Origin of the sequence: Stenotrophomonas sp. GD04145, from assembly GCF_029835135.1 — a bacterium.
Lineage (GTDB): Bacteria > Pseudomonadota > Gammaproteobacteria > Xanthomonadales > Xanthomonadaceae > Stenotrophomonas > Stenotrophomonas maltophilia_P.
Genome location: NZ_JAODZG010000005.1, coordinates 115,344 through 172,460, shown reverse-complemented (window position 1 = coordinate 172,460; position 57,117 = coordinate 115,344). Strand labels below are relative to the sequence as shown.

Sequence of the window (57,117 nt, the reverse complement as noted above, 5' to 3'; positions counted from 1 at the left end):
AGGGCAATGGTGGCCGTGGCAGCTCGATCAGCCTGATGAGCATGCACCGCGACGGCATCGCGCTGCTCGGGCGCCTGCAGCAGCTGAGCGGTCATGCGTGCAGCTTCGCCGACGTACAGCCGCAACTGCGCCGTGCAATCGACGCCACGCGGGCCGAGTTCGCCTACCTCGACGGGCTGGCCAGTGCGTACTACGCCACGCGACCGGAACCGCGCACGGACGACGCCCGCTACATTCCCGAGGAGGTCTACCTGGACTGGGAGCTGCCGTCGTCGCCCTCCTTCCTGGACCTGCAGAGCGCAGGCATCCGGTCGGTGGTGCTGGCCACCGGCTTTGTCGCCGAATGGCCATGGCTGGCCGTGGACGGCGCGCTGGATGCGCATGGTTATCCGCGGGGCGAGTTCGGGGTGTCACCCGAGCCAGGACTGTTCTTCATCGGCATGCACAACCTGCAGCGGATGAGTTCGTCGTTCCTGTGCAACGGAGGCCGTGATGCACGCGACCTGCTACCGGACATCCTGCGGCACCTTGAGCGGTGCCGCAGCGCTGCCTGAGCCGGTTTGCCGGCCAGCGGCCGGTACTACCTGCCGGTCTTCACCTCGGTCCACAGACGGGTGTACAGCTTGTCCGTCTCCGGGGTGTTGATCGAATAGGTGAACATCTTCGCGGCCACATCGGCCGGCGGGTAGATGGTCGGGTCGGTACGGATCGCCTCGTCCACCAGCGGGGTCGCGGTCGGCACCGGGTTGGCGTAGTGGATGAAGTTGGTATTGGCCGCAGCGACCTTCGGCTCCAGCAGGTAATTGATGAACTTGTAAGCGGCTTCCGGATGCTTGGCGTCCTTTGGGATCGCCAGCATGTCGAACCACTGCGGTGCGCCTTCCTTCGGAATCGAATAGGCGACATGCACGCCGTTGCTGGCCTCCTCGGCGCGGTCGCGGGCCTGGATGATGTCACCCGACCAGCCGACCACCAGGCAGGTGCCGCCGTTGGCCAGCGAACCGACGTACTGCGAGGAGTGGAAGTTCTGCACGTACGGGCGGATCGACTTCAACAGGTCGGCCGCCTTCTGCAGCTCGGCCGGATCGCCGCTGTGCGGGTCCAGGCCCAGGTAGTGCAGTGCGATCGGGATCATGTCGGCCGGCGTGTCCAGGATGGTCACGCCGCAGTCCTTCATCTTGCTGATGTTCTCCGGCTTGAACACCAGGTCCCAGCTGTTGGCGATGTCGGCGCTGCCGCCGAAACGCTCCTTCAGCATGTCCACGTTGTAGCCGATGCCGGTGGTGCCCACCATGTACGGCACGCCGTAGCGGTTGTCCGGATCCTGGGTGGCGATGCGCTTCATCACCGCCGGGTCCAGATTGGCCAGGTTCGGGATCTTGCTCTTGTCCAGCGGCAGGAACACGCCCGCCTGGATCTGCCGGCCGAAGAAGTTCAGCGTCGGCACCACCACGTCGTAGCCGCTGTTGCCGGCCAGCAGCTTGGTCTCGACCATCTCATCGCTGTCGAACACGTCGTAGGTCACCTTGATCCCGGTTTCCTTCTCGAAGGTCGGGATGGTGTCCTCGGCAATGTAATCGCTGTAGTTGTAGACGTTCAGGACCTGGCTGTCCTGACTGCCACCGTTGCCACCGCCACAGGCGGCGAGCATGGCGGAGGCCAGGCCGAGCGTGAGGATACGCAGCTTCATCGGGTGCTCCAGAATGCGGGGAGGGGGGCCGGCTCGGGCCGGCGACGGATGCCAGCCTACCCCCCGGCGGCGGATTTTTCTATTCCACGCTTTCACACGTTCAGCAGCAGGAACTCGCGCTCCCACGAGCTGATGACACGGAAGAAGGTCTCGTACTCCTTGCGCTTGACCGAGATGTAGGCCCGGCAGAAGCGCTCGCCCAGCAGCGCCTGCAGTTCGCCGCAGCGCTCAAGCCCGTCCAGCGCTTCGCCCAGCGAGCGCGGCAGGTTGTAGCCCAGTTCCTTGGCGCTGCCGGTGACCGGCGCATCCGGCGCCAGCCGCTCGCGGATGCCGAGCAGGCCACAGGCCAGGGTGGCGGCCATCGCCAGGTAGGGATTGGCGTCGGAGCCCGCGAATCGGCTCTCCACCCGCATGTTCTCCGGTGTATCCAGCGGCACGCGCAGGCCGCAGGTGCGGTTGTCGAAGCCCCAGTGCACGTTGCTCGGCGACACCTCGCCGAACACCAGCCGGCGATAGGAATTGACGTTCGGCGCGAAGAACGCCATCGCCTGCGGCGCATACTTCTGCAGCCCCCCAAGATAATGGCCGAACACCGGGCTGAACTCGCCTTCGGCATCGGTCTCACCGGCGAACACGTTGCTGCCATCGCTCACCCGCACCAGGCTCTGGTGGATGTGCATGGCGCTGCCCGGTTCGTTCTCCATCGGCTTGGCCAGGAAAGTGGCGTACACGCCGTGGCGCATCGCCGCCTCGCGCATGGTGCGCTTGAACAGGAAAACCTGGTCGGCCAGATCCATCGCATCGGCGTGGGTGAAGTTGACTTCCAGCTGTGCCGCGCCGGATTCGTGGATCAGCGTGTCCACGTCCAGCTTCATGGCATCGGCGTAGTCGTACATCAGGTCGAGGATGGGGTCGAACTCGTTGACCGCATCGATCGAATACGACTGCCGCGCTGTTTCCGGGCGACCGGAGCGGCCGGCAGGCGGCAGCAGCGGGAAATCCGGGTCGGTGTTCTTCTGCACCAGGAAGAACTCCAGTTCCGGCGCCACCACCGGGCGCAGGCCCAGCTCGGCGTAGGCCGCCAGCACGCGACGCAGCACATTGCGCGGCGCCAGCTCATGCGGCTCGCCATTCTTGGTGTAGCAGTCATGGATGATCTGCGCGGTGGCATCGGCGGCCCACGGCACCATGCGCACGGTATCCGGATCCGGGCGCAGCATCATGTCCGAGTCCGACGGCGAGGTCAGTTCGTAGTAGTCATCCGGAAACTCGCCGGTCACCGTCGTCGCGAAGATGCCCTCGGGCAGGCGGGTACCATAGTCGTGCGAGAACTTGTCGGCGGGAATGATCTTGCCGCGCGCGTTGCCGGTGATGTCGGGCACCAGGCATTCGACTTCGGTGATACGCCGCTCCTTCAGCCAGCGCAGCAGGCTGCTCTCCTGCGGTGCGGGGGGCGTTGCCGTCTTGCGCGGGCGCGTTCGGGAACTCATCGGGAATCCAGTTGGTTCTGTTGATGCTGCCGGCAAGCTTGGCCGAACGCACGGAAAATAGCGTGATAGAACGGCGCCTGCATGACGCGCCACTCCGGGTGCCACTGTACGCCGAGCACGAAGCGGTGGCGCGGGCTGCGTGCCGCCTCGACCAGCCCGTCATCGGCGCGGGCCTCGACCTGCAGGCCGCTGGCCAGGCGGGCAATGCCCTGGCCGTGCACCGAATTGACCTGCACCCTCCCCTCGCCGTGCCAGTCCGCCAGCCACCCATCCGCCACCAGTGTGACCGCGTGGGACGGCCCGTACTGCACGTCCACGGGCGCCTGCGGATCTTCGCGATGATCGGCCAGCCCGGGTACCCGATGGACCTGTGGATGCAGGCTGCCTCCCAGGGCGACGTTCAATTCCTGGAAGCCACGGCAGATCGCCAGCACCGGCAGGTCCATCGCCAGCGCCTCGTCCAGCAGTGCGAAGGCATTGGCATCGCGCGCAGGATCATGCGCATTGCCGGGCCAGCTGCGGCCACCGTCGTAATGCTGCGGCTCGATGTTGCTGACCGCACCGGTCAGCAGCAGACCGTCGAGGCCCTGCAGCCAATCGCGCGCCGGCAGCGGCGGCTGCAGGCTGGGCAGCACCAGCGGCGTGACCTCCGCTGCCTCGGCCAGGGCGCGGACATACTTCTCGCCGGCCACCGCAAAGCGATGATGGCCAAGCACCGTACTGTCGGTGGGAAGGCCCACCCAGGGCAGGCGACGCATGGGGAAACTCCTTGGCGTGCAGACACGTTACCCGCAGGTGCGCGAGTGCGGCAAGTCGTCGCCATCACGCGCGAGGTGCCAAGTATCGGCGAAACTGGGGGCGTGAACGCCGATCAACCTCCTCCGCCCCGTCTTCCCACCCTGCGCCCGCGAGGCCCGCAGTGACGTCCGCCTTTCCAGCCAGCTGGTATGCCGCCAGCCTGCCGGAGCCGGCCGCCCTGCCTCCGTTGCAGGGCGACGTGCAGGCCGATGTCGCAGTGCTCGGTGCAGGCTACACGGGCCTGACGGCGGCGCTGGAACTGGCCTCACGCGGCCAGCACGTGGTCCTGCTGGACGCCCAGCGGATCGGCTGGGGCGCGTCCGGTCGCAACGGTGGCCAAGCGCTGGTGGGCTATGGCTGCGAGGTGGACGAACTGGAACGGCAGCTGGGCCGGGACGATGCCCGCCATCTGTTCGACTGGTCACGTGACGCCGTGCAGGCCATGCGCACCCGCATCGACCGCTACGGCATCGACTGCCATTGGCGTGAGGGCCACGCCAGCGTCGCCATCCGTGCCCGCCACGAGCGCGAGCTGCGTGCCCACTGCGAGCACCTGCAACAGCAATACGATTACCCGATGCAGTGGTGGGATCGGCAGACACTGCGTGGGCAGCTGGACAGCCCGCGCTATCGCGCGGCCATGTTCGATCCACTCAGCGCGCACCTGCACCCCCTGGCGTATGCGCGCGGCCTGGCCGACGCAGCGCGCGCGGCCGGGGTGGTCATCCACGAGAACTCTGCGGTCACCCGCGTGCAGCGCGGGCCTCGCCCGGCCCTGCACACCGCGCACGGCAGCGTCAGCGCCGCGCATCTGGTGATCGCCGGCAATGCCTGGCTGCAGGGCCTGCTGCCAGTGCTGGAGCACCGCATCATGCCGGTAGGCACCTATATCGGTGCCAGTGCGTGCCTCGGCCCCGAACGGGCCCGCACCCTGATCCGTAATGACATGGCAGTAGCAGACACTGCCTGGGCGCTGGACTATTTCCGCCTGAGCCACGACCACCGTCTGCTGTTCGGGGGCCGCGCCAGCTACTCGGCGCTACCGCCGCCCGGGCTGCGCGGAGTGATGCAGCGACGCATGCACGCGGTTTTTCCGCAGCTGGCCGACGTCGCTCTCGATCAGGTCTGGGGCGGCTATGTCGACATCACCCGCAACCGCGCCCCGCATTGGGGACGGCTGGACGGCAATCTGTACTTCGCGCAGGGATTCTCCGGCCACGGCGTGGCGGCAGCCGGACTGGCGGGTGACGTGATCGCTGCGGCAATCGCCGGCCAGAGCGAGCGCCTGGACGTGTTCCAGCGCCTGAAGCACGCGCCGTTCCCGGGCGGGCGCCTGCTGCGCATGCCGCTGCTGGTGGCTGCGATGTCGTGGTACAGGCTGCGGGATGCGTTGTGGTGACGATATCAGCGCCCTTGACGGGACTCCACGGCAGTGCGACTTGATCCCTTCACACCGATTGTTTGCATAATCTGCACAGGAGCAGGGGGAGCACGTGGATGCAGTGGTGGAAGGAAGGTCTACCGGTGAACATCCGGATCAGTCCCCAGGGACTGGTGCTGATGCTCATCTATGCCGTCGCCTGCGTGGCCACGCGCAAACTTTCGGTAGACCAGTTCTACCTGCCGGCAGGTGTGCGTGTGGCCGCCTTGCTGCTCTGTCCACCGCGCCTGTGGCCTTACCTGTTGCTGGGCGAGTACGCCTACTTCGCCCATCTGCGGATTCCGCTGCTCGAAAAATACGGGTTGGCATGGGTGCTTCTGGCCTCGGCATTTCTCATGCCGGCAGTGATGCTGATCGTACGCATGCACCAGAAGTTGCTTGCGCGCACCACGGTCCTCGGCGTGATCTCGATCGCGGTCTGTGCCGCGACGATCATCAGCCTGCTCAACCTCGGAATCTCGTACCTGCTCTGGGAGCCGCTGCATAACGCGTCGTTTATCACCAACGTAATGCGCTATGCGCTGGGCGACTTCACTGGGATCCTCATCCTGGCGCCACTCGCGCTGCTCTGGATCCGTCGCGCCGAGGAACAATGGACACCCCGGTCCGTTGCGGCCACAGTCGGAGCACTAGTAGCCATGCTGGTCATTGGCCTGCAGGCGACGCCGGTACCCGCCTCGATCACGGCCCCTGGCTCGCTGCAGTTGTTGTTGATCCTGCCTATTCCCGCAATCGCCCTGACCTGCCTGCTGGGATGGCGAGGGGCGGCCGTCGGTGTCGCCGCAGTGAACATGATTCTTGGTCTGAGCACCCCTTCTGACCACCCCGCATCATTCGATCAGGCGACCTTTGCCACCCAGCAGGCCATGGCCATCGCCAGCGTCGCCCTGTTGTTGCTGGGTGCGCGCATCACGCATTTCCAGAGCCAGCATCGGCTGCGTGAGGAAGACGGCAGAAACTCGATGAAACTGGCCCGCAGTACGCACATGGCCAGCGAAATGGATCTGCGAGAGCGAGCGGCGCACCTGCGCAGGCTGGGCGAGGGGATGGACCTGTCGCTCAACGAGATGGTGAACTGGCTGCACGCGCAAGGGCACCACGCTGTCGCCAACAGCCTGAAACACACATCAGAAGTCCATTCGCGCCAATTCCGCGCGCAGGCGAGCATGATCTACCCATCCGCCCTGGAGCGTCTCGGGCTTTACGTCGCTCTTCGTGCAGGTGGCGTGCGGGAGGCATGGGACAATACGCACCGGGTTACGCAGCCCCGGCTGACGGGCGACCCATGTCAGTTGGGAGTGGATCTGCAGCTGGCCGCATACCGGACCGTGGTTGAGGCCGTATCGTTGCTGCTCAGGTATGAGCCCGGTCAGATCTCCGTGCGCATCAGGTGCGGCGTCTTCAGACAGATGCACGGAGTACTGATTTCCGCCGCTCTTGTCGATCCTCACCATGCGCTTTCGCAACAGACTCAGGAACTGGTCCGTTCACAGCTATTGGGCCGGATCGTCGCCTATTCCGGGGTCGTCGATGTTCAGAAAAACAGGATCCGGATCGCCTTGCTGGATGGGCTGGCCACCTATCCGCAGGCCCCTCTGGCAGCACACTGTCCAGATGCGCCGTGGCCGTTCGACCAAGGTCGGCAATCTGCAACCTGACATAGAATTGCCAGTCAAAGCGCGATGGATGTCACTAATTCGCAGCAGTGCTGAACTGGTGTCGGCGGCAAAGAGCCAGGTAACGAAGAAGAGATCCGATTGCGTAGGCGGGAATCTGCCGATACTGTCGCCAGAGGTGTAGACGTCCAGAGTGGATGGAACGCCACCATGGTACGAGCAAGGGAGGCTTGGGATTGAACTGGTGGAAGAACGATGTCGAGCTGAGCTTCCGGATACGCCCCATCGGACTTTTCATCGCTGGGATGTACGCCGTCACGTGCTGGGCCGCTCGTCAGGTCTCGCTCGACCAGTTTTACCTGCCGGCAGGCATACGGGTCGCTGCGCTGCTGCTCTGCCCTCCCCGCCTCTGGCCCTATCTGCTGCTTGGCGAATATGCTTACTTTGCCCAGATGCGATATCCACTCATCGGGAAGTATGGGCTGGCTTGGGTGATCCTGGGCTCCGTGTTCCTCATGCCAGCGGTAGCCTTGGTCGTGCGGGCGCATCGCAGATTCATGACCGCGACAACGGAGGGCTGGCTTTTCTCGATGGCGGTTTCCGCCGCGCTCATCGCCACCGCATTGAAACTGGGCTTGGCCCACCTGCTCTCCGAGAACCCGTCTTCCGTGCCATTTGCGACACGAGCTGTCCGCTTCGTGCTCGGTGATTACATCGCAATACTGACTGTCGCCCCACTCGCACTGCTCTGGATCCGGCGCCGGTCACTGTACGAGTGGAAGTTTTGGAAGCACGCGCCTACCGTAGCCGCATTGACACTACTGATATCACTGGGCGCATTCATGGCCTCGGGTGTCGAGCTCCCAGATGCCACCAAGACATCCCTGCAACTGGTGATGGCTTTGCCGGTTGTTGCCTTGACCTGCATCCATGGCTGGCGAGGAGCAGCTGTGGGTGTTCCGCTGTTGAACATAGTGATTGCAATGACAACACCAGCATCAGGACTGCCTGGTTCGTTCGACCAGCGAACATTCATGATGCAGCAGCTCATTGCCGTTGCAGGGACGGCGCTTCTTCTACTCGGTTCCCGCATCACTCAGCACTATCATCAGCATGCGCGCCATGATCTGGATGGGAGTCAGACGGCCAGACTTTCGAGAACTGCTCATATGGCCAGCGAACTCGATCTGAGGCAGCGGGCGCTTGATCTCAGGAAGATCGCAGACGGCGTCGAGAAATCACTGAACCAGACTGCCGATCTTCTGAAAATGCACGGACACCATGCACCTGCAATGGATCTGCTGCACACCTCGACGACACATTCACGCCAGTTCCGTGAACTCACAAGCCTGGTGTATCCAACCGAAGTCGAGCAGGTCGGGTTGTATGTTGCCCTGCAGGTCAGCGGCATCAGCGAAAACTGGGACCGGACCAGCAGGGTTGCGCTCCCCCGCATGACGGGCGACCCCTGCAGGCTGAGCATTGCACTGCAGCTTGCTGCCTATCGAACCCTTACCGAAACGGTCGCACTGCTGCTCAAACACGAACGGGGGCAGATCCAGATCCAAGCACGCTGCGGCAGCCTGCATGGTCAACAGGGCATCCTGATCAGTGCATCTCTGTTGGACAGAGATCGCCACTTGTCGCTGGAAACCGCAAAACTGATCGTCGAGCGCCTGAGTTCACGTGCACTGGCCTATGGCGGTAAAGTGCAGACACGTCAAAACCGCGTAAGAGTGCTACTGCAGGAAACGGCCACGGGTGCAACCCACGGCAGCACGCATGCAGCGTGGATTGCTCGCGCCGACATCACCTGACTCTCACTCATCCGCCTCGATCAAGGAAAAGATCGTGCTTCAGCGGCTCGTAGCCGGCAGTTCGATCGCCCACGTTGCGTTGCTACCAGCACCATAGACGACCAGCGAGAACTCGGCTTGCCTGAGTACCACATGCCGCTGGGACTTTTCCGGCAATGCCAGCCGCTGCGACGGCAAAGACACGGCAATCGGACTTTTGCCGGCCGGGAGCGTCCAGAACGTGGTGTCAACCTTGCCGATTATCAGCAGGACCTGTCCGGAGAGGTCATTCACCTGATAATAGTTGATTCCCTCACGCTCGAACCCATACACCAGCCAGTTCGGATCTGCACTCAGATTCGTCGCTGCTGGACGGGACTCACCAAGCCCCGCCTGAGCCATATGTGTTCCGTTGTCGTCACTCGGGCAGCATGCCGCCTCGGCGACGGCAGGTGCGGACAACAGAGTCATTGCAGGCATCAAAAAACGCAGACCAGAGAAATTCACACTCACCCCCGTGTTCGGTTGGACAACGCCAGGCAAACTCACTTCGCCACCCCGTGACTGGATGGGCTCTCGGCCTCGCTTGCGGGCTGCCTCAGCCGGACGGAGTCAACCTCAGGCCGCCGGCAGGGTGGCGCAGCCAGCATAACCATCATCCAGCACCAGCGCCACGAGCAGAACTTCCGCCACTCCGCTCGTCGGGCCCCGACACTGAACGTGTCAGCCGGCGTTCACGCGATGACAACGCATGCGGTACCACCACTAAAGTTACGGCCGAAACCGCCGCTACCCGTGCCAAGACTTCCCTGACGTGAGCCTCCGCATCATGCCCGTCCTGCCGCAGGCCGCCGTCGATGGCGACCTCGCCGATCCGCTTCCGCAGCGGATCCTGCTGGTCGAAAACTCCCGTGCCTTCACCGGCATGCTGCGCGAGGCGATCGAACAGCGCCTGGAGCTGCCCGTCGTGGTCGCTTCCACCCTGGCCGAGGCCGACCGCCTGCTCAATGAGAGCGGCGGCTGGTTCCTGGTCCTGACCGGCCTGGTTCTGGCCGATGGCGACAGGGACGCGGTGGTCGAATTCTTCCTGAAACGCGATCTGCCCACCGTGGTGGTCAGTGGCGTGTATGACGAGGATCTGCGCAAGCGCGTGCTGCAGCAGCAGATCATCGACTACGTCCTGAAGAACACGCCCGGCAGCATCGACTATCTGGTGTGGCTGGTGCAGCGCCTGGAACGCAACCGTCGCATCGCCGCGCTGGTGGTGGACGATTCGCCCTCGGCACGCGGCTATGCGGCCGCGCTGCTGCGCATGTACGGCCACGAAGTGTACGAGGCTGCCGACGGCAACGAAGGCCTGGCGGCGATCGAGGCCCATCCTGCGATCCGGCTGGCGGTGGTCGACCAGGAGATGCCCGGCATGCAGGGCGTGGAATTCACCCGCCGCCTGCGCACCCTGCGCTCGCGCGACAAGGTGGCGGTGATCGGCATTTCCGGCAATACCGACGCATCACTGATTCCGCGCTTCCTGAAGAACGGCGCCAACGACTTCCTGCGCAAGCCCTTCTCGCGCGAGGAATTCTTCTGCCGCGTGTCGCAGAACGTGGACCAGCTGGAGCTGATCGGCACCCTGCAGGATCTGGCCACCCGGGACTTCCTGACCGGCCTGCCCAACCGCCGCTGCTTCCTGGAACAGAGCCAGCGCCAGCTGCCCCAGCTGCAGACCCATGGCCAGAGCGTGGCGGTGGCGATGATCGACATCGATCACTTCAAGCACATCAACGATACGCACGGCCATGAGGCCGGCGATGACGCCCTGCGTGCCGTGGCCGGGGCGGTGGCCGTGCATGCGCGCAGCCAGGACTTGATCGCGCGCTTCGGCGGCGAGGAGTTCTGCCTGCTGGTGCCGGACATGGAGCAGGACGAGGCAATGCTCTACTTCGAGGAACTCCGCCAGCGCATCGCGGCGCTGGAAGTGGATATCGGCACCGCCACACTGCGCATGACCGTCAGCATCGGCCTGTGCTGCCTCCGCCCGCAGCGCGATGCGCTGCATCGCCTGATTTCCGAGGCCGACCGTCAGCTGTACCTGGCCAAGGCCGGTGGCCGCAACCGGGTCAGCTGCACCACCATGGGCAGCCCGCTGCGTCCGCGCGAGCCCGCCCTGCCCTGATCGATCCGCTTTGATCCAGATCAACGCTGCCTGCCGGCAGCAGCCCTACAGTCGGCCCCGACATCACGCATGAAGGGGAGCCGGGGATGGCATTACTGGTCTGGCAGGACGATCTGAACATCGGCATCGATGTGATCGACCAACAACACCGCCGCATCATCGAGATGCTCAATCACCTGCATGTGGCCCAGGCCAGCATGCAGCGTGCTGCTGTCGGCGAAGTGATCGACGAGGTGGTTGATTACACCATGTCGCACTTCGCGTTCGAAGAAGAGCTGATGGAGGAAGCCGGCTATCCGTTCTGCGCTGCCCACAAGCGCGTGCATGAGGTCTTCATCAAGCGCGTGGCCGAGTACCGGCTGCGGTTCCAGGCCGGCGAGGACATCAGCGACGAGCTGCGCACGATGCTCTCGCGCTGGCTGTTCAACCACATCCGCGGCGACGACCAGGCCTACGCCGAACAGGTCAAGTCACATCTGAACCAGTTCACCCGTGAACACCAGGGCGGGGGCTGGCTGGGCCGCACGCTCAAGCGGATCTTCGGCTGATCAGCGCACGCGACGCTGCAGTGCCACCAGTGCGGCCAACGTCGCAATCGCGGTCAGGCACAGGTAGTAGCCGACCGCGACCAGGCCGAAGCGCTCGGCCAGCCAGGTCGCCAGGTACGGAGCGGGCGCCGCGCCGAGAATGCCGGCCAGATTGAACGACAGCGATGCGCCGGTATAGCGCACTTCGACCGGATAGATCTCGGCCAGGAATGTGCCGCAGGGACCATAGGTCAGGCCCATCAGGAACAGACCCAGGCACAGGAAGCCCAGCACCAGCCACGGGCTGCCGGGCTGGAACAACGGCGCAAACAGCAGGCCGAAGCCCAGGATCAGCAGGCTGGCCACGATCATCGTCCGGCGGGTGCCCCAACGGTCGCCGTAGCGCGCCGACAGCGGGATGCCCAGCGCGAAGAACAGCATGGCGGCCATCTGCATCAGCAGGAACTGCTCGCGGCTGTAACCGAGTACCGCCGTGCCATGGCCCAGGCTGAATACCGTCATCAGATAGAACAGCACGAAGGTGGCGAATGCGCCCAGCGTACCCAGCAGCATCGGCACGGGATGGTCGCGCAGCACCGTCCACATCGGCAGCCGCACCGGCGCTCTGCGTTCCAGCGCCTTCTGGAAGTCCGGCGTCTCATGGATGTTCAGGCGCACCCACAGGCCCAGCCCGACCAGCAATGCGCTGGCCACGAACGGAATACGCCAGCCCCACTGCAGGAAGTCGTCCTGCCCCATGCTTCGGCCCAGCACCAGGAAGATGCCTGCCGACAGCAGGAAACCGAGCGGCGCGCCCAGCTGCGGGAACATGCCGTACCACGCGCGCTTGCCCGGTGGTGCGTTCTCGGTTGCCAGCAGCACCGCCCCGCCCCACTCGCCGCCCAGCCCCAGCCCCTGGCCGAACCGGCACAGCGCGAGCAGCGCCGGAGCCCACAGCCCGATCTGCGCATGGGTCGGCAGCAGGCCGATTGCGACAGTCGACAGTCCCATGGTGAGCAATGCCGCGACCAGGGTGGCCTTGCGGCCGATGCGGTCGCCGAAGTGGCCGAATACCGCCGAACCCACCGGCCGCGCGATGAACGCCACGGCGAACGTGGCCAGGGATTGCAGCAGCGCGGCCTGGTCACTGCTTTCCGGGAAGAACAGATGCGGGAACACCAGCACCGCGGCGGTGGCGTAGATGTAGAAGTCGAAGAACTCGATGGTCGTGCCGATCAGGCTGGCCAGCAGTACACGGCGAGGGGAATTCACGGGTGACGCGGCAGCGGTGATCGTCGACATCGGCAAGGCAGGCAATCCGGATCGTCCGATTCTGCCACGCATGACCCGGCAGGCGTGACGATGGTTTCAGCCGACACGGATGCAATCACACGCGATGCGATGTGTTCAGGGCGGTGGTGCCGCCGCTCCCTTCGGGGCGCGACCCGCTGCTACAGCTGGATCCAGGTGGCCTTGATCTCGCTGTACTTGTCGAAGGCATGCAGTGATTTGTCGCGCCCATTGCCGGACTGCTTGTAGCCCCCGAAGGGGGCGGTCATGTCACCGCCGTCCCAGCCGTTGACCCAGACGCTGCCCGCGCGCAGCTGCCGCGCAACCCGGTGTGCCCGGCCCAGGTCCCGCGTCCACACGCCCGCCGCCAGGCCGTAGCGGCTGTCATTGGCCAGGCGCACCGCTTCGGCCTCGTCGTCGAAACCCAGCACCGCCAGCACCGGACCGAACACCTCCTCGCGCGCCAGGGCCTGTTCCGGCCGGACCTGGTCAAACACGGTCGGCTGCACGTAGCAGCCGCCTGCTTCCACCTCGGCGCGGCGTCCCCCCAGCAGCAGGCGCGCTCCGTCAGCTTCGGCCATGGCGATGTCCGCCAGTACCTTGTCCACATGCGCGGCATCGACGAGGGCACCCATCGGTGCGTCGGCCTCCAACGGGTGACGCGGCTGCATGCGCTGGCCATGGGCGATCACCCGATGCACGAACTCCTCGCGGATCGAACGCTGCACCAGCAGCCGCGAGCCGGCGGTGCAGACTTCTCCCTGGTTGAAGAAGATGCCCTGCGCCACCCCCTTGGCCGCCTGCTCCAGGTCGGGCGCATCGGCAAACACGATATGCGGGCTCTTGCCGCCGCACTCCAGCCAGACCCGCTTCAGATTGGAGCGCCCGGCATGCTCGAGCAGCTTGGCGCCGGTGGCGGTGGAGCCGGTGAAGGCCAGCACGTCGACATCCCTGTGCAGCGCCAGCGGCTCGCCCACGCGGGCACCATCGCCCGGCAGAACGTTGAGCACGCCATCAGGCAGACCGGCCTCGCTGGCCAGCGCTGCCAGCCGCAACGCCGTCAGCGGCGAGCGCTCGGAAGGCTTGAGGATCACCGAATTGCCCATGGCCAGCGCCGGCGCGATCTTCCAGCAGGCCATCAGCAACGGGAAGTTCCACGGCACGATGGCGCCGACCACACCCGCAGGCTCACGCGTGACCAGGCCCAGCTCCTGGGGGCCGGTCGGTGCGATCTCTCCGTACAGCTTGTCCACCGCCTCTGCGGTCCAGGCCAGGCAACGCACCACGCCCGGCAGGTCGATGCGCCGTGCATCGCGCACCGGCTTGCCCATGTCCAGCGTTTCCAGCAGGGCCAGTTCGTCGGCATGCGCTTCCACCAGCGCCGCCAATGCCAACAGCACGCGCTTGCGTTGCGCTGGGCTCACCTGCGACCAGTGGCCGGCCTCGAAGGCGCGCCGTGCCACCTGCACGGCACGCTCCACGTCCTGCGCGTCGCAGTCGGCGACGGTGCCAAGCACGCGGCCGTCGATCGGGCTGACGCAGTCGAAGCGGGCACCGCTGGCGGCATCCACGTAGCGGCCCGCGATGAAGGCCTGGCCGGGAATGGAGAGCTGGCCGGCCAGCGCCTGCCAGTGGCTGCGGTCGGGGAAATCGGCCATGGCAGGATCCTGCAGTGCGTGTCGTTCCGGTTGTACCGGTGCCGCCGCGACCTCGCCGTGACAGGCCATGCCCCGTGTGCACGGCGGGCATGGTCCGGGCGATGACGGCTGCGCTACAGTCCCTGCATCGGACCCGACGGAACCGGCATGAAGAACCCCGCGAGCGACGTGCACGAGCTGGCCATCCAGCGCCCCGACTCCCTGGAGGCGTACTGGATGCCCTTCACCGCCAACCGCCAGTTCAAGGGCGCGCCGCGCATGCTGGTACGGGCCGAAGGCATGCATTACGAAGACGTGGACGGGCGCCAGGTTCTCGATGGCACCGCCGGCCTGTGGTGCTGCAATGCCGGCCACGCCCGCCCGCGCATCGTCGAGGCGATTGTCGAACAGGCACGCACGCTGGATTACTCACCCGCCTTCCAGATGGGTTCGCCACCGGCATTCGCGCTGGCGCAGCGCCTGGCCGCGCTGGCTCCGGCCGGGCTCAACCACGTGTTCTTCACCAACTCGGGCTCCGAGGCGGTGGATACCGCGATGAAGATCGTGCTGGCCTATCACCGCCAGCGCGGCGAAGGCCAGCGTACCCGTTTCATCAGCCGCGAGAAGGCTTATCACGGTGTGGGCTTCGGCGGCATGGCGCTCGGCGGCCTGCCCAACAACCGCCGCCAGTTCGGCCTGCAGCTGGCAGGCGTGGACTATCTGCGGCACACCCTGGATCTGCAGCGCAATGCGTTCAGCAAGGGCCTGCCGCGCCAGGGCGCGGAACTGGCCGACGATCTGGAGCGGCTGATCGGCCTGCACGACGCGTCCACCATTGCGGCCGTGTTCGTCGAGCCCATCGCCGGTTCTGCGGGAGTGATCCTGCCTGCGCCCGGCTATCTGCAACGGCTGCGGGAGATCTGCGACCAGCACGGCATCCTGCTGGTGTTCGACGAGGTCATCACCGGTTTCGGCCGGGTCGGCATGCCGTTCGCCGCGCAGCGTTTCGGCGTCACGCCGGACCTGCTGACCTTTGCCAAGGGAGTCAGCAACGGCGCGGTTCCGCTGGGTGGCGTGCTGGCCAGCGATGCGGTTCACGCCGGCCTGATGCAGGGCCCGGCACAGGCCATCGAGCTGTTCCATGGCTATACCTATTCGGGGCACCCGCTGGCCTGCGCGGCAGCCCTGGCCACACTCGACGTCTATGCAGAGGAGCGCCTGTTCGAGCGCGCCATCGAACTGGGCGAGTACTGGCAGGAGCGGCTGCACGCCCTACAGGGGCTCCCCAACGTGATCGACATCCGCAACTTCGGACTGGTCGGTGCGGTCGAGCTGGCCCCGCGCAAGGATGCTCCGGGCAGCCGTGGTCACGAGGTCTACCGGCGCTGTTTCCACGACGGCGGACTGCTGGTGCGCTGTACGGGCGACATCATCGCGCTGTCGCCGCCACTGATCGTGGACAAGCCCCAGATCGACCAGATCACCAGCACTCTGGGCGAGATGATCCGGGCCACCGCGTAAGCCCGGGCCGGCGACAGCAAGCAGGTACAATGGTCGGTTCCGTTCCTGCCCGTTGCCGTGCCCATGGACATCGTCGTCAAAGAAGAACTCAAGGCCTACATCGACCCGCTCACGCCCGACGAATATGAGGCGCTGGAGCGCAGCATCCTCGCCGAGGGCTGCCGCGATGCACTGGTACTGTGGGGCGATGTCCTGGTGGATGGCCATAACCGCTACGGCATCTGCCAGAAGCATGGCCTGCCGTTCAACACGGTGCAGAACAGCCGCTTCCAGAGCATGGAGGACGTGCACCTGTGGATGATCGAACAGCACCTGGGCCGCCGCAGCGTGTCCGATTTCCAGCGCGGCGTGCTGGCCCTGCGCAAGCGCGACATCCTGTCGGCACGCAAGCAGATCGAACAGGCCCAGCTGCAACGCGAAAGCGATGGCACCGCCGCATCGGCCGACGATGCCGGTGAAGACAGCCCACCGTGGGAACCCGCGCCGAAAATCAGCCGTGCGGAACTGGCCCGCGAAGCGAAGCTGAGCACCAGCCAGGTCGGGATGATCGAACGCATTCACGCACAGGCGGCCGCCGAAGTCGTGGAAGCGGTCAAGGCCGGCGTGATCTCGATCAGCGCGGCCGCGGCCGTGGCCGACCTGCCCGAGGAAGAGCAGCGCGCGGCAGCCGCAGGCGGCAAGGACGAACTGAAGCAGGCCGCCAAGCGCGTACGCGAGTCCAAGCGCAAGCCGCGCGCGGCGAAGCCAGAACCGGCGGAAATGGCGTTCGATGAGCCCAGCGAGGACGAGATCGCCCTGCGCGATGCGGAAGTGCTGTCCGCGCTGGAGCAACTGGGTGAGGATGCGCCGGCGCTGCGCCGACGCGTCGTCGCGCTCACTCGCGAGAACGATGCCCTGCGCACGCAGCTGGCGGCATTGCGCAGGCAGCTGGAAGCGCTGTAACGAATGGGTAGCGCTGGGCGATGCCCGGCGAGCGCAGCGGGCCCTGAAAAGCCGCCAGGCATGGCCCGGCGCTACCGATGCGCCGGCATCATCCGGTGGCGGTTAGACTGCCGCCATGACGTCCGCAATCGATCCGCGCCGCGCCCAGCTGCGACGCCTGAAAGCCATCGCCCTGGGCCTGCTGGTGTTGATGTTGGCCGGTTTTGCGGTCAGCCACTGGCAGGGCGAGCGCGGCGCCTGGGCCTGGGTATCCGCCTTCTGCGAGGCGGCAGCGGTGGGCGCGCTGGCAGACTGGTTCGCGGTGGTCGCCCTGTTCCGCAGGCCGATGGGCCTGCCGATTCCCCATACCGCCATCATTCCGCGCAGCAAGGAGCGCATCGGCGACAGTCTGGCGCTGTTCGTGCGCGATCAGTTCCTGGAACCACAGGTGCTGCTGGCCAAGCTGAAGGTGTTCGATCCGGCTGGCCGTCTCGGCAGTTGGCTGGCCGAACCGGCACGCGCACGCATGCTGGCCGACATGGCACGCGGCTGGGCGTTGCAGGCACTGGACTTCTTCGATGAACGCGCCGTGCGCCGGCAGCTGCACGCGTTCGTGGTGCAGCAGTTGCGACAGTGGAACGCGGCATCCACCGCCGGCGAGCTGCTTGCCCTGCTGACCGCCGACGGGCGCCACCAGCGTGTGCTGGACGAGGGCCTGCAGAGACTGGGACGCTGGCTGGAGCAGCCGGAAGTGAAGGAGCGCGCGTCGCAGCTGATCGTGCGCTACATCCAGCGCGAATGGCCGACGCTCTCAAGCACGGTGAACTGGGTGAAACCCATCGACGAGATCGGTGACAGCCTGGCCGAGCGGCTGGCACGCGCCGTGCTGGAGGAGCTGCAGCAGGTACTGGCCGAGCCGCAGCATCCGCTGCGGCAGGATTACGAGGCGTGGCTGGGCAACTACGTCCAGCGCCTGCGCGAAGACCCGGCGCTGGCCGAGCGCATCGAACAGCTCAAGCAGGAGATGATCGACCATCCTGCCCTGCAGGAGTACGTGCAGGGGCTCTGGGCACGCATCCACGCCAGTCTGCGCGCCGACCTGCAGCGTGAGGATTCGGCGCTGGTCGGCCACCTGCAGCGCAGCCTCGCCTCGCTGGGAAGCACCCTGCAGTCCGACCCGGCACTGCGCGATGCACTGAACCAGCATCTGCTGGAAGGCGCACAGCGCCTGACCGGGCGACTGCGCGAGGGCGTCACCACGCACATCGCACAGACGGTCAGGGGCTGGGACGAGCGCCATCTGGTCGAGCAGCTGGAACTGAGCGTCGGCCGCGACCTGCAATTCATCCGCTTCAACGGCACGCTGGTTGGCGGCCTGATCGGCCTGCTGCTGCACGCGGCAACGGTGGTGTTCCGCTTCTGAGCGGCGGGTCCGCTGACCTGCTGCGTGGGCACGGAACGACTCCTCTTTCGTCACGCAGCCTTGATTAACAGAATGCGAATGCCTATCATTTACTGATCGGTGGTGCGCTTGGCCGCACGGGCAAGGAAGACCTGTCCGGTGCCCATGTACAGCCCTGACCTCCGGCTGCCCGTCTGCGCGGGCAGCGCTGCATTGATGGGACACGCTGGGCGACGTGCGCGGGGCGCAAGGGGGCCGCAGGCGCGTTCGATCCCCTCCCCGACCGACAGGACCACCGTGGACCGCTCGCCCGCAACCGCCAGCTCCCGTGTTTTCTTCCGCAACCCGCGCTGGGGCATCCTGTCGCGCTCGCTGGCCGCGATCTTCGGTGGCTATGCGCTGGCCTCCATGACCGGCGTGTTCTGTGCCGTCGTCCTGCCGGGCGCGCGGGGCCAGACCGTGCTGACCGGCATGCTGCTGGCCATCCTGGTTGCCGCCTGTGCCGCGCTGTGGGCATTCGCCACCCGCAGTGCCCTGCGTGCGTGGATCGGCATCCTCGCCCCTGCCCTGCTGATGGCCGGCATCGCGCGGCTGATGGGAGCCTGGGCATGAAGAACGGATTCCGCCAGTCGATGGCCTGGCTGCACACCTGGACCGGCCTGCTGGTCGGCTGGCTGCTGCTGCTGATCTTCATGGCCGGTACCGCAAGCTACTACCGTGAAGAGATCAGCCGCTGGATGCGCCCGGAACTGCCGGCCAGCACCGTCAGCATCGATGTGGCCGCGCAACGCGGCGTGGACTACCTGCAGACCCATGCGGCGCAGGCCCAGACCTGGTTCGTGACCCTGCCGCAGCCGCGCAACCCGGCCATGCAGCTGTTCTGGCGCCTGCCACCCGAGCTGGCCGATCCAAGCCGTGGCCGCCGCGGTGCCTTCGGCGATGCCACGCTCGACCCGAACACCGGCGACGAACTGAACGCCCGCCAGACGCGCGGCGGAGATTTCTTCTACCGCCTGCATTTCGACCTGCACTACATCCCCGTGCTGTGGGCCCGTTACCTGGTCGGCTTCTGCGCCATGTTCATGCTGGTGGCCATCATCACCGGGGTGATCACCCACAAGAAGATCTTCAAGGACTTCTTCACTTTCCGCAAAGACAAGGGCCTGCGCTCCTGGCTGGATTTCCACAATGTCAGCGCGGTGATGGCGCTGCCCTACCACGCGATGATCACCTACACGGGCATCGTCACCCTGATGATCATGTACCTGCCCTGGGGCGTGAAAGTGGCCTACCCGCAGGATGAGGACAAATTCTTCAGCGAAGCCTTCGGTGGCCTGCCTGAAGTAACCGCGCCGGCCGAAGGCCGCGCCGCGCCGCTGCCGATCGCCCGCCTGCTGGACGATGCGCGCGCCCACTGGCATGGCGCCGAAGTGGCCGGCTTCACCGTGTCCAATCCGGGCGCGCGCAACGCGGTGATCGACATCCGCCAGCGTGACGGAAAGCGTCTTTCCATCGACACGCCTTCGCTGCGTTACGACATGGTGGACGGCAGGCTGCTGGAACAGAGCCCGGCCTCCGGTGGTGCCACCGCCACCCGTGGCGTGCTGTATGGCCTGCACCTGGCGCGCTTCGCCGACTGGGGGCTGCGTGCGCTGTTCTTCCTGTCCGGCCTGGTCGGCTGCCTGATGGTGGCCAGTGGCGTGGTGCTGTGGGCAGTGAAGGAACGACCGAAGCACGCCAAGAGCGGGCGCACCGGCTTCGGCCTGCGCCTGGTCGATGCGTTGAACATCGGTACCGTGGCCGGCCTGCCGATCGCCTTTGCCGCCTACTTCTGGGGCAATCGGCTGCTGCCGCTGGATCTGGCCGATCGCTCCAATGCCGAAGCCAACGTGTTCTTCTATGCGTGGGGCGGCGCCCTGCTGACCGCGTTCGTCTGGCCGAAACGGGTGATGTGGACGTGGCAGCTGTACCTGGGCGCAGCCGCATTCGCGCTGGTTCCGGTGGTCAACGCGCTGACCACCCACGCCCATCTGGGCATTACCCTGCGCAGCGGCGACTGGGTGCTGGCGGGCTTCGACCTGTCGATGATCGCCTTCGGTGCGATGCTGGCGCTGTGCGGCTGGCGCATGCAGCGCTGGACGCCACCGCTGTCTGCGGCCGAGAAGAAAAAGCGTGCCGCGGCAACCGTTGCGCCCAGGGCACCGACCAAAGCCCCCGAAGTGGAGGCCAGCGCATGATGCTGCTGGCGCTGGCGCTTTCCTTCTCTGCGTTCACCGCGTTGTCGCTGGCGATGGAAAGGCACCAGCACGATCTGCACGGCAAAGCCGCCGCCGTTCCGGCACGGCGCGCCCAGTGGCGGGCGCTGGGCTGGTTGCTGCTGGCGGTCACCTTCGCCCTGTGCGTTGCCGACCATGGCTGGGCCATGGGCCCGGTGCAGTGGCTGGGCGTGATGACGGTGGGCGGCGTGACGCTGTCGTTCGGGCTGTATCCCTACCGCCCGCGGTGGATCGTGCCGCTGGCGATCACCCTGCCGTTGCTGGGCCTGGTGGTCGCGCTGGCATAGCCGGTAGCGGCGGGCCACGCCCGGCGAACCTTCAACCCAAACGCTTCAACTCCCACGCACGGTGGATGCGTGCGTTGCGCTCGAAGTCCGGGCCGATGGTACGCGCAGTGATCTCACGGCACTGGGCGAACTCGGCGATCGCGTTCTCTTCCAGCTTGAAACGGCGGAAGTTGTTGGAGAAGTACAGAACGCCTGCCGGTGCCAGCCGTGCCACCGCTGCACGCAGCAGCCGCAGCTGCTCGCGCTGCACATCGAAATCATCGGCGCGGGCGGAGTTGGAGAACGTCGGCGGATCGCAGAAGATCACATCGTACTGTCCGCGGTCGGCTTCCAGCCAGGCCATCGCATCGGCCTGCACCAGAAGATGCTGGTTGCCGCCCTGACCATTCAGGGCCAGGTTGTCGTAGCACCATTGCAGGTAGGTAGCTGACAGGTCGACGCTGGTGGTGCTGGCCGCGCCGGCCACGGCGGCCTGCACGCTGGCCACGCCGGTGTAGCAGAACAGATTGAGGAAGCGCTTGCCACGCACCTGCTCGGCCATCATCCGGCGCAGCGGGCGATGGTCCAGGAAGAGGCCGGTATCGAGATAGTCGAACAGGTTCACCTGCAGCAGCGCGTGATTCTCGCGCACCACCACGAACTCGTCGCGCTGCTCGAAACGGCCGTACTTGCTGCCACCCTTGCCACGCTCGCGCGACTTCATCGATACCTGTTCGGGCGGCACGCCGAATACTTCACGCGCGGCGGCGAGCAGTTCGTTGCGGCGGCGGCGCACGTCGTTCTCGGGAATCGCCGCCGGTGCAGCGTATTCCTGCACGTGCAGGAAGGTACGGCGCTGGCCACCGTCCTCTTCGTAGACATCGATGGCCGCCGCGTATTCCGGCAGGTCCGCATCGTAGGCACGGAAACAGGTGATGTCCTCGCGCGCGCGCCAGCTCTTGAACTTCTTCAGGTTCTTGCGCAGGCGGTTGGCCACCATCTGCGCACCTTCGCTCAGCTCCCGCGGCTGTGCCGGATCACGCCCCGGCACCGCGATCGGGTCGCAGACGATCAGCGCGCATTCCAGCGCGCCATTGAACATCTGGTACTTCTTGGCCGCACGAAGTCCCGTGGCGAAGGCCAGCTCGTCGTTGCCGCACAGCAGGCTGGCGCGCCACTGCGGCACCGCCTTCTGCAGCGCGTTGCCCAAGGCGCGGTACAGCGCCGGATCGGCGGCCAGGCGCTCGTCGTAGGGCGGGTTGCAGACCACCGCACCGATCTCCTGCTCCGGCGAGGTGAGCTCGGATACGTCGGCGCGGGTGAAGCGGATGGCGTGGGCCACGCCCGCCACTTCGGCATTCTCGCGTGCCGCTTCGATCGCCGTCGGATCGATGTCGCTGCCGTGGATCACCGGCTTCAGCGCGGCCAGGCCGGTGGCCTCGCGCTCGCGCGCCTCGCTCTGGATCGCCTTCCAGGCCACCTTGTCGAAGCCCAGCCAGCGGCTCGGCGGCAGGCTGCCGTGGCGCATCAGGCCCGGCGCGACGTCGGCCGCCATCAGCGCGCCTTCGATCAACAACGTGCCGCTGCCGCACATCGGGTCCAGCAGGCCACCACCGGCGGCATGCAGACGCGGCCACTGCGCCCGCAGCAGCAACGCGGCCGCCAGGTTCTCCTTCAGCGGCGCTTCGTGCGCGGCCCCCCGCCAGCCACGGCGGTGCAGCGGGCCGCCGCCGAGGTCGATCGACAGCGAGGCACGGCCCTTGCGCAGCGACAGGTTGACGCGCACATCCGGCAGATCAGTGTTGACTGACGGCCGCTCCAGGCCCTCATCGCGCATGCGGTCGACGATGGCGTCCTTGATCCGCTGCGCGGCAAAGCGGGCGTGGGTGATCTTGTCGCCGGACACATGCGCATCCACCGCCAGGGTCATCTCCGGCTTGATGTGCTCATGCCACGGCAGCGCACGCACGCCGTCATACAGCGCCTGCTCGTCCGGGCATTCGAACTCGTCGATCGGCCACAGCACGCGGCTGGCCAGGCGTGACCACATCACGATCCGCAGCGCCTGCTCCAGCTCGCCCTCGGCATTGACGCCGGCAATGGTGGCAGTGGCCTTGTCCAGGCCCAGGGCCGACAGTTCATCGGCAAGCAGGTATTCCAGGCCCTTGGCGCAGGAGACGAAGAATTTCACGGGATCGGTTCGCAGGTGGTCGGGCGCGGCAGGGGAGCCGCGCCAGTCGGAAAGGAGGGCCGTGGGCACGGCCGGCAGGCCCGCGCCGGGGGCGGCGGGGCTGCCATTGTAGTCAATGCGGGCCGGCGCGCCGTGCGCCCCGGCTTCACAGTTGGCGCAGCAGGCGCTCGAAGGCGTGTGCGGATGCCTCCACGTGCCGCTCCAGGCGGTGGCCATCGTCCACCAGCAGCAGCTGTGCCGAGCGCGCCTGCGCCCAGGCGATCACCCCGGCGGCAGGCACGACATCATCGTGCCAGGCCTGGACCACGGTGGTGGGGACCGCTGCGGCGTCCAGCGCCGGCATGGGCCCCATGGTGGTCGGCGGGACCATCAGGAACAGGCCCGCCACCGGTACCTGCAACGAGGCGATCGCAGAGATGTAGGCGCCCAGGCTGGAACCCGCCAGTACCAGCGGCCCTTGTGCCGCCGCATGTGCAGCGCGTTCCAGCAGGCGCTGCAGACGCCCCGGCACGTCACCGACGCGGCTCACTTCGCTCATCGCGTCCAGATCGGTGTAGTCCGGCCGCTCATGGGTCCAGCCCAGGCGTTGGGCGACCTCGGCCAGTGCCGTGACCTTGGTGGCCTCCGGCCCGCTCTCGAAGCCATGGGAGAGGATGCAGTGACCGCGGCTCATGCGCACGCTCCGCAGGCGCGCGCCGACAACGAAAGAGAATGCAGGTTCATTGCGCAATGCTAGCATCGCCGCATGCCCAACCCGCTCCTGCCCGGCCTGCTGCTGCAGCCCCTGCCCTATCACGACCTTCTGCCGCTGCGCGCGCCGGACACGCTGGAGATGGTGGTGATCCACTGCACCGAGCTGCCCGACCTGGCCACGGCCCGTGCCTATGGCGAGCGGGTGCTGTACGACAGCGGCGCCGGCAACAGCGGCCATTTCTACATCGACCGCGACGGCAGCGTCGTTCAGTACGTGGCACCTGAGCGCGTGGCCCACCACGTCCGCGGCATGAACGCACGGACGCTGGGCATCGAGCTGGTCAACAGCGGGCGCTACCCCGACTGGTTCGACAGCCGTCACCAGGCGATGGACGAGCCGTACACCGAGCCGCAGCTGCAGGCCCTGGAACAGCTGCTGCTGGCCTTGGTGGCGCGCTATCCGTCACTGCAGCGGATCGCCGGCCACGACCAGCTGGACCGGGAACAGGTGCAGGCCAGTGACGATCCGACGTTGAGCGTGGCCCGCAAGCGCGATCCGGGGCCGTTGTTTCCGTGGGCTCGGGTGCTGGCGAAGGTGCCCCTGCAATCGATCGGGTAACCGGCAGGACTGCCGCCTGAAGGGGGCAGATCCGTTCTGCGCGGGAAAACGGATCTGACCCCGGTTCTGTCTCAGGTACCGCTGGCGACCGGTCGGCTGCTGTCGCTCACCCAGCCGCTCCAGGAATCGGCATAGATGCGCGCCCCGGACAGGCCCGCCGCTTCCATCGCCAGCAGCAGATGGCACGCCGTCACGCCGGAACCACACATCAGTACGACCTGCTGCGGATCGCGATTGCCGATGATGCCCTGCAGCTCGGCACGCAGCTCCTGCGTATCGCGCATGCGGCCATCGAGCACATTGGATGCGAACGGGCGGTTGACCGCGCCGGGCACGTGGCCGGCGACCGGATCCAGCGGTTCGACCTCACCGCGGAAGCGCTCTCCCGCGCGGGCGTCCAGCAACCAGCCCGGCGCATGCTTGAGCCGGGCGGTGATCTCGTCGGCATTGGCGATCTGCGTGGTGTCAAAGCGCCCCGGATAGGCCGGCTGGGCCGGAACCTCGCCCGCACCGGTCGCCAGCGGCAGCCCCGCTGCCTGCCAGGCCGCAATGCCTCCATCGAGCACCGCCACCCGCGCGTGGCCCATCAGGCGCAGCAGCCACCACAGGCGCGCGGCGGCCATGCTGCCGTCGCTGCCGTCGTAGACCACCACCTGGGTCTCCGGGGCGATACCCCAGCGACCCAGCCGTGCGGCGAACGCGTCGCTGTCCGGCAGCGGGTGGCGACCGTGGCCGGCACGCGTGAGGTCGGACAGATCCCGGTTGAGGTCGGCGTACACCGCACCGGGGACATGACCGGCCAGGTACTGGCCCTCGCCCGCCTGCGGATCGCCCAGCGACGCGCGCGCATCGACCACACGCACGGCGGTGCTCGCCGTTGCACGGGCGTCGACCACGCGCACGTCCTCGCCCAGTGCAGCGGCGAGGGTGGCGACATCGACCAGGGTGGTCCACGGCGGATCGATCGGCTTCATTGCACTTGCTCCAGGCGGCGACGCAGGTTGTAGAGAATGGCCGCCGTCGCCCCCCAGATCCGCTGGCCAGGCCAGCCGTACTCGAGCACATGACGGATGCGGCCACGATGGTTGATTTCGACCTGGCGCAGGTTGTCGGCCGCCATCAGGTAATCCAGTGGCACCTCGAACACCTCGGCCACTTCACTGGGCTGCGGCACGGGCACGAAATCCGGATCGACCACCGCCACCACCGGGGTGACACGGTAACCGGTGATGGTCACGAACGGATCGAGGTAGCCCAGCGGCTGCACCTGCGCAGGCGCCAGCGCGATTTCTTCCTGGCTTTCGCGCAGCGCTGCGGCCAGCGCATCGCGATCATCCCGCTCGGTACGGCCGCCGGGAAAGCCGACCTGGCCGCCGTGCTGTCGCAGGGTCTCAGTGCGACGGGTCAGGATCACCTGCGCGCCGCTGGCACGCGGCACGATGCCGGCCAACACCGCCGCTTCCACCGGCGGACCCGGCGGCAGCAGGTCGATCAGTTCACTGCGGTTCCAACCGTCACCGGCGGGCGGGGCGGCCAGCGGATGCAATGCGCGCAACAGGCGATCATGGTCGGCCAGCGAGCCGTGCAGCGATTGCTGCAGCTGCTCGCGCAGCGGCAGCACGCGATGCAGGATGTGGCTGCGTTCGCTGTCGCTCATAGACGACCACCGTGTGATCTCGTCGATGTGCCGCCGGCAACCGCGGCACAGCCGGTTGCCATCCAGCTTGCACGTTCCGATGCAGGGGCTTGCGACAACACGCGCCGGGTCTTCCGTAGTTTGCACGTTGCAACAGTAGCGCGATTGCGCTGAATTTGCGCGGGCTGAAGATGCGGCATGCGGTCCTTCGCCGCGCGCCTTCGCCGAGCATGGCCCGATGCTGCCGGCCGCGCGCGGCGCAAACAAAAACGCGCCGGTGGGATCACCGGCGCGTTGATGTTGATGCGGAGGCTTACTTGACGCTGACCAGCTTGATCTCGAACTGCACGGCCACGTTCGGCGGGAACGGGGTGCGCGGGTCGGCACCGTACGCCTGGTCCGGCGGCAGGGTGACTTCCCACTTCGAACCCGCCGGCATCTGCAGCAGGGTCTCACGCATGGCCTTCATTTCGACTTCGCTGACCTTGATCGACGGAATCTGCTGGGCCGGGCGGGCCTCGGTCGGGCGCTGGCCGTACGGGAACGGACCGGCGACTTCCAGCTGCACGGTGCTGGCCTGGGTCGGCTTGGCACCCTTGCCGGCTTCGATCACGCGGTACTGGACGCCGCTCGGCAGGGACTGCACGCCGGCCTTGGCCTTGTTCGCCGCGATGAACTGATCGCTCTTGGTCTTGTTTTCGGCAGCGGCCTTTTCGTACTCGGCCTTGGCGGCCTGGGCACGACCCTGCTCGCGCTTCTGGAACGCTTCAACGGCCGGCTTCAGCTGCTCGGCGGTGATCGCCGGCTGCTTCTTGGCGTAGGCGTCCTGCAGACCCTTCACCACCGAGTTGATGTCCAGCTGCTCACCACGACCGGTCAGCTCCGCCAGGTTGTTGCCGTAGTCGTAACCGAAGTAGTAGCTCAGCTTGCCCTTTTCGGACGAGACGTCCTGGGCGAAGGCATTGCCCGTCAGGGCCAGGGCCGCGACGGCGACCGCGATAGAACGCAACTTCATCAAACAGTTCTCCAGGGGTGGTAACTCAGGGACGTTCTGCGCCGCCCTGAGGCGACGGGTTAGGATAACGGCCACAACGTGTAACCGCTACTCACCACGCAGGCTATGACCTGTCTGCGCGGGCAGAGTTCAAAATCACTCTTTTTTAACGTTCCAGGAGTTTCACCGTGGCCGATGACCTGATCGCTGTCACCGACGATGGCGCCATCCGCACCGTGACCGTCCAGCGCCCGGACAAGCTCAATGCCCTCAATGCCGCGACCCTGCAGGGTCTGGCCGATGCGTTCAGGGACGCCGCGGCCGACCCCGAGGTGCGTGTGGTGGTGCTGACCGGTGCCGGCCAGAAGGCCTTCGTCGCCGGCGCCGACATCGCCGAGATGAACACACTCAGTGCGGTTCAGGGACGTGATTTCTCCCTGCTCGGCCAAGGACTGATGCGTCAGATCGAACGCATGCCCAAGCCGGTCATCGCCCGCGTCAACGGTTTTGCCCTGGGCGGCGGCCTGGAACTGGCGCTGGCCTGCCATCTGCGCGTTGCCGCTGACTCGGCCAAGGTCGGCCAGCCGGAGATCAATCTCGGCCTGATCCCCGGCTTCGGCGGCAGCCAGCGCCTGCTGCGCCTCTGCGGCCGGGCTGCCACCCTGGAACTGTGCCTGCTGGGTGCGCCCATCGATGCCGCCCGTGCGCTCGCGCTGGGCATCGTCAACGAGGTGGTGCCGGCGGCCGATCTGGACACCCGTGTGCAGGACATCGCCCGGCAGCTGGCACGCTCGGCGCCCCTGGCGTTGCGCGCCCTGCTTGATGCGGTCCACGTCGGCGGCGAGTGCAGTCTGGAGGCGGGACTGGAGTACGAAAGCGCGCAGTTCGGCCTGCTGTTCGCCACCGAGGATATGCGCGAAGGCACCGGTGCCTTCCTGCAACGCCGTCCCCCCGCCTTCCAGAACCGTTGACCCCATGGCATCCCGACCCAACCCCGCGCTGCTGTTCGCCCGGGTCCAGGCAGACGATCTTGATGGTGCCCTGCAGGCCGGTCTGATGGACTATGTCGCCAACGAAGGCGACACACACGAGGTTCCCGGGCACCCGGAACTGCCGGAGGTGCTCAGCCAGGCGCGGCAGCAGCTGCAGCGCGCGTGGGCCGCACGTGACCGTTACCGCGCACGCGCGGTGCGCCTGGCCCGCCGCGACGCCGAACGCGATGCGCGTCGCACGCCGCGCCCGGCGCCGGACGTGAAACCTGCGCTGCCCGCCGCCGCTGCCGCCATCCTCGCCCGTGCCAAGGCACGCGCCACCGGCAAGGAGCGCTGATGGCCACCGCGAAGAAGGCCGCCCGCGCGCCAGCGCGGCGTGGCAGCAGCATGCCGCGCGCCGACGTGGTGGAAATGTTCACGCGCCTGCGCGAACTCAACCCGCATCCGAAGACCGAACTGGAATACAGCTCGCCGTTCGAACTGCTGGTGGCGGTGGCCTTGTCGGCCCAAGCCACCGATGTCGGCGTCAACAAGGCTACGCGCCGCCTGTTCCCCGTTGCCAACACGCCCGCGCAGATCCTGGCGCTGGGCGAGGACGGACTGAAGAAATACATCGCCACCATCGGCCTGTTCAACGCCAAGGCGAAAAACGTGATCGCCACCTGCGCGATCCTGCTGGAGAAACATGGCGGTGAAGTGCCACGCGATCGCCAGGCACTGGAAGCCCTGCCCGGCGTCGGCCGCAAGACCGCCAACGTCGTGCTCAACACGGCCTTCGGCGAACCGGTGATGGCGGTGGATACGCACATCTTCCGCGTTGCGAACCGCACGGGACTGGCGCCGGGAAAGAACGTGCGCGAAGTGGAAGACAGGCTGGTGAAGGCGATTCCTGATGAATTCCTGCTCGACGCACATCACTGGTTGATTCTGCACGGACGCTACGTCTGCAAGGCACGCAAGCCGGACTGCCCGGGTTGCGTGATCGCTGATCTGTGCCGCTTCAAGGACAAGACACCGGCCCCCTGAGGCATCCCGCAGCGCCTGCGGGTAAATGCCATCGCAGCGCAATCCCCACGTCATATCGGCCCGGCATCAATGCCGGGCCCAGTCGTGGCAAGGGTCGCGGCGGACAGACTGCGCGCGGAAACTGTCACATTTACGCAATCTTTACCTTCTAGCCTGCGCGCATCTTCCCACCTGCCTGCAAGGCTCCTCTCCATGAAACTGCATCACCAACTCCTGACGGTGGCCGTGGCCGCTGCGCTCTATGTGCCGGCTGCCCACGCTGAAGTCGCCATCGACGTGATCGGCGGTTCGGAAATCACCTTCGAAGGCCTGGTCCAGGCCGACGGCAACTGGTTCCACAACGACGTCGTGGACCTCAATGGTGGCGATGCCGGCAACGGCAAGGACAGCGAGTTCGAGCTGCGCCGCGCCGAGCTGGTGCTCAAGGGCAAGGGCCCGGGCAACGTGGAGTGGGTGCTCGGCTACGACGCCAAGGCGGACAAGTTCCTCGACACCAACGTGAAGTACAAGCTGCTGGGCAATGCCAACCATTTCATCCAGGTCGGCCAGTTCAAGCAGCCCAACAGCCTGGAAGAGCTGTCCAGCACCAAGAACAACGACTTCATCTCCAAGGCCGCGGTCACCAATACCTACGCGATCGCCCGCCGCCTGGGTGGCGCCTACAGCTACGGCCAGGACAACTGGTCGGTCACCGCCAGCGCCTTCGGCCGCGAGCTGACCCGCAACCTGGCCCATGGCAGCGGCTATGGCGCGCGTGGCACCTGGGCTCCGATCAACGAGAAGGGCCAGGTCCTGCACTTCGGCCTGAGCTACGTGGACTACGACGCCGACGCCGACACCCTGCGCGTGCGCGCACGTCCGAACGCCGACCTGGCCACCGCCCGCCTGATCGACAGCGGCAACCTGACCGACACCGACCGAATCAGCACCGTCGGCGCCGAAGCCATGTACTTCCAGGGCCCGTTCAAGGCCCAGGCCGAGTACTACACCAGCAAGGCCAAGCGCTACGACCACGACAACTACACCAGCGACGGCTACTACATCAGCGGCCTGTGGAATGTCACCGGCGAGACCTGGAGCTACAAGGGTGGCACGCCCGGCACCGGCCTGCCGAACAACCCGGCCAGCGGCCAGTGGCAGCTGGGCGTGCGCTACGACCACATGGACCTCAACGACGGCAACCTGGCCGCGAACCCGGTCGCCGGTCGCCCGCCGATCGTCGATGGCGTGCTCGGCGGCAAGATGGATGTGTGGACCGTCGGCGCCAACTGGTACTGGCGCTCGAACTTCAAGCTGATGCTGAACTACGTGAAGGTCGACAGCAAGAAGTACAGCTCCAGCGCCCGCGGCTTCGTCAATGACGATCCGAACATCCTGGAAGCCCGCGCGCAGTTCTTCTGGTAAGAGCCCGCGTCATCGCACCATGCACCGGCAAGGGCACGACTGCGGTCGTGCCCTTGCCACGTGCGGTAGCGCCTGTACCGCAGCGCGATCCCCTCATCCGATGTCACACCGGCGTCATATGACAGACCTTTCCGTGTCACGGAATCGTTATGGAATGTGCACCGATACGTTGGGCAACCGCCCTTCGACCACCCCAGGAGTCTCTCCCGTGATCCACGCCTTCAAGTCGCGCGCCGCTGTCGCCATCCTGGCCGCGTCGTCCGTGTTCGCCGCCAATGCTGCCGATGTCACCGGCGCGGGCGCCTCCTTCATCTACCCCGTGATGTCCAAGTGGTCGGCGGACTACAGCACCGCCACCGGCAAGAAGGTCAACTACCAGTCGATCGGTTCCGGCGGCGGCATTGCCCAGATCAAGGCAGCGACCGTCGATTTTGGTTCCTCCGACGCACCGCTGAAGCCGGAAGAACTGGCTGCCGCCGGCCTGGCCCAGTTCCCGTCGGTGATCGGCGGCGTGGTGCCGGTGATCAACGTCGCCGGCGTCGCACCGGGTGCGCTGAAGCTCGATGGCCCGACCCTGGCCAACATCTTCCTGGGCAAGATCACCACCTGGAACGATCCGGCCATCACTGCACTGAACCCGGGCCTGACCCTGCCCAGCGGCAAGATCACCATCGTGCACCGCTCCGACGGTTCGGGCACCACCTTCAACTTCGTCAACTACCTGTCCAAGGTCAGCCCGGAGTGGAAGAGCAAGGTCGGTGAAGGCACCTCGGTGCAGTGGCCGGCGGGCATCGGTGGCAAGGGCAACGAAGGCGTGGCCGCCTACGTCAAGCAGATCAAGGGTGGCATCGGCTACGTCGAGCTGTCCTATGCGCTGCAGAACAAGATGTCGTACGCGGCAATGAAGAACGCCGCGGGCAAGATCGTGCAGCCGTCGGACGCCTCGTTCTCGGCCGCCGCCGCCAGCGCCGACTGGGCCAATGCCCGTGACTTCTACCTGGTGATGACCAATGCCCCGGGTGCCGATGCGTGGCCGATCACCGCCACCAACTTCATCCTGGTCCGCAAGCAGCCGAAGAACGTCGCCGGTGCCAAGGCCACGCAGGAGTTCTTCCGCTGGATCTACAGGAACGGCGACCAGCAGGCCAAGCAGCTTGATTACGTGCCGCTGCCGGACACCCTGGTCCGCCAGATCGAGACCTACTGGACCCAGAACCTGAAGTACTGAGCAAGACCTCCCCCGCAGGAGCGGGGCCGGCGGGTCCTCTCTCCCCCGCCGGCCCCACCGGGCGCGAGATCCTCGGGATCTCGCGCTCTTCTCGTTTGTGGGGTCCGGCCTTCCACCGGACCGGCAACCCTGCCGGTGCGCAGATCGGGCGGCCGCGGCGGTCTCCGGGGATGTCCGCAGTGGGCGACGACCCTGTGAAACCCTTGTCGGAACGTGATCCAGGACACCTCTGTCATGGACGTCATACGGCTGTAACAAAAACATCATTTCATAGCCGCATCCGCCGACGCCGTCGGCTCTTCCCCGCTATGGAGTGACCATGAAACTGCACTCGGCCGGCCTCGCCGCCCTTTCCCTGGCCATCGCCCTGGGCCTGTCGGCCTGCGGTGGCGACAAGCAGGCCGCGCAGCAGCCGGCCGCCGACGGTGCCGCTGCCCCGGCTGCCGCCGGTGCGAAGGTGACCGCCGAAGTCTCCGGCGCCGGCGCGTCCTTCATCTTCCCGCTGGTGTCGAAGTGGTCGGCCGACTACAACGCCAGCACCGGCGCCAAGATCAACTACCAGTCCATCGGCTCCGGCGGCGGCATCGCCCAGATCAAGGCCGGCACGGTCGACTTCGGCTCGTCCGACAAGCCGCTGAGCAGCGAGGAGCTGGCGCAGGCCGGTCTGGCCCAGTTCCCGTCGGCCATCGGCGGCGTGGTGCCGGTCGTCAACATCGAAGGCCTGGAAGCCGGCAAGCTGCGCCTGAGCGGCGCCCTGCTGGCCGACATCTTCCTCGGCAAGGTCAAGACCTGGAACGACCCGGCGATCGTCGCTGCCAACCCTGGCGTGACCCTGCCGGACGGCAAGATCACCATCGTCCACCGTTCGGACGGCTCGGGCACCACCTTCAACTTCTCCAACTACCTGTCCAAGGTCAGCCCGGAGTGGAAGAGCAAGGTCGGCGAAGGCACTTCGGTGCAGTGGCCGGACGGTGTGGGCGGCAAGGGCAACGAAGGCGTCGCCTCGTACGTCAAGCAGATCAAGGGCTCGATCGGCTACGTCGAACTGGCCTACGCGCTGCAGAACGCCATGCCGTACACCTCGCTGCAGAATGCCGCCGGCACCTGGGTGCAGCCGAGCGCGGAGACCTTCGCCGCTGCGGCCGCCAGCGCCGACTGGGCCAGCGCCAAGGACTTCAATCTGGTCATCACCAATGCTCCGGGTGAGCAGGCGTGGCCGATCACCGCCACCAACTTCATGCTGATGCAGAAGCAGCCGAAGGATGCCAAGCGCAACCAGGACACCCTGGCCTTCTTCAAGTGGGCCTTCGAGAACGGCCAGGCCCAGGCCAACGAGCTGCACTATGTGCCGCTGCCGGCCGAACTGGTCACGCAGATCGAGGCCTACTGGGCGACCGAACTGAAGTGATGGATCCGACGGTGCCCGCCGCGTGCGGGCACCGTGTCTTCCACGCCGTGCCGCCCCGCCCCTTCCTGGCCCTGCCGTCCCCATGAATGCCATCGCCCAGCCTGTAGCCGCCCCGTCCACGCGTGACGCGCGTGATGCCCGCAACGACAAACTGTTCCGATGGGTGCTGGTCGGCACCGTCATCTTCGTCCTGATCGCCCTGGCCTGCGCGGCTCTGTCGATGCTGTGGGGCGGCCGCCATGCCCTGCAGATGCAGGGCCTGAGCTTCTTCTTCTCTTCCGACTGGAATCCGGTCGAAAACAAGTTCGGTGCGCTTGCTCCGATCTACGGCACCCTGGTCACCGCGCTGATCGCGATGGTCATCGCCGTGCCGGTCAGCTTCGGCATCGCCTTCTTCCTGACCGAAGTGGCGCCACGCTGGCTGCGGGGGCCGGTCGGCACCGCCATCGAACTGCTGGCAGGCATTCCCTCCATCATCTACGGCATGTGGGGCCTGTTCGTGCTGGTACCGGTGATGACCGAGTACGTCACCCCGTTCCTCAACGAAACGCTGGGCGAATGGCCGGTCATCGGCCCGATCTTCCAGGGCCCACCGCTGGGCATCGGCATGCTGACCGCCGGCTTCGTGCTGGCCATCATGGTCATCCCGTTCATCTCTTCGGTCATGCGCGAGGTGTTCCTGACCGTACCGACCCGCCTGAAGGAATCGGCCTATGCGCTGGGGTCGACCAAGTGGGAAGTGAGCTGGGACATCGTGCTGCCCTACACCCGTTCGGCGGTGATCGGCGGCGTCTTCCTCGGCCTTGGCCGCGCACTGGGCGAGACCATGGCCGTGGCCTTCGTGATCGGCAACAGCGTGCGCCTGTCGCCGTCGCTGCTGGAGCCGGGCACCACCATCGCCGCCCTGATCGCCAACGACTTCGGCGAGGCCACTGAAACCTACCGCTCGGCGCTGCTGCTGCTTGGCTTCGTCCTGTTCATCGTCACCTTCGTGGTGCTCGCCATCGCCCGCCTGATGCTGATGCGCCTGGCCCGCAAGGAGGGCAACTGATGTCCACCACCGCTGACTCGCTGTACCTGCGCCGCCGCATCGGCAATGTCGTCGCCATCGCGCTGTCCTGCGCCACCGCGCTGTTCGGTCTGTTCTTCCTGGGCTGGATCCTGTTCACCTTGGCCGCGAAGGGCCTGGCCGGCATCAACCTGGACCTGTTCACCAAGATGACACCGCCGCCGATGCAGGAAGGCGGCCTGGCCAACGCCTTCTTCGGCAGCGCGGTGATGTGTGCGCTGGCGATCGGCATCGGCACCCCGCTGGGTGTCCTGGCCGGCACCTGGCTGGCCGAGTACGGCAATGCCCGCAAGGCCGGCACCGTGGTCCGCTTCGTCAACGACATCCTGCTGTCGGCCCCGTCGATCGTGCTGGGCCTGTTCGTCTACACCCTGTACGTGATGCAGACCGGCGGCCAGTTCTCCGCCTTCGCCGGTGCGCTGTCGCTGGCCTTCATCGTGCTGCCGGTGGTGGTGCGTACCACCGACGAAATGCTGCGCCTGGTGCCCTCGCAGATGCGCGAAGCGGCGCTGTCGCTGGGCATCCCGCAATGGAAGGTGATCGTGCAGGTGCTCTACCGCAGCGCCTCGGCCGGCATCATCACCGGCATCCTGCTGGCGCTGGCCCGCATCTCCGGTGAGACCGCACCGCTGCTGTTCACTGCCTTCGGCAACCAGTACTGGAACAGCAACGTGTTCCAGCCGATGGCCTCGGTGCCGGTGGTGATGAACCAGTTCGCCGGCAGCCCGTACGAATCCTGGCAGGTGCTGGCCTGGGCCGGTGCCCTGGTGCTGACCGTCTTCGTGTTGCTGGTCAGCCTCGCCGCCCGCGGCCTCCTGCTGCGCAACCGCATCTCCCATGACTGACCTTTCCGTGGAAACCACCATGAACGATCTTTCCAATGCCGTGCCGATGCAGCGCATCGCCGTGCCGGCCTCGCACGAGAACCTGCATACCCCGGCTCCGGTCAAGCTCGCTGCGCGTGGCCTGGACTTCTACTACGACAAGTTCCACGCCCTCAAGGGCATCAACCTGGAGATCCCGGAAAAGCGCGTCACCGCGCTGATCGGCCCCTCCGGTTGCGGCAAGTCGACCCTGCTGCGCATCTTCAACCGCATCTACGCGCTGTACCCGAAGCTGGAAGCACGCGGCGAAGTGCTGCTGGACGGCGAGAACATCCTGTCGCCGAAGTTCCCGATGAACCGGCTGCGCAGCAAAGTAGGCATGGTGTTCCAGAAGCCGGTGCCGTTCCCGATGACGATCTTCGAGAACGTGGCCTACGGCATCCGCCACCACGAGAAGCTGTCCAAGGGTGAGATGAGCGACCGCGTCGAGCAGGCACTGCGTCAGGGCGCGCTGTGGGACGAGGTGAAGGACAAGCTCAACCAGAGCGCGCTGGGTCTTTCCGGTGGCCAGCAGCAGCGCCTGTGCATCGCCCGCGCCGTCGCCCTGCGCCCCGACGTGCTGCTGCTGGACGAACCGACTTCGGCACTGGACCCGATCTCCACCAGCCGCATCGAGCAGCTGGTGGAAGAGCTCAAGAACGATTACACCATCGTCATCGTCACCCACAACATGCAGCAGGCTGCCCGCGTATCGGACTACACCGCCTTCATGTACCTGGGCGACCTGATCGAACATGACCGCACCGAAGTGATCTTCTCGCAGCCGTCCAAGCAGCAGACCGAGGACTACATCACCGGTCGCTTCGGCTGACCGGACCGCGGCTTCTTTACAGACAACGCCAGCCGGGCATGGCCCGGCTCTACATGACGGAACAACCATGAATCTTCCCAACGACCACATCGTCAAGAGCTACGACGAAGAGCAGCAGCGCCTGGTGGCCGAAATCGTGCGCATGGGCGAGATGGCCGTCGCCCAGCTCGAAGCATCGATGGACGTGATCGAGAAGCGCGATGAGAACGCCGCCCATCGCATCATCGCCAACGATGAGGCGATCGATGCACTGGAGCAGCAGATCAGCCACGACGTGATGCGCCTTGCGCTGCGCGGCCCGATGGCGCGCGACCTGCGCGAAATCCTTGCGGGCCTGCGCATCCCCGCCGACATCGAGCGGATCGGCGACTACGCGGCCAACGTTGCCAAGCGTTCGATCGCACTGGGCAAGGTGCCGCCGCTGCCGCAGATCCAGGGCCTGCGCGCCCTGGGCCGGCTGGCCGCACAGCAGGTGCGCCGCGCCATCGCGGCCTACCGCGACAATGATGCCGAGGCGGCGCTGGCCCTGCGCGAGGATGACGCGCGCCTGGATGCGCAGTACACCGCGCTGTTCCGCGAACTGCTGACCTACATGATGGAAGATCCGCGCAACATCACGCCGTGCACCCACCTGCTGTTCATGGCCAAGAATCTGGAACGCGTGGGCGACCACGCCACCAACATCGCCGAGAACGTCTGGTTCCTCGTGCATGGAGAGCAGCCGCTGCCGCCGCGCGAGAAGCGCGACGAAACCTCCAGCACTGGTCAGCCCTGACGCTGCACTGCAACACCGGAGTCGACTCCAGAGTGGCCGCTGTCCGCGCGACAGCGGCCTTTCTTTTTGGGCCTTCCAGCATTTCCAAAGGCGCCGCGCCTGCCTGGCAAGGCCCCGCCCCCTGACTGCGCGGAAAATCTCACGAAAATTTGAGTTCTCTGCGAGGATTCGTTGAGTAGGATCGGCGCACGATCGCTTCCACCGGCACCTCTGCCGGCCACCCGGGCACCTGCCCACACCACCCAGGAGCACAACCGATGAGCAGTACCAACAAGACCCTGTCCCTGCTGACCGCTACCGCCCTTGTCGCCGGCCTGGGCATGACGGCCAGCGCTTCGGCTCTGAGCATGAGCGATCTGGCGCAGGGCTATCTGGTGGCCGGCCAGGCCGCCAAGGCCACCGATGCCAAGGCTGCCGACGCGCGTACCGGCGACGCCGCCAAGCATGCCGAAGGCAAGTGCGGCGCCGATGGCAAGAGCGCCGAAGGCAAGTGTGGTGGCGACAAGGGCAAGGCCGCCGCCGGCACCGATGCAAAGGCCAAGAGCACCGGCGACAAGAAGGCGGCCGAAGGCAAGTGCGGCGAAGGCAAGTGCGGTGGCAAGCACTGACGTCCGCGCCAGCGCTGTCCACCGGCGGTCGCCGCTTCCCGCGGCGGCCGCCGGGTTGGGCCTGCGCCGCGCGCTGCTGCAGGCGCTGCGCGAGGCGCCGGCCGGCGACTTCGACTTCCTCGAATGTGCGCCGGAAAACTGGATCCACGTAGGCGGCCCGGCAGGCGATGCACTGGCCGAACTGGCGGCGCGGCATCCGCTGAGCTGCCACGGCCTGTCGCTGTCGCTGGGCGGCAGTGCACCGCTGGACACGCAGCTGCTGGCACAGGTTGGCCGTTTCCTGGACGAGTACCGCGTGCCGCTCTACAGCGAGCACCTGAGCTACTGCAGCGACGACGGCCATCTGTACGACCTGCTGCCGATTCCGTTCACCGATGAAGCCGTGCGCCATACCGCCACGCGCATTGCCCGTGTGCAGGACCTGCTCGGCCGGCGCATCGCGGTGGAGAACGTGTCCTACTACCTGGCACCGGAACCGTCCATGGACGAACTGTCCTTCACCAACGCGGTGCTTGCCGAAGCGGACTGCGACCTGCTGCTGGACGTCAACAACGTCTACGTCAACGCCTGCAACCATGGCTACGACGCCGACACGTTCATCGCCGGCCTGCCGGCACAGCGCATCGTCTGCCTGCACGTGGCCGGGCACCTGGATGAAGCGCCGGACCTGAAGATCGACACCCATGGCAGCGCCGTGATCGATCCGGTCTGGGAGCTGCTGGCACGTACCTATGCGCGCATCGGCCCCCGCCCCACCCTGCTCGAACGCGACTTCAACTTCCCCCCATACGCCGAGCTCCAGAGCGAGCTGCAGACCATCCGCCGCCTGCAGGCCGACCCAGCCGGAGGCAGCACGCATGGCTGAAGCGCCGGAACGGCTGCGTGCGCAGCAGCACGCGTTCACCGCCCATCTGCGCGACCCGGACACCGTGGCCGCGCCGGCCGGCATGGAGCCGCGACGCGTAGCGGTGTACCAGCGCCTGCTGTTCAACAACCTGCTGGGTCTGTTGAGCAACGGGTTCCCGGTCTGCGTGCGCCTGCTCGGTGAACCGGGCTGGAGTGCCCTGGTGCGCAGCTACTTCGCGACGCATCGCTGCCGCAGTCCGCTGTTCACCGAACTGGCTGCCGAGTTCGTGCAGTGGCTGCAGGCACAGCCGCAGCTTCCGCATCCGGCGCTGGCCGAGCTGGCCCACTACGAGTGGGTGGAAACGGCGTTGTACCAGCTGCAGGCCGAGCCGCTGCCGGTGGCCGGCGCGATCGATCCGCGGGTGGTCGCCCTGCAGCGTTCGCCGCTGGCCTGGCCCTTGCTGTATCAATGGCCGGTCCACCGGCTTGGCGCGGACGATGCGCCGCGCACGGCTCCGGCCGAGCCGACCGGCCTGCTGGTCCGGCGCGATGCTGACGGTGAGGTGCGTTTCGCCAGCCTCAGCCCACTGGCGGTGCATCTGCTGGCCCGCATCGGCGAGCAGCCCGGCGCCGATGGCAACACCTACCTGCGGCAGCTGGCACTGGCACACGGGCTGGACGAGCACGCGTTGGACGAGGCCGGTGCCGCCCTGCTGCAACAGTTCCTGCAAGCCGGCGTGATCGGCCCGATCACGCCGCCGCCCTGACGCCCCACTCCCGGAGATTCTCGATGAACTACCCGATCCTGGCCACCGCGCGTGGCCAGCTGGACCGTCTCGCCCCCTGGTTGGCCCCGCTGGGCCTGCGCGTACTGCTGGCCTGGGAGTACTTCGAATCCGGCCTCGAGAAACTGCACGGCCAGAACTGGTTTGCCGACCTGCAGCAGGCCTTTCCGTTTCCATTCGACCACTTGCCGGCCGCGCTGAACTGGCAACTGGCCACCTGGTTCGAACTGCTGGGTTCCGCCTGCCTGCTCGTCGGTTTCGGCACCCGCTTTGCCGCTGCCAGCCTGCTGGTGCTGACCGTGGTGGCGACCCATGCGGTGCACTGGCCGATGGAATGGCACTCGCTGGGCGACCTCGCCATGGGGTATGCAATCAGCGACCAAGGCTTCGGCAACTTCAAACTGCCCGTGCTGTTCATGGCGATGCTGCTGCCGTTGCTGTTCGCTGGCGCCGGCAGGCTGAGCGTCGATGCACTGCTGGCCCGGCATGGCGCTGGCGGGGGCACCTGGGCGGGAGCCGGTCCGCGATGCCGCTGATTGGCGCGCCGCCCGCAACGCCCCATCCGGCTGCGCGCACCGGGCGCTCAGGAACGCTCTGCTAGAATCCACGCATGACCGACCCCACCCCCGCACCTGACGTCGCCCCCGTTTCCGCAGTACCGCAGGCGCAGCGTGCGATGTCACAACGCTTCCGTGGCTTCCTGCCGGTGGTGGTGGACGTGGAGACCGGCGGCTTCGACGCCCAGCGCAACGCGCTGCTGGAGATCGCGGCGGTGCCGATCGAGATGGACGAGAACGGCCTGCTCTTCCCCGGGCAGACCGCCAGCGCGCATGTCGTGCCGGCCGAAGGGCTGGAAATCGATCCGAAGTCGCTGGAAGTCACCGGCATCATCCTGGATCACCCGTTCCGGCTGGCCAAGGAAGAGCGCGCCGCGCTGGACCATATCTTCACCCCGGTTCGCGCCGCAATGAAGAAGTACGGCTGTCAGCGCGCAATCCTGGTCGGCCACAACGCGCATTTCGACCTCGGTTTCGTCAATGCCGCCGTCGCCCGTACCGGGCACAAGCGCAATCCGTTCCACCCCTTCAGCGTATTCGACACGGTGACGCTGGCCGGCATCGCATACGGGCAGACGGTGCTGGCACGTGCTGCCAATGCGGCGGGACTGGGCTGGGATGCCAACGAAGCGCATAGCGCGGTGTACGACACCGAGCAGACGGCACGGCTGTTCTGCACGATCGCCAACGCCTGGCCGCGGTAACCGTCAGCGCCCCTCTCGCCGCGCAGGCGTGGGTGCCGACCGTGGGCCGGCACCGCCTGCGCGTCAACCGATGCTCGTGCGATCCCGCCCGTCGCTCTTGGCACGGTAGAGCGCGCGGTCGGCGCGCTGGTACAGCAGGGCCGGGGTGCGGTCTTCGGCCTCCAGTTCGACCAGTCCCGCACTGAAGGTCACCCTCAGCCCATCCACGCCCGCCCAGTCCGGGTGGTCATGGAACAGCCCCCGCAACCGCGCGCACAGCTGCGCGGCTTCCTCCAGCCGGGTGTCGTTGAGCAGCAGCGCGAATTCTTCGCCGCCCGTGCGCGCAGGCAGGTCCGAGTCACGACAGGCCGTGGCGATCACCCGCGCCACCTCGACCAGTACCGCATCACCGGTACTGTGGCTGTAGCGATCGTTGACAGCCTTGAAGTGATCGATATCCAGCACCACCAGGCATAGCGGGTGGCCGCTGCGCTGCGATCGTGCGAAGTCACGCGCCAGGGTTTCATCAAAGCCGCGGCGGTTGGCCAATCCGGTCAGCGCATCCTCCCGCGCCTGGCGCTCGAACGCTTCGGCCTGCCGTGCGAGGCGTTCGGCCAGCTCGGTCTTCTCCTGGTTCACCGCCTGCAGATGGACGGTCTGGGCCTGCAGGTCGAAGGTGGCCTCGTCCACGCGGCGAGCCAGACGCAGGTTGCTGGCCTTCAGCTGCTGCAGCAGGAAGCGGTACAGCGCCACCAGCCCGGCCAGCAGCAGGATGCCGCCCAGCGCCTGCACGCTGCGCCGTTGCCACCAGAACGGCTCCACGCTGAAGCTCCATACGGCTTCCTGCTGGCCCCAGGCGCCACTCGGGTGCGCGGCGGCCACGTGCAGCGTGTAATCGCCCGGTGGCAGGCCAACGAACTCCACGCTGCGCTGTGGACCGCGCTCGACCCAGCCGCTGTCCAGTCCATCCAGGCGCGTGCGGTAGCGGATCCGGTCCGACATCAGGTAGCTCAGGCCGACATAGCTCACCGCGAGGCGACGACCACCGGGAATCAGATTGCGTTCGGCGCCCTCCCAGTGCACCGGCGCGCCGTCCACCTGCACGTTCTCGATCGCCGCTGGCGGTGCCCGCCGTTCGCGGAAGCGCTGCAGGCGCTGCGGATCGACCGTACTCAGGCCCCCCGCGGTGACCACCCAGAAGGTGCCATCCTGGCGCAGGATCGCCGAGGGGCCGGAGCTGCCGTTGGCCTGTGCATTGGCCATGCCGTCGATTTCGTTGTAGCGCTCCACGCTCACACGCGGCGCGCGGCCGTCGGCCACGGCATTGAGAGTCGCCATGTCGGTGCGCAGCACGCCACGGTTGCTGCTGATCCATACGTTGCCCAGCCGGTCGGGCACCAGCTGGAACACCGCGTCGACCGGCATGCCCTGCTCCAGGCCGACGCGGGCCAGCCGCCCGCCCTGCCAGCGGTACAGGCCACGATCACTGCTGATCCACATCGCGTCACCGAGCTGGTGAAAGCCGAACACACTGCGTCCGCCCCCCAGCGGCGCCAGATCGATCGCCTGCACACGGTTGCCGCGCAGCACGCGGATGCCCTCGATCGTGCCGATCCACAGGTTGCCCTGGTGATCGTGTTCCAGCGCTGTGATCAGCCCGGTCGGCATGCCCGCCACCGGCGACACCTGCACCCGGTCGCCGTCGATGCGCACCACTCCCTTCTGCGTTCCGGCCCAGACCGCCCCGCTCGAATCCACGCTGATCGCGCGGATGTTGCCACCCGGCATGCCATCGTCGGCGGCGTAGTTGTGGCGCAGGCGGCCGTCCCGGGACAGGCGGTAGACGCCGTCACCGAAGGTTCCCACCCAGAGATCGCCGTCCGGCCCCTGCGCCAGGCTCAGCACCGACGGCGCCTTGCCACCGCGGTTGTGCAGCGGCATGGCCTGGAAACGGCCATCGGCATTCTGTCGATCCAGGCCACTGGCACTGCCCACCCACAGCTGGCGGTCACGATCTTCCAGCACGGTGCGCACGTAATCGCCGCTGAGCCCATCGCGCTCGGTGTAGCTGCTGAACAGGGTCTCGCGCAGGCGGTACAGGCCGCCATTGGCCCCCACCCAGATGCTGCCCTCGTCATCCTCGCGCAGGCTCACCACGCGCCCGCCCGGCAGGCTCAGGCCCGCAGGCAGCCGCTCCAGTCCATGCGAGGAAATCCGCAGCAGCCCCTGGTTCTCGGTGCCCAGCCAGAGATCACCGTGGCGGTCCTGCAGCATCGAGGTCAGGTGCAGCTGGCCCGGCAGCCGGTGCACCAGCACCAGCCGGTCATCCTCGACCCGGTACAGGCGCTCGCCCGCCACGATCCACAGCGCACCGTCCGGCGCCCGGTACGGCCAGGACAGGCCACTGCCCGCGCCCAGCCCCCAGGCGGCGGGCGCGCGCTTCAGCACGCCATCGTTGTCACGCAGTACCAGGCCATCGAGCGTGCCGACCCAGACCCGATCCTGCGCATCCACCACCAGTTTGGTGAAGCTCATCGCCATCGGCAGATCGGCAGCCGGCGCCTGATAGACAAGGCCTTTGTCCGGCGCGAGATAACCCAGGCCCTTGCCTTCGTAGAGCAGCCACAGGCGCCCCTGGCTGTCCATCTGCATCGACTGGATCAGTACCTGCGGGGTATCCGGCTGGTGCTCCCACACACGCCACTGGCCATCACTGCCACGTCGGCTGACATTGCCGCGCGAGTCGCTGATCCACAGCCCGCCCTGACGGTCGACGAACAACGCGCCGATGCCGTTGTCGCGCAGCCCGGGCCGCGTGCTGCGGTCGTACACGGTGAAATCCAGGCCGTTGTAGCGCACCAGGCCTTCCCAGGTGGCAAACCAGAGATGGCCTTCCGGCGTCTGCGCGATGTCGCGCAGCGAGTTGTGCGGCAGGCCGTTGCGCGAGGTCCACACATCGATGGCGTAGTCGCGCAGCGGCGGTGCACCGCTCTGTGCATGCAACGGCAATGCAGCAGCCAGCAGCAACCACAGAAGGCTGTGTCGCAGCACCGCCCTCCAGTCCCACGCGTGACGCTCCACCCAGCGCCCGTCGTCCCCCTGCCCGCCCATCACCGCAGCAGTGGCGGCCGGGTACTGCGGCCAGGCGGGGCGGCAGGTGGAAATGCCCAGGCAGCGCGGGGCGGCGTGCCGACGGGAACAGGCTGGCTCATCGGGGGGCGTCTGGGGAGATGCGCGAATGATAGGGCAAACGCCAGCCCGCCGCGCCTGCCCAGCCGTGCCCCCCCTCCCCCGGGCAGCAACGGCGGGCTTTCTGGCTCACCCGTGCAGGCGGTACGGATTTCTGGCGGAAGGGCGTGGTCCGGCACACCTTCCCGAGCCCAGGCGGTGACCACAGGCAGGACCAGAAGACCCCTCGCCTGGCGCCTCTGCGGAGGGACAGCTACGTCCTGTCGCCAGCACGACGCCTGTAATGGGCCACCAGATCCGCCGGGTAGTACTCGTGGTCGCGGAAGCCCGCATCGTCGATGTCGAACAGCATTACGACCAGCGCGGCCTCGAAGGCCCAGTAGCCCATGTAGCCGCTGTCGACGTCACGGTGGTTGCCGTGCCAGTACACGTTGCGGCAGCCTGCATACCAGCCGTCCAGGAATTTCTTTACGAGACCGGGCCGGTCCGAGGGTGAGGCGATTGCTTCCATGAGCGGGAGGTAGTGCCGATACAGTAATTGATCGGGGATGGACCTTTTTGCTCCGCCCGACGCAACGGCAACGCTGTCGAGAAGCTTGTCCTTCCCCGTATTGCCTATCAATACCCACATTTCATGCAGATAGTCGCGCGAAGCTCCAACTGCAACCGTGAATGCCAACCACCAAAGGTACTGGACGTATCTATCCAGTCGCAGATCCTCCCACAGAGATCGGGTTGCTTGGCCCTCCAAAGGAAGTCCGTCTGCGCATCGCCTGATCCTGACTCTAGCGGCGAGAACCTCGTCCAGATCCGCAGACAGGCCACCGATGTCATCACCCCTCGAGTAACGCATCACCATCACTTGAAGCTGCTTGGTAAAAATGCTGCCTGAGCACTTGAGCGCCCCCTCAGGAGGATAGCGCCCTGCTCGAATACCAGACACGAAGTCAAGAATGGATCGCGACTGAAAAGCTATTTTTTCCGAGAAGTAGTCATATGACTTCTTGGTATCCCGCAACATCGTAAGCCACCGATTAGATTGATGCTGGACCGACAACGCGTCCGCAGGCTGATCACATCGCCGCCGCGCTCGATTCGTCCCCGCACGCGGTGCAAACATCTGAGCCGCCTGACCATCAGATTCCTGCGCCAGCACGACGCCTGTAATAAGCCACCAGATCGGCCGGGTAGTACTCGTGGTCGCGGAAGCTCGCATCGTCGATGTCGAACAGCATCACGACCAGCGCGGCCTCGAAGGCCCAGTAGCCCATGTAGCCGCTGTCGTCGTCACGGTGATTCCCGTGCCAGTACACGTTGCGGCTGCCTGCATACCAGCCGTCCAGGAATTTCTTTACGAGCCCGGGCCGGTCCGAGGGTGAGGCGATTGCTTCCATGAGCGGGAGGTACTGGCGATACAGCACCTGCCTCCCCGGAACTCTTCCGTCTTCAACCAGCAGTATCGCGATTTCGTCAAGGAGTCGATCCTTTCCCGCATTCCCAATCAGCGTTAGGGCCTTCGCAAGGTAGGTCGAACCCATACCGGCGCTGACCGCGATCGCCAGCCACCAGAGGTGATCGACGTAGTGATCTTCACGAAGATCCTCGAACTGTGCACGATAGTTCTGGTCCTCCAAAGGCAATTGATCACACTGATGCAGAAGCTGCGCACGCGAAACAAGCAGCTGGTTCAGCTCATCATGAAGCAAAACAATAGCGTCGCCCCTTGAGAATCGCATGACCAACCGACGAAGGATGCGACCGGACACATCCGACGCGCCGAGAACACATCCCTTGGGAGGATAGGCTCGAGTCGCGATTGAATGATCAATACGCGCCACCTCCACGGAGTCATAATCAATCCAATCCGTGAAGTACGGCTCCAGCATCCGGGTGTCACGCTGCGCACTCATGCGCCATCGCCCCACGGGCCGATCAAAGAACCAGTGTCGCCGATTTTTTTCATCACTAATATTCCATCTTCCGCTGACCTGACAAGAACCTTCTCTACACGTCCTTGCCTCATCGCTTCTCTGATCGAGTCAGCCTTCCGGCCTCCCACCTTGTTGTCCAATCGCTTCCTCACCCACTCATCATCCATCTGCCGCGTACCGTCCCTGTACGGTCCACCCAACCGGCCCGTGTTGTACTTCGCTTCGGTGATCACATAGTCGGGCGGCGGATCCGGGTGGCTGTAGACCCCATCGATGCCATTCTCTCCCGGACGATACACGCCATCGGTCTTTCCCACTGGCGTCAGGCCCTTGTCCAGCATCGCCTGATGCGCCCTCGCCTCACCGAACGCGGCACCTGCGGCGCGCGTGCGCGGCAGCCGGGTTTCCACCACCCCATCGGCATCCGGCGCCCGGCTTCCCGTGTGCCGACGCTTGCGCGAGCGCAATGCCCGCGCCAGTGCCGTGAACGCCTCGCCCAGCTCGTCCAGCAGCGCTGCCAGACGCTTCCCCAACCGCCCGATCCGGGCCGCCCAGGTTGCGCCGCCATAGGCGGTTCCGGCCGTGCCTGCGCTGAACGCGCCCAGCAGCACGCTGATCACGACATCGAGCGCAAACTGGCTGCCGTAGCGCTGGGTCAGCTCCTGCAGCTCGTCTGGCGGCACCGCCTTCGCCCAGTCCGCGGGGAACGCCGCCAACAGCTGCCAGGTCGGGCCGTCGTCGAACAGCAGGATCAGCTGCTCCTTGATCGCACTGGCCTTGTCCAGCACCTGCTCGCCTGCTGCACGATGCCCCGCGATGCGTGCATCCAGCCCGTCCCAGTCGCCCGTCAGCAGCAGTCCGCTCAGTTCGCGCAGTTCCGCATCGGCCTTGAAGCGCAGCACCGCCAGTTGCCACACCGCTTCCACGCTGCCGCTGGCCCAGTCCCATGCGCCTCTGGCTTGGCCTTCGATGCGGTTCAGTTCCATCAGGAAGGCCTGATGCGCAGCGCTGGCACTGTTCCATTGCCGCCAGTCCGCAGCAAAATCCTGCCGGGTCTGCTGCACGATGCGCTGCAGGGCCGCGCGAAGGCGTTGGCGGCAGGCCTCGATCTCGGCCGAGTCGGTGCTGTCGGCCTCGTGCTGGTAGATCACCTGCACCGGCCCCACGCTTACCTGCGGCAGGCGTGCACGACCTTCGTCATCGAGATGGCCGCTGAGCACGCGGCCATCGGACAGGGTCGCCCGGTAACTGACACCGCGCGCGGGCGTGCAGTCCAGGTCGCCGTAGTGGCAATGCAGCACGACCTCGCGCGTAGCGACCGCATCGCGGGCAACGAAACCGCTGGGCGGCGGCGTGGCGTTCCACAGGTTCACTGCTGCCGGCGCGGCAGGCGCCGCGGAGACCGACGCACCGCCACCGCCTCCGCCGTCAACCACATACACCAGCGACTGAGCACCTCCGAGCAACCTGCAGCCACAGGCCAGCGAATCGCCTTCGCGCGCGATCGGCTTGCCATCGAGGATCAGCGTCGGGTCACCGGTGACGATCTCGAACGCGCCGCCATGCTTCGGGCACGTTGCCTTGTCGCCCACGCAGGCGACGGCCTTGCCTTCGATATCCGTATTCGACGATCCGGTCAGCACCCGCCCGCCGCCCGTGGTGGCGTCGCCCACCACGATCCACATCCGTGCCATCTGCCATCCGCAAGGAACTTCGATGGCTTCAGGTGAAGGGCCACGCTCAGCGCAGGCAAATCAACGCTGACGCAATTGCCCTGACTGCCTGTGCAAAGCATTGCAGCGCAGGCAATTACCGTGGGTGACGCATTCGCCCTGTCGTGCTGCAGGCGGGGCTATCGCGTCAGTTTTGCGTGGGGCCTGCCGGAACGCAGCCCCCACCGCGTCTGCTCAGCCTGCCCGGCCCGGCGCCACCACCTGTGCACTGGCTGGCCATTGCACCACGGCTTCCAGTCCGCCCTCGGCACGGTTGCGCAGCCACAGCCGCGCGCCGTCCTTCTCGGCCAGCGCGCGCGCAATGGTCAGGCCCAGCCCGGCCCCACCGGTTTCGCGCGAACGCGAGGTCTCCACCCGCACGAACGGGTCGAACACGGCTTCCAGCTGGTCGTCGGCCAGGCCGGGGCCATCATCGGCCACCACCACGGTGATGCTGCCGCCGCCCCGCTCGATGCGCACCCGCACGCGCTGGCCGTACATCACCGCGTTGTCCACCAGGTTCGAGAACAGGCGGTGCATCGCCAGTGGCCGCAGCATCAGCACCGCATCGCTCCTGCCCTCGAAGACGACATCGGCCCCACCTTCTGCGGTGTCCTCGACGATGCTCTCCAGCAGCGAATCCAGGTCCAGTGCAGCGCGCTGCTCGGCGCTCTCGGCACTTCGGGCCAGCTCCAGGCCCTCGCGGACCAGTGCCTGCATCGCAGCCAGATCGCCGATCAGGCGCTCGCGCAGCGCCTCATCGGTCACGTTCTCCAGCCGCAGGCGCAGGCGGGTCAGCGGTGTCTGCAGATCGTGGGTGATCGCCGCCAGCATCTGCGTACGCTCGGCCAGGTGTCGCTGCAGGCGGTGTTGCATGGCATTGAAGGCCTCGGCGGCGCGCTGTACTTCACGCGGGCCGCGCAGCGGCAGCGGATCGCGCTGCAGGTCGTCGCCAAGATCCTCGGCGGCGGCGGCCAGCTCCTGCAGCGGTGCGCTGGCCATGCGGGCCACGATGTAGGCCAGTACCGCGATGGCCAGCACAAGCAGGGTCAGGAACAGCGGGTCCACGGCCAGGATGCCGTTGTGGGCCACCGCCGGGGAATCCAGTGCCAGCTTCAGCAACGTACCGTCGTTGAGGGTGACGTCCACCGCGCGGCATTTGGGCGGGATGAACGCCGGATCGCGCTCGCGAGGATGCTTGCGGTAGCCGGGCGGCGGCGGTGGCAGCAGTTCCTGCAGCCTGGGAATGCAGGAGCGGAACGAAGTGAAGTGCACCTGCGCCCGCGCGACCGGGCCCGGGCGGTCCTCCAGCACTTCCATCAGCGCAGCATCGGCACGTCCCACGCGCGCACCGGACTGCAGCGCGCGCACGCTCGGCCCGCCCACTTCCAGCAGGCGCTCGCGCAGCTCGGGATTGCCGTCGAGCAGATTGACGTAGCCCTGCAGGCGATCGGCGATGCGGTTGAGGTTCTGCCGCTCGAACTCCTGCTGCCGCTTGGAGGTGGCCAGCATGGTCGCGCCGATCGCCGCCACCGACATGCCCAGCAGCAGGATCACGAACAGCCGCCCGACCATCGAGGACAGAAAGTGGCGCAGGCGATTCATCGCGGCTTATTCCAGGTTGACGGCCGAGGCGAGGACATAGCCTTCGTTGCGCACGGTCTTGATCAGCCCGTCGGGACCACCATCGTCACCCAGCTTGTTGCGCAGGCGGCTGACCTGCAGGTCGATCGCGCGATCCTGCGCCTCATAGTTACGGCCGCTGCTGAGCGCGACCAGCTGCTCGCGCGACAGGACCTTGTTGGCATGTGCGATGAACACCCGCAGCAGGCGGAACTCCGCGCCGGACAGCACCACCACGCGCCCGTCCGGATCGACCAGGTGGCGGTGCTCCAGATCGAACACCCAGCGCGAGAATCGTGCACGGCGCACCGCCAGTGGCTCCAGATTGGCCGGCAGGGCTTCGGTACGGCGCAGCACGTTGCGGATGCGCGCCAGCAGCTCGCGCGGCTCGAACGGCTTGGCCAGATAGTCATCGGCGCCCATTTCCAGGCCCAGCACGCGATCGATCGGTTCCGCGCGGGCGGTCAGCATGATCACCGGCGTGTTCGAGCGTGCCCGCAGGTCACGGCACAGGGTCAGGCCATCCTCGCGCGGCAGGTTGAGGTCGAGCACGATCAGGTCCACGTGTTCGCGCTCCAGCAGCTGGCGCATGCTGGTGCCGTCGGCCGCCGTGCTGACCTGGTAGCCGGCGCGGCCGAGCTGCTCGGCCAGCAGGGTGCGGATGTCGTTGTCGTCGTCGACGATCAGCAGTCGATGCATCGGGTTTTCAGTCTCCATGTCGCGGATCATCCCGTGTCGGGAGCTGAACCGCATCCTGGCCAATGCGTACCACTGTATCCACCCGCGGGCCGGATACCTGTCGATACGCGCTTTCGCCGACAGTGTTACACACAGACACACCCTGAGGATTGAGCGGTTGATCGCCCGGTCTTCACAATGCCCACCATCGCCGCCATCGCGGCACCGAGAGTGAAGCCACCACGTGATCCGCCGCCTGTTGCCCGCAACCCGCCGGGGCCGCCTGATGCTGGCCGCCCTGCTCGTCCTGATCGCTGCCGTGGCCGCCTGGTGGCTGCTGCGCAAGCCGGCCGCTCCGGCCCTGGCCACCACCCCCGTAGGCCGTGGCGACATCGAACAGACCGTCGAGGCGACCGGCGTGATCGACGCCTACAAGCTGGTCAGCGTAGGTGCGCAGGCCTCCGGCCAGATCAAATCGCTGAAGGTGCAGCTGGGCGATACGGTGAAGGAAGGCGACCTGATCGCCGAGATCGACGCCACCACCCAGCAGAACCAGGTGCTCAACGCACAGGCCTCGCTGGACCAGGTGATCGCGCAGCGGGCGGTGCAGCAGGCGACACTGCGCCAGGCCGAGCTGGAATTCGCACGCCAGCAGCAGATGCTGGCCGCCGAGGCCACCTCCCGCCAGGAGTACGATGCCGCCGAAGCACAGCTGAAAACCGCGCGCGCCCAGCTGCAGTCCTACGAGGCACAGATCAAGGGTCGCGAAACCGAGCTGGGCACCGCCCGGGCCAACCTGGCCTACACCCGGATCACCGCGCCGATGGACGGCACCGTGGTCGCCGTGGTGGCCGAGGAAGGCCGCACGGTGAACGCCAACCAGACCGCGCCGACCATCGTCATGCTGGCGCGCCTGGACGTGGTGACGGTCAATGCCGAGGTGTCCGAGGCGGACGTTGTGAAGATCAAGGCCGGCATGCCGGTGTACTTCACGACGCTGGGCGACCCGGACCGGAAGTATCACGCCACGCTGCGGCAGATCAATCCGGCACCGGCATCGATTGCCAATGAAAGCTCGTCCAGCTCCAGCAGCTCTTCCAGTTCCAGCTCCAGCAGCGCGGTGTACTACAACGCCCTGTTCGACGTGGAGAACCCGGACGGCACCCTGCGCATCGACATGACCGCGCAGGTGTCGGTCCTGCTCAAGCAGGCCAAGGGCGTGCTGATGGTACCGGCGGTGGCACTGGGGCCGAAGACCCGCGACGGCGAGCGCGTGGTGCGGGTGGTGGATGATCGGGGCCAGCCACAACCGCGCAAGGTCAAGGTCGGCATCAACAATGGTGCGTCAGCTGAAATCCTTTCAGGCCTGCAGGAGGGCGAACGCGTGGTGGTCGGCGAGGCCAGCGCCGCAGCAGCGTCTGCGGGCGGCGGCAACCGGGGAGGCATGCAGATGCGCGTCGGCGGCCCGGGCATGGGCCCGCGCCGATGAGCACGACGGCGCCGCTGCTGCGCCTGCGTGACCTGCGACGCGAGTTCCCGGCCGGCGACGACGTCATTGCCGTGCTGCGCGACGTCAACCTGGACATCCACGCTGGCGAAATGGTCGCCATCGTCGGCCAGTCCGGTTCGGGCAAGTCCACCCTGATGAACATCCTCGGCTGCCTGGATCGCCCCACCCGGGGCAGCTACCAGGTGGCCGGCCGAGAAACCGGCCGGATGCAGCCGGACGAGCTGGCCGAACTGCGGCGCGGGCATTTCGGCTTCATCTTCCAGCGCTACCACCTGCTCGGTGACCTGGATGCACGCGGCAACGTGGAAGTGCCGGCGGTATACGCGGGCAGCCCCGGCCCGGTACGCAACGCGCGGGCCGAGCAGCTGCTGCAACGGCTCGGGCTGGGCGATCGCATGCATCACAAGCCGGGCCAGCTGTCCGGTGGCCAGCAGCAGCGCGTGTCGATCGCGCGTGCACTGATGAACGGCGGGGAGGTGATCCTGGCCGATGAACCCACCGGCGCCCTGGATACGAAATCCGGCGAAGAGGTGATGGCGATCCTGGGCGAGCTGCATGCCGAGGGACATACCATCATCATCGTCACCCACGACATGAGCGTGGCCGAGCATGCCCAGCGCATCATCGAGATCCGCGATGGCGAGATCATCGCCGACCGCGCCAATCCTGATGCGCCGTCCTATCGCGCGCGACGCGAGGCCAGCACCGGTGTTGCCCACGGCAACAGCTGGCGCGCAGCGCGCGACCGCTTCACCGAAGCGTTCCGCATGGCCCTGCTGGCGATGAACGCGCATCGCCTGCGCACGTTCCTGACCATGCTCGGCATCATCATCGGCATTGCTTCGGTGGTCTCGGTGGTCGCGCTCGGCAACGGCTCGCAGCAGCAGATCCTGCAGAACATCAGCGCGCTGGGAACCAACACCATCGATGTGTATCCCGGCCGCGGTTTTGGCGACATGCGCTCTGCACGTGTGCAGACGCTCAAGGCCAGCGATGCCGATGCGCTCTCACGGCAGAGCTACGTGGACAGCGCCACGCCCAGCGTGTCGACCTCGGTCACCGCGCGTTACCGCAACCAGTCCTCCACCGCCCAGGTCAGCGGCGTTGGCGAGCAGTTCTTCCGGGTAAAGGGCGTGACCCTGCTCAGTGGCAGCTTCTTCGATGCCGATGCGGTACGAGGGCTGGCCCAGGTCGCGATCATCGACGAGAACACCCAGACCCAGTTCTTCCCCGGCGTCGATCCTGTCGGCCAGGTCATCCTGCTCGGCAACGTGCCGGTGCGGGTGGTCGGTGTCGCCAAACGGCAGAGCTTCGGCTTTGGTGGCAGCACCAGTCTCAGCATCTGGGTGCCGTACACGACCGTGATGTCACGCATGCTGGGCCAGAGTCACGTCTCCAGCATCACCGTGCGCGTGGATGACGCCACGCCGATGGACGCCGCGCAGGAGGCGATCACCCGCCTGCTGACGATGCGCCATGGTACCGAGGATTTCTTCCTCAGCAACAGCGCCGAAATCCGCGAGACCATCGAGCAGACCACACGCACGATGACCCTGCTGATCGGCGCGATCGCCGCCATCGCACTGCTGGTTGGAGGCATCGGCGTGATGAACATCATGCTGGTCTCGGTCACCGAGCGGACCCGCGAGATCGGTGTGCGCATGGCCGTGGGTGCGCGGCAGAGTGACATCCGCCAGCAGTTCCTGATCGAGGCGGTGCTGGTGTGCCTGCTCGGAGGCCTGCTCGGCGTCGGCCTGGCGCTGCTGCTGGGCTCGATGATCGGACGTTTCGCCAGCGACTTCCAGGTGCTGTTCTCCACCGCTTCGATCATCGCCGCATTTGCCTGTTCCACCCTGATCGGCGTGGGCTTCGGCTTCCTTCCCGCGCGCAATGCCGCGCAGCTCGACCCGGTGGAGGCCCTGGCCCGCGAATGAAGACGATGCCCATGCTCCCCTTTCCTGCTCCCTCGCGCCTGCTGCTGGCCGGCGCCGTACTGATTGCCCTGTCCGGCTGTGCCTCGGTCGGCCGTTATCCGGTTGCCGATCCCGACGTGGCTGCTGCTTATGGGCGTGGCGATGCCGCACTCAACGCACCGGTGGACGCTCCGCGCAGCAGCCTGGATACGCCTGCCCGCGACATCCGAGAGGATGTCTGGTGGAGCGGTTTCGGCGATGAACGTCTGGACCGGCTGGTAGCCCGGGCGCTGGCCGCCAACAGTGACCTTGCCGCCGCCGGCCTGGCCGTGCAGCGTTCCCGCCTGCAGGCCGGACTGACCAGCAACGCGCTTTGGCCACAGCCGTCCTCGTCGGGCGTCAGTGGCAGCGGCAGCCGTGCCACCGACCAGGCCGACGACTGGCGCCGCAGCTATTCCACCGGCGTTTCGCTGGCCTGGGAAGTCGATCTGTGGGGCCGGCTCAGGACCCAGCGCGACATCGCACGCTGGGAGGCTGAAGCCACCGAGGAAGATCGACAGAACACCGCCCTGCTGGTGATCGGCGATGCCATCAGCCAGTACTGGGCGTTGGCGTATCTCAACCAGTCGATCAGCACCGGCCAGGCCAACCTGGAGCGGCTGGAACGCACCCGCGAACTGGTCCAGGCCCGTTTCGACGCCGGTGCGGTTTCGCGCCTGGAAGTACGCCAGGCCCTGCAGAACCTGCAGTCGCAGCGCGCTGCGCAGAGTGCGCTGGAACAGCAGCGCGTGGAAGTGCGCAATGCGCTGACCGTGCTGCTCGACGGCACCCCGTGGCCCCAACAGGACGAGCCGCAGAACCTGCAGCAGGCACGCAGCCCTGCCATCGCTGAAGGCCTGCCGGCGGACCTGCTCGCTCGCCGTCCCGACCTGCGCGCGGCCGAGCTGCGGCTGCGCAACAGCCTGAAGACGATCAAGGTCACCGCCACCCAGTACTACCCTGCGTTGAGCCTGACCGGCAGCCTCGGTTCCAGCGCGACCTCGCTGGGCGATGTCCTGCGCAATCCGGTGGCCACGCTCGGTGCCGGCCTGTCCCTGCCCTTCCTCAACCTGCAGCGCGCACAGCTGGATACCGACGTGGCCGGTACCAACTACCAGATCGCCGCGACCGGGTTCCGCAAGACGCTGTACACCGCCCTGTCGGAAGTGGACAACGCGCTGTCGGCACGCGAGCAGCTGGCGCGCCAGGTGGCGGCGTCGCAGGCCTCGTATGACGAGGCGGTGGAAGTGGAACGCATGCAGGAAGTGCGCTACCGCGTGGGTGCCACCGACCTGCGGACCTGGCTGGAAGCCCAGCAGACCCGGCGCGATGCGGAGTTGTCACTGGCCCGCGTCCGGCAGAGCCAGTTGACCAACGATGTGACGCTGTTCAAGGCGCTGGGCGGCAGCGCGGGGTAGCGCCGGGCCATGCCCGGCGGCGTGGAGCGCGGCACGCCATGAGCGTGGTCGGACTGGATCCGCCGGGCATGGCCCGGCGCTACCACGGGACGATCAGCCGCGCTGGCGCACGGCCTCGAACAGGCTGACACCCGCGGCGACCGATACGTTCAGGCTCTCGATCTCGCCCGGCATCGGGATCTTGACCAGTCCATCGCAGTTCTCGCGGGTCAGGCGGCGCAGGCCGTCGGCTTCACCCCCCAGCACCAGGGCGATGTTGCCCTTCAGGTCCAGATCGTACAGCGACGCGGTCGCTTCACCGGCCAGGCCGTAGATCCACACGCCCTGCTTCTGCAGATCCTTCAGGCAGCGCGACAGGTTGGTCACGGCCACCACCGGGATACGGTCGGCGGCGCCGGCCGAGGTCTTGCGCACGGTAGCATTCACCGTCGCCGACTTGTCCTTGGGAATGATCACCGCAGTGGCACCGGCCGCCGCGGCCGAACGCAGGCAGGCGCCCAGGTTGTGCGGGTCCTGCACCTCATCCAGCACCAGCAGCAGGGCCCTGCCTTCAGCGGCAGTGACCAGGCCTTCCAGTTCATTCTCGCTGTAGGTGCGCGCAGCGGCATAGCGCGCGGCCACGCCCTGATGGCGGACCGCACCGCCAACGCCGTCCAGCGCCTGCGCGGTGACCCGGCGGACATCGATGCCCTTGCGGCGCGCGTTCTCTTCGATTTCGGTCAGGCGCGGATTCTTCGCACCGGCCTCGACCAGCACTTCGCGGACGTTCTCGGCGTCGTTCTCGATGGAGGAGGCGACGGCGTTGACGCCGACGATCCACTGGCTGTTCTTGCTCATGCGGGCGGGACCGGAAAGGGGGTGGCTATGGTAGAGCATCGGCGAGGGCCGCGCTTCGCGCTCGCCGGGCAGGGCCCGGCGCTACCCGCCGTTTACCCTTCGGCTGAACGGCTGCGCGGCGGCCAGTGTGGCGTGTCGTGGTCGGGATGCTGGTGGGAAACGATCGCAGCCAGGAAGTCCAGCGCCGCCACGTCCTCCTCCGTGCGGCGTGCCGGCAGGGTGCCCAGGGCATCGACGAAAGGCAGCTTGCGCTCGACGCCGTACTGGATCGTCGGCGGCAACCGTTCCGGCTGGTCAAACGCCCCCGCCGCCACGGCCATGCCGTCGGGGGCTTCATAGGTCAGCGGCGTGCCGCAGTCACCACAGAAACCGCGCCGGACCACATTGGAGGACCGGAAATAGCGCGGCTGGCCGCGGGTCCAGCTGAACTGCACGCCGCGCACCGAGACCAAAGGCGCGTAATACGCGCCAAAGGCCTTCTGGCACATCCGGCAGTGGCAGATCGAGCTGTCGGCCAGCTCACCGCGCACCTGGAAGCGGATGGCACCGCACTGGCAGCCGCCGCTGTACTCGGGTTGGCCCTGCATGCTGCTTTCCTCCGGAACGGGCTCTACGGATCAGTACTTCTCTTTCCTGCGCTTGGTCGGTTTGCCGCGTTCGGGCAGCGGCGACAGTCCTGCCTCTTCTTCCTCGCCCTTGTGTTCGACCAGCCGGAAGTCGATCTTGCGCTCTTCCATGCTGGCCTTCAGTACGAGGATGCGCACGCGGTCACCCAGCCGGTAGCTGCTGCCACGACGTTCACCGGTCAGTGTCTTGCGGGTCGCATCGAACTTGTAATAGTCCTGCGGCAGCTGGGTGACATGGACCAGGCCCTGCACCTTGGAATCGTCCAGTTCCACGAACAGACCGAAGCTGGTCACGCCACTGATCACGCCATCGAACTGGCCGCCGACATGCTTCTCCATCCATGCGGCCCGGTAACGCTCGTCGACCTCGCGTTCGGCCTCGTCAGCGCGGCGCTCGCGCTCGGAGCACTGCAGCGCCAGCGCTGCCATCTCGCGTGCGGTGTAGGTGAACTTGTCCAGCGGCTTGCCCGACAACGCATGCTTGATCGCGCGATGCACCAGCAGATCGGGATAGCGGCGGATCGGCGAAGTGAAGTGCGCGTACGCCTCCAGCGCGAGCCCGAAGTGACCGTGGTTGTCAGGACTGTAGACGGCCAGGCTCTGGCTGCGCAGCAGCACCGACTCCAGCAGGGTGGCATCGGGACGGTCGCGGATCTTCTTCAACAGCTTGGTGTAGTCACCGGGGCGCACCTTCGACCACGGCGGCAGGCTCAGCTTGAACTCCTTGAGGAATTCCAGCAGGTCGGCGTACTTGGTCTCCGGCGGCTTCTCGTGGACGCGGTACGGCGCTGGCACATGGCGCGACAGCAGGTACTTGGCCGCCTCCACGTTGGCGGCGATCATGCATTCCTCGATCAGCTTGTGCGCGTCGTTGCGCACCAGCATGCCGGCCTGGGTGACTTCGCCACGATTGTCCAGCACGAAGCGCACTTCACTGCTCTCGAACTCGATGGCCCCGCGCTTTGCACGTGCCTTGGCCAGCACCTTGTACAGCTGGTGCAGGCGCTGCACCTGGGGCAGCAGATCGCCGATGACGGCCTTCGCGCCGGCATCGTCCTCGCCCACGGCCTGCCACACCTGGGTATAGGTCAGACGTGCGTGCGAATTCATCACCGCTTCGTAGAAGCGCGAGTGGACGACCTGGCCATCGCGGTCGATCTGCATGTCGCAGACGAAGCACATGCGGTCGACCTTGGGCATCAGCGAGCAGATACCGTTGGACAGGGTCTCCGGCAGCATCGGTACGACGAAGCCCGGGAAGTACACCGAGGTAGCGCGCTTCTGCGCCTCCTCATCCAGCGGCGTGCCCGGACGCACATAGTTGGAGACATCGGCGATGGCCACCACCAGACGGAATCCCTCCGCGTTCGGCTCGCAATACACCGCATCGTCGAAGTCCTTGGCATCCTCGCCATCGATGGTCACCAGCGGCGTGCGACGCAGGTCGACGCGGTCGCCGATCATCGCCGGCTCGACCACCAGCGGCACCGCGGCGGCCTCGTCCAGCACCTCCTGCGGAAACTCGAACGGCAGCTCGTGGCCGTGGATGGCAGTCTCCACCACCAGCGAGGCGGTCAGCTTGTCACCC

At 66.6% G+C, this 57,117-nt stretch carries 50 protein-coding genes and 1 pseudogene (2 of these 51 running past the window's edge); 31 read left to right on the top strand and 20 right to left on the bottom strand.

What is annotated here, in order from left to right; all coding sequences use genetic code 11:
• Positions 1-554, top strand: partial view of an NAD(P)/FAD-dependent oxidoreductase gene (locus N7367_RS04925; RefSeq protein WP_279941848.1) — the end only. Its footprint begins 781 nt before the window's first position; only the last 554 of its 1,335 coding nucleotides appear in the window; the start codon falls outside the window, past its left edge; its stop codon occupies positions 552-554.
• Positions 555-580: 26 nt separating this feature from the next.
• Here N7367_RS04925 and N7367_RS04920 read toward each other — a convergent pair whose 3' ends face one another.
• The 3 genes from N7367_RS04920 to N7367_RS04910 form a co-directional block, all read right to left on the bottom strand.
• Positions 581-1,690, bottom strand: a complete 1,110-nt coding sequence (locus N7367_RS04920; protein ID WP_074901055.1) for a polyamine ABC transporter substrate-binding protein — start codon at positions 1,688-1,690, stop codon at positions 581-583.
• Between the two features lie 92 nt (positions 1,691-1,782).
• Positions 1,783-3,180, bottom strand: coding sequence for a glutamine synthetase family protein (locus N7367_RS04915; protein ID WP_065181214.1), 1,398 nt, complete (start codon positions 3,178-3,180; stop codon positions 1,783-1,785).
• Positions 3,177-3,938, bottom strand: coding sequence for a gamma-glutamyl-gamma-aminobutyrate hydrolase family protein (locus tag N7367_RS04910; RefSeq protein ID WP_065176208.1), 762 nt, complete (start codon positions 3,936-3,938; stop codon positions 3,177-3,179). The genes N7367_RS04915 and N7367_RS04910 overlap by 4 nt, the downstream gene beginning before the upstream one ends.
• A gap of 161 nt (positions 3,939-4,099) precedes the next feature.
• Here N7367_RS04910 and N7367_RS04905 point away from each other — a divergent pair, with 161 nt between their 5' ends.
• From N7367_RS04905 to N7367_RS04895, 3 genes are all read left to right on the top strand, one after another.
• Positions 4,100-5,377 (top strand): FAD-binding oxidoreductase, encoded by a 1,278-nt coding sequence (locus N7367_RS04905; RefSeq protein WP_279941847.1) that lies wholly within the window; start codon positions 4,100-4,102, stop codon positions 5,375-5,377.
• Between the two features lie 98 nt (positions 5,378-5,475).
• Entirely contained in the window at positions 5,476-7,077 is a 1,602-nt protein-coding gene (locus N7367_RS04900) for an MASE1 domain-containing protein (RefSeq protein WP_111185687.1), read from the top strand.
• Positions 7,078-7,271: 194 nt separating this feature from the next.
• Positions 7,272-8,852, top strand: a complete 1,581-nt coding sequence (locus N7367_RS04895; protein WP_279941845.1) for an MASE1 domain-containing protein — start codon at positions 7,272-7,274, stop codon at positions 8,850-8,852.
• Positions 8,853-8,891: 39 nt separating this feature from the next.
• Here N7367_RS04895 and N7367_RS04890 read toward each other — a convergent pair whose 3' ends face one another.
• Positions 8,892-9,344, bottom strand: a complete 453-nt coding sequence (locus N7367_RS04890; protein WP_279941844.1) for a hypothetical protein — start codon at positions 9,342-9,344, stop codon at positions 8,892-8,894.
• Positions 9,345-9,660: 316 nt separating this feature from the next.
• On the opposite strand from N7367_RS04890, the gene N7367_RS04885 reads away from it, so the two are divergent.
• Together N7367_RS04885 and N7367_RS04880 are read left to right on the top strand one after the other, a co-directional pair.
• Positions 9,661-11,004: a diguanylate cyclase gene (locus tag N7367_RS04885; RefSeq protein ID WP_053516566.1), complete on the top strand. Its 1,344-nt coding sequence runs from the start codon at positions 9,661-9,663 to the stop codon at positions 11,002-11,004.
• A gap of 86 nt (positions 11,005-11,090) precedes the next feature.
• The gene (locus N7367_RS04880; protein WP_053516564.1) at positions 11,091-11,552 is read left to right on the top strand and encodes a bacteriohemerythrin; all 462 of its coding nucleotides are present in this window, start codon (positions 11,091-11,093) and stop codon (positions 11,550-11,552) included.
• On the opposite strand, the gene N7367_RS04875 is transcribed toward N7367_RS04880, so the two are convergent.
• Positions 11,553-12,833 (bottom strand): MFS transporter, encoded by a 1,281-nt coding sequence (locus N7367_RS04875; protein ID WP_279941843.1) that lies wholly within the window; start codon positions 12,831-12,833, stop codon positions 11,553-11,555.
• 149 nt (positions 12,834-12,982) lie between these two features.
• Positions 12,983-14,479, bottom strand: a complete 1,497-nt coding sequence (locus N7367_RS04870; RefSeq protein WP_065181211.1) for an aldehyde dehydrogenase — start codon at positions 14,477-14,479, stop codon at positions 12,983-12,985.
• Between the two features lie 147 nt (positions 14,480-14,626).
• Between N7367_RS04870 and N7367_RS04865 the strand changes: the two genes are divergently transcribed.
• From N7367_RS04865 to N7367_RS04840, 6 genes are all read left to right on the top strand, one after another.
• Entirely contained in the window at positions 14,627-15,979 is a 1,353-nt protein-coding gene (locus N7367_RS04865; RefSeq protein WP_111185729.1) for an aspartate aminotransferase family protein, read from the top strand.
• A 63-nt stretch (positions 15,980-16,042) separates the two neighbouring features.
• The gene (locus tag N7367_RS04860; RefSeq protein WP_279941842.1) at positions 16,043-16,921 is read left to right on the top strand and encodes a plasmid replication/partition related protein; all 879 of its coding nucleotides are present in this window, start codon (positions 16,043-16,045) and stop codon (positions 16,919-16,921) included.
• Positions 16,922-17,036: 115 nt separating this feature from the next.
• The gene (locus tag N7367_RS04855) at positions 17,037-18,323 is read left to right on the top strand and encodes a DUF445 family protein (protein WP_128987861.1); all 1,287 of its coding nucleotides are present in this window, start codon (positions 17,037-17,039) and stop codon (positions 18,321-18,323) included.
• Between the two features lie 276 nt (positions 18,324-18,599).
• The gene (locus N7367_RS04850; protein ID WP_053518219.1) at positions 18,600-18,914 is read left to right on the top strand and encodes a DUF3649 domain-containing protein; all 315 of its coding nucleotides are present in this window, start codon (positions 18,600-18,602) and stop codon (positions 18,912-18,914) included.
• Positions 18,911-20,539: a PepSY-associated TM helix domain-containing protein gene (locus tag N7367_RS04845; RefSeq protein WP_279941841.1), complete on the top strand. Its 1,629-nt coding sequence runs from the start codon at positions 18,911-18,913 to the stop codon at positions 20,537-20,539. Before N7367_RS04850 ends, N7367_RS04845 begins: the two co-directional genes overlap by 4 nt.
• Complete coding sequence (locus N7367_RS04840; RefSeq protein ID WP_065181206.1) at positions 20,536-20,865, top strand: DUF3325 domain-containing protein; 330 nt, start codon at positions 20,536-20,538, stop codon at positions 20,863-20,865. The genes N7367_RS04845 and N7367_RS04840 overlap by 4 nt, the downstream gene beginning before the upstream one ends.
• A 31-nt stretch (positions 20,866-20,896) precedes the next feature.
• On the opposite strand, the gene rlmKL is transcribed toward N7367_RS04840, so the two are convergent.
• Together rlmKL and N7367_RS04830 are read right to left on the bottom strand one after the other, a co-directional pair.
• On the bottom strand, positions 20,897-23,035 hold the full coding sequence (rlmKL, locus tag N7367_RS04835) for a bifunctional 23S rRNA (guanine(2069)-N(7))-methyltransferase RlmK/23S rRNA (guanine(2445)-N(2))-methyltransferase RlmL (RefSeq protein ID WP_065181385.1): 2,139 nt from the start codon (positions 23,033-23,035) through the stop codon (positions 20,897-20,899).
• A gap of 145 nt (positions 23,036-23,180) precedes the next feature.
• Positions 23,181-23,708, bottom strand: a complete 528-nt coding sequence (locus N7367_RS04830) for an alpha/beta hydrolase (RefSeq protein ID WP_053518227.1) — start codon at positions 23,706-23,708, stop codon at positions 23,181-23,183.
• Between the two features lie 72 nt (positions 23,709-23,780).
• Here N7367_RS04830 and N7367_RS04825 point away from each other — a divergent pair, with 72 nt between their 5' ends.
• Entirely contained in the window at positions 23,781-24,347 is a 567-nt protein-coding gene (locus tag N7367_RS04825; protein ID WP_065174726.1) for an N-acetylmuramoyl-L-alanine amidase, read from the top strand.
• Between the two features lie 71 nt (positions 24,348-24,418).
• On the opposite strand, the gene N7367_RS04820 is transcribed toward N7367_RS04825, so the two are convergent.
• The 3 genes from N7367_RS04820 to N7367_RS04810 form a co-directional block, all read right to left on the bottom strand.
• Positions 24,419-25,321 (bottom strand): sulfurtransferase, encoded by a 903-nt coding sequence (locus N7367_RS04820; protein ID WP_053518214.1) that lies wholly within the window; start codon positions 25,319-25,321, stop codon positions 24,419-24,421.
• Positions 25,318-26,130 (bottom strand): CoA pyrophosphatase, encoded by an 813-nt coding sequence (locus N7367_RS04815; RefSeq protein WP_279941839.1) that lies wholly within the window; start codon positions 26,128-26,130, stop codon positions 25,318-25,320. The genes N7367_RS04820 and N7367_RS04815 overlap by 4 nt, the downstream gene beginning before the upstream one ends.
• A 166-nt stretch (positions 26,131-26,296) precedes the next feature.
• Positions 26,297-26,998, bottom strand: coding sequence for an FKBP-type peptidyl-prolyl cis-trans isomerase N-terminal domain-containing protein (locus N7367_RS04810; protein ID WP_005408797.1), 702 nt, complete (start codon positions 26,996-26,998; stop codon positions 26,297-26,299).
• 167 nt (positions 26,999-27,165) lie between these two features.
• Between N7367_RS04810 and N7367_RS04805 the strand changes: the two genes are divergently transcribed.
• From N7367_RS04805 to rnt, 15 genes are all read left to right on the top strand, one after another.
• Complete coding sequence (locus N7367_RS04805; RefSeq protein ID WP_065181203.1) at positions 27,166-27,948, top strand: enoyl-CoA hydratase-related protein; 783 nt, start codon at positions 27,166-27,168, stop codon at positions 27,946-27,948.
• Positions 27,949-27,952: 4 nt separating this feature from the next.
• A complete protein-coding gene (locus tag N7367_RS04800; protein ID WP_053518210.1) occupies positions 27,953-28,306 on the top strand; it encodes a hypothetical protein in 354 nt (117 codons plus the stop codon).
• On the top strand, positions 28,306-28,995 hold the full coding sequence (nth, locus tag N7367_RS04795; RefSeq protein ID WP_053518209.1) for an endonuclease III: 690 nt from the start codon (positions 28,306-28,308) through the stop codon (positions 28,993-28,995). Before N7367_RS04800 ends, nth begins: the two co-directional genes overlap by 1 nt.
• Positions 28,996-29,187: 192 nt before the next feature.
• Positions 29,188-30,399: an OprO/OprP family phosphate-selective porin gene (locus tag N7367_RS04790; protein ID WP_065174723.1), complete on the top strand. Its 1,212-nt coding sequence runs from the start codon at positions 29,188-29,190 to the stop codon at positions 30,397-30,399.
• Between the two features lie 208 nt (positions 30,400-30,607).
• On the top strand, positions 30,608-31,627 hold the full coding sequence (gene pstS, locus N7367_RS04785; protein WP_065174722.1) for a phosphate ABC transporter substrate-binding protein PstS: 1,020 nt from the start codon (positions 30,608-30,610) through the stop codon (positions 31,625-31,627).
• 319 nt (positions 31,628-31,946) lie between these two features.
• Complete coding sequence (gene pstS / locus N7367_RS04780) at positions 31,947-33,035, top strand: phosphate ABC transporter substrate-binding protein PstS (protein WP_053518206.1); 1,089 nt, start codon at positions 31,947-31,949, stop codon at positions 33,033-33,035.
• 82 nt (positions 33,036-33,117) lie between these two features.
• Positions 33,118-34,086 (top strand): phosphate ABC transporter permease subunit PstC, encoded by a 969-nt coding sequence (pstC, locus tag N7367_RS04775; protein WP_053518204.1) that lies wholly within the window; start codon positions 33,118-33,120, stop codon positions 34,084-34,086.
• Positions 34,086-34,949, top strand: a complete 864-nt coding sequence (gene pstA, locus N7367_RS04770; protein WP_053518203.1) for a phosphate ABC transporter permease PstA — start codon at positions 34,086-34,088, stop codon at positions 34,947-34,949. Before pstC ends, pstA begins: the two co-directional genes overlap by 1 nt.
• Before the next feature lie 19 nt (positions 34,950-34,968).
• On the top strand, positions 34,969-35,799 hold the full coding sequence (gene pstB, locus N7367_RS04765; RefSeq protein ID WP_053518202.1) for a phosphate ABC transporter ATP-binding protein PstB: 831 nt from the start codon (positions 34,969-34,971) through the stop codon (positions 35,797-35,799).
• Between the two features lie 67 nt (positions 35,800-35,866).
• Entirely contained in the window at positions 35,867-36,574 is a 708-nt protein-coding gene (gene phoU / locus N7367_RS04760; protein ID WP_053518201.1) for a phosphate signaling complex protein PhoU, read from the top strand.
• Between the two features lie 257 nt (positions 36,575-36,831).
• Entirely contained in the window at positions 36,832-37,182 is a 351-nt protein-coding gene (locus tag N7367_RS04755) for a hypothetical protein (protein WP_053518199.1), read from the top strand.
• Positions 37,169-38,047, top strand: a complete 879-nt coding sequence (locus tag N7367_RS04750; RefSeq protein WP_253119040.1) for a DUF692 domain-containing protein — start codon at positions 37,169-37,171, stop codon at positions 38,045-38,047. The genes N7367_RS04755 and N7367_RS04750 overlap by 14 nt, the downstream gene beginning before the upstream one ends.
• Entirely contained in the window at positions 38,040-38,795 is a 756-nt protein-coding gene (locus tag N7367_RS04745; protein ID WP_279941838.1) for a putative DNA-binding domain-containing protein, read from the top strand. Before N7367_RS04750 ends, N7367_RS04745 begins: the two co-directional genes overlap by 8 nt.
• A 23-nt stretch (positions 38,796-38,818) precedes the next feature.
• Complete coding sequence (locus tag N7367_RS04740; protein WP_279941837.1) at positions 38,819-39,349, top strand: DoxX family protein; 531 nt, start codon at positions 38,819-38,821, stop codon at positions 39,347-39,349.
• A 140-nt stretch (positions 39,350-39,489) separates the two neighbouring features.
• On the top strand, positions 39,490-40,074 hold the full coding sequence (gene rnt / locus N7367_RS04735) for a ribonuclease T (RefSeq protein WP_053518226.1): 585 nt from the start codon (positions 39,490-39,492) through the stop codon (positions 40,072-40,074).
• A 63-nt stretch (positions 40,075-40,137) separates the two neighbouring features.
• Here the strand turns inward: rnt and N7367_RS04730 are convergent, their stop codons facing one another.
• From N7367_RS04730 to N7367_RS04705, 6 genes are all read right to left on the bottom strand, one after another.
• On the bottom strand, positions 40,138-43,164 hold the full coding sequence (locus N7367_RS04730) for a ligand-binding sensor domain-containing diguanylate cyclase (RefSeq protein ID WP_111185749.1): 3,027 nt from the start codon (positions 43,162-43,164) through the stop codon (positions 40,138-40,140).
• Positions 43,165-43,495: 331 nt separating this feature from the next.
• Entirely contained in the window at positions 43,496-44,263 is a 768-nt protein-coding gene (locus N7367_RS04725; RefSeq protein WP_279941836.1) for a PoNe immunity protein domain-containing protein, read from the bottom strand.
• A 115-nt stretch (positions 44,264-44,378) separates the two neighbouring features.
• Positions 44,379-45,152, bottom strand: coding sequence for a PoNe immunity protein domain-containing protein (locus N7367_RS04720; RefSeq protein WP_279941835.1), 774 nt, complete (start codon positions 45,150-45,152; stop codon positions 44,379-44,381).
• On the bottom strand, positions 45,149-46,867 hold the full coding sequence (locus N7367_RS04715) for a PAAR domain-containing protein (RefSeq protein ID WP_279941834.1): 1,719 nt from the start codon (positions 46,865-46,867) through the stop codon (positions 45,149-45,151). The genes N7367_RS04720 and N7367_RS04715 overlap by 4 nt, the downstream gene beginning before the upstream one ends.
• Before the next feature lie 213 nt (positions 46,868-47,080).
• Entirely contained in the window at positions 47,081-48,490 is a 1,410-nt protein-coding gene (locus N7367_RS04710) for an ATP-binding protein (protein ID WP_053518188.1), read from the bottom strand.
• 6 nt (positions 48,491-48,496) lie between these two features.
• A complete protein-coding gene (locus tag N7367_RS04705) occupies positions 48,497-49,225 on the bottom strand; it encodes a response regulator (protein WP_053518224.1) in 729 nt (242 codons plus the stop codon).
• Between the two features lie 205 nt (positions 49,226-49,430).
• Here N7367_RS04705 and N7367_RS04700 point away from each other — a divergent pair, with 205 nt between their 5' ends.
• The 3 genes from N7367_RS04700 to N7367_RS04690 are packed head-to-tail and all read left to right on the top strand — an operon-like array spanning position 49,431 to position 54,066.
• Positions 49,431-50,675: an efflux RND transporter periplasmic adaptor subunit gene (locus tag N7367_RS04700; RefSeq protein WP_111185757.1), complete on the top strand. Its 1,245-nt coding sequence runs from the start codon at positions 49,431-49,433 to the stop codon at positions 50,673-50,675.
• Complete coding sequence (locus N7367_RS04695) at positions 50,672-52,630, top strand: MacB family efflux pump subunit (RefSeq protein ID WP_065174714.1); 1,959 nt, start codon at positions 50,672-50,674, stop codon at positions 52,628-52,630. The genes N7367_RS04700 and N7367_RS04695 overlap by 4 nt, the downstream gene beginning before the upstream one ends.
• Complete coding sequence (locus N7367_RS04690) at positions 52,627-54,066, top strand: efflux transporter outer membrane subunit (protein WP_345781888.1); 1,440 nt, start codon at positions 52,627-52,629, stop codon at positions 54,064-54,066. The genes N7367_RS04695 and N7367_RS04690 overlap by 4 nt, the downstream gene beginning before the upstream one ends.
• Positions 54,067-54,159: 93 nt before the next feature.
• Here N7367_RS04690 and rlmB read toward each other — a convergent pair whose 3' ends face one another.
• The 3 genes and pseudogenes from rlmB to rnr all read right to left on the bottom strand — a co-directional run.
• On the bottom strand, positions 54,160-54,903 hold the full coding sequence (rlmB, locus tag N7367_RS04685; RefSeq protein ID WP_053518184.1) for a 23S rRNA (guanosine(2251)-2'-O)-methyltransferase RlmB: 744 nt from the start codon (positions 54,901-54,903) through the stop codon (positions 54,160-54,162).
• A 92-nt stretch (positions 54,904-54,995) separates the two neighbouring features.
• Complete coding sequence (locus N7367_RS04680; RefSeq protein WP_279941832.1) at positions 54,996-55,490, bottom strand: GFA family protein; 495 nt, start codon at positions 55,488-55,490, stop codon at positions 54,996-54,998.
• Between the two features lie 30 nt (positions 55,491-55,520).
• Positions 55,521-57,117, bottom strand: a pseudogene (rnr, locus tag N7367_RS04675) (ribonuclease R); its annotated part runs 635 nt beyond the window's last position; the annotation flags it as partial.

What these genes read in the sequence shown, in the direction of transcription:
- N7367_RS04920 (WP_074901055.1), bottom strand. Translation starts at nt 1,690, where the DNA reads ATGAAGCTGCGTATCCTCACGCTCGGCCTGGCCTCCGCCATGCTCGCC.
- N7367_RS04915 (WP_065181214.1), bottom strand. Translation starts at nt 3,180, where the DNA reads ATGAGTTCCCGAACGCGCCCGCGCAAGACGGCAACGCCCCCCGCACCG.
- N7367_RS04910 (WP_065176208.1), bottom strand. Translation starts at nt 3,938, where the DNA reads ATGCGTCGCCTGCCCTGGGTGGGCCTTCCCACCGACAGTACGGTGCTT.
- N7367_RS04900 (WP_111185687.1), top strand. Translation starts at nt 5,476, where the DNA reads ATGCAGTGGTGGAAGGAAGGTCTACCGGTGAACATCCGGATCAGTCCC.
- N7367_RS04885 (WP_053516566.1), top strand. Translation starts at nt 9,661, where the DNA reads ATGCCCGTCCTGCCGCAGGCCGCCGTCGATGGCGACCTCGCCGATCCG.
- N7367_RS04880 (WP_053516564.1), top strand. Translation starts at nt 11,091, where the DNA reads ATGGCATTACTGGTCTGGCAGGACGATCTGAACATCGGCATCGATGTG.
- N7367_RS04875 (WP_279941843.1), bottom strand. Translation starts at nt 12,833, where the DNA reads ATGTCGACGATCACCGCTGCCGCGTCACCCGTGAATTCCCCTCGCCGT.
- N7367_RS04870 (WP_065181211.1), bottom strand. Translation starts at nt 14,479, where the DNA reads ATGGCCGATTTCCCCGACCGCAGCCACTGGCAGGCGCTGGCCGGCCAG.
- N7367_RS04865 (WP_111185729.1), top strand. Translation starts at nt 14,627, where the DNA reads ATGAAGAACCCCGCGAGCGACGTGCACGAGCTGGCCATCCAGCGCCCC.
- N7367_RS04860 (WP_279941842.1), top strand. Translation starts at nt 16,043, where the DNA reads ATGGACATCGTCGTCAAAGAAGAACTCAAGGCCTACATCGACCCGCTC.
- N7367_RS04855 (WP_128987861.1), top strand. Translation starts at nt 17,037, where the DNA reads ATGACGTCCGCAATCGATCCGCGCCGCGCCCAGCTGCGACGCCTGAAA.
- N7367_RS04845 (WP_279941841.1), top strand. Translation starts at nt 18,911, where the DNA reads ATGAAGAACGGATTCCGCCAGTCGATGGCCTGGCTGCACACCTGGACC.
- N7367_RS04840 (WP_065181206.1), top strand. Translation starts at nt 20,536, where the DNA reads ATGATGCTGCTGGCGCTGGCGCTTTCCTTCTCTGCGTTCACCGCGTTG.
- N7367_RS04830 (WP_053518227.1), bottom strand. Translation starts at nt 23,708, where the DNA reads ATGAGCCGCGGTCACTGCATCCTCTCCCATGGCTTCGAGAGCGGGCCG.
- N7367_RS04825 (WP_065174726.1), top strand. Translation starts at nt 23,781, where the DNA reads ATGCCCAACCCGCTCCTGCCCGGCCTGCTGCTGCAGCCCCTGCCCTAT.
- N7367_RS04820 (WP_053518214.1), bottom strand. Translation starts at nt 25,321, where the DNA reads ATGAAGCCGATCGATCCGCCGTGGACCACCCTGGTCGATGTCGCCACC.
- N7367_RS04810 (WP_005408797.1), bottom strand. Translation starts at nt 26,998, where the DNA reads ATGAAGTTGCGTTCTATCGCGGTCGCCGTCGCGGCCCTGGCCCTGACG.
- N7367_RS04800 (WP_053518210.1), top strand. Translation starts at nt 27,953, where the DNA reads ATGGCATCCCGACCCAACCCCGCGCTGCTGTTCGCCCGGGTCCAGGCA.
- nth (WP_053518209.1), top strand. Translation starts at nt 28,306, where the DNA reads ATGGCCACCGCGAAGAAGGCCGCCCGCGCGCCAGCGCGGCGTGGCAGC.
- N7367_RS04790 (WP_065174723.1), top strand. Translation starts at nt 29,188, where the DNA reads ATGAAACTGCATCACCAACTCCTGACGGTGGCCGTGGCCGCTGCGCTC.
- pstS (WP_053518206.1), top strand. Translation starts at nt 31,947, where the DNA reads ATGAAACTGCACTCGGCCGGCCTCGCCGCCCTTTCCCTGGCCATCGCC.
- pstC (WP_053518204.1), top strand. Translation starts at nt 33,118, where the DNA reads ATGAATGCCATCGCCCAGCCTGTAGCCGCCCCGTCCACGCGTGACGCG.
- pstA (WP_053518203.1), top strand. Translation starts at nt 34,086, where the DNA reads ATGTCCACCACCGCTGACTCGCTGTACCTGCGCCGCCGCATCGGCAAT.
- pstB (WP_053518202.1), top strand. Translation starts at nt 34,969, where the DNA reads ATGAACGATCTTTCCAATGCCGTGCCGATGCAGCGCATCGCCGTGCCG.
- phoU (WP_053518201.1), top strand. Translation starts at nt 35,867, where the DNA reads ATGAATCTTCCCAACGACCACATCGTCAAGAGCTACGACGAAGAGCAG.
- N7367_RS04755 (WP_053518199.1), top strand. Translation starts at nt 36,832, where the DNA reads ATGAGCAGTACCAACAAGACCCTGTCCCTGCTGACCGCTACCGCCCTT.
- N7367_RS04745 (WP_279941838.1), top strand. Translation starts at nt 38,040, where the DNA reads ATGGCTGAAGCGCCGGAACGGCTGCGTGCGCAGCAGCACGCGTTCACC.
- N7367_RS04740 (WP_279941837.1), top strand. Translation starts at nt 38,819, where the DNA reads ATGAACTACCCGATCCTGGCCACCGCGCGTGGCCAGCTGGACCGTCTC.
- rnt (WP_053518226.1), top strand. Translation starts at nt 39,490, where the DNA reads ATGTCACAACGCTTCCGTGGCTTCCTGCCGGTGGTGGTGGACGTGGAG.
- N7367_RS04730 (WP_111185749.1), bottom strand. Translation starts at nt 43,164, where the DNA reads ATGGGCGGGCAGGGGGACGACGGGCGCTGGGTGGAGCGTCACGCGTGG.
- N7367_RS04725 (WP_279941836.1), bottom strand. Translation starts at nt 44,263, where the DNA reads ATGTTGCGGGATACCAAGAAGTCATATGACTACTTCTCGGAAAAAATA.
- N7367_RS04720 (WP_279941835.1), bottom strand. Translation starts at nt 45,152, where the DNA reads ATGAGTGCGCAGCGTGACACCCGGATGCTGGAGCCGTACTTCACGGAT.
- N7367_RS04715 (WP_279941834.1), bottom strand. Translation starts at nt 46,867, where the DNA reads ATGGCACGGATGTGGATCGTGGTGGGCGACGCCACCACGGGCGGCGGG.
- N7367_RS04710 (WP_053518188.1), bottom strand. Translation starts at nt 48,490, where the DNA reads ATGAATCGCCTGCGCCACTTTCTGTCCTCGATGGTCGGGCGGCTGTTC.
- N7367_RS04705 (WP_053518224.1), bottom strand. Translation starts at nt 49,225, where the DNA reads ATGGAGACTGAAAACCCGATGCATCGACTGCTGATCGTCGACGACGAC.
- N7367_RS04695 (WP_065174714.1), top strand. Translation starts at nt 50,672, where the DNA reads ATGAGCACGACGGCGCCGCTGCTGCGCCTGCGTGACCTGCGACGCGAG.
- N7367_RS04690 (WP_345781888.1), top strand. Translation starts at nt 52,627, where the DNA reads ATGAAGACGATGCCCATGCTCCCCTTTCCTGCTCCCTCGCGCCTGCTG.
- rlmB (WP_053518184.1), bottom strand. Translation starts at nt 54,903, where the DNA reads ATGAGCAAGAACAGCCAGTGGATCGTCGGCGTCAACGCCGTCGCCTCC.
- N7367_RS04680 (WP_279941832.1), bottom strand. Translation starts at nt 55,490, where the DNA reads ATGCAGGGCCAACCCGAGTACAGCGGCGGCTGCCAGTGCGGTGCCATC.